Raw genomic sequence first — 56,701 nt, 5'->3', positions numbered from 1 at the left:
TCCTCGACGGTCTCGCCGGAGGCGATCTTCGCGGCCTTCAGGGCCTCGACGTCGGCGGCGCCGGAGGCCAGGGCGGCCTGGGCGACGGCATCGGCGAAGGCCAGGAAGTTGGTGTCCTTGGCGACGAAGTCGGTTTCGGAGTTGATCTCGACCAGCACGGCCTTGCCGCCGTCCTGGGCGACGGCGATGCGGCCGTCGGCGGCCACGCGGCCGGCCTTCTTGTCGGCCTTGGCCAGGCCCGACTTGCGCAGCCACTCGGCCGCGGCGTCGATGTCGCCGTTGTTCTCGGTCAGGGCCTTCTTGCACTCCATCATGCCGGCGCCGGTGCGCTCGCGCAGTTCCTTGACCAGGGAAGCAGTGATTTCCACGGGAATTCCTCTCTAACGGGATGAAGGTGGCTCCGCGCCGGGGCGGAGCGGGCGGAGGGCCGTCGCGCAGGGCTGCGCGGGATGGCCCGCCCGCACGCGGGCCTGCCTGGGGCGGGCCCGCGAGGGGTGGCGGCCGCGCGGTGCGGCCGTCGGGTGCGGCTTACTCGGCCGCGGCGGCCTCGCCTTCCTCGGCCTTGCCCTTGCGGGCCGGGCCCTTCTTGGCTGGGGCGCGGCGGGCGCCCTTGCCCTCGTCGGCCTCGACGAAGTCGCTCTCGGTCACGGTGGCGGCGTGCGGGGCGGCAGCCTTGCCTTCCAGGACCGCGTCGGCGGCGGCGCGGGCGTACAGCTGGACGGCGCGGATGGCGTCGTCATTGCCCGGGATGGCGTAGTCGACCAGGTTGGGGTCGTAGTTGGTGTCGACCACGGCGACCACCGGGATGCCGAGCTTCTTGGCTTCCTTGATGGCGATGTCCTCGTGGCCGATGTCGATCACGAACAGGGCGTCGGGCAGGCGGTTCATCTCCTTGATGCCGCCCAGCGAGGCTTCCAGCTTGTCGCGCTCGCGGCGCAGGCCCAGCACTTCGTGCTTGACCAGCTTCTCGAAGGTGCCGTCGGTCTCGGCCGCTTCCAGCTCCTTCAGGCGGGCGACCGACTGCTTGACGGTGCGGAAGTTGGTCAGGGTGCCGCCCAGCCAGCGCTGGGTCATGTACGGCATGCCGCAACGCTCGGCCTCTTCCTTCATGGCGTCGCGCGCGCTGCGCTTGGTGCCCAGGAACAGGATGGTGCCGCGCTTCTGGGCAATGCCCGAGATGAAGTTCATCGCGTCCTGGAACAGCGGGACGGTCTTCTCGAGGTTGATGATGTGGATCTTGCCGCGGGCGCCGAAGATGTACGGGGCCATCTTCGGGTTCCAGTAACGGGTCTGGTGGCCGAAGTGGACGCCGGCTTCCAGCATCTGGCGCATGGTGATCTGGGGCATTGCTTTGACTCCTGGCAGTGGAACCACGCCCGCGGCCTTCTTCGGCAGTGTGCGGGTGCCCGGGCGGTGCCGCGGGCATGGGTTCCGGGGTTGGGCCTCCCTGGCGCTTCCGTGGCCGAACCTGTCTGGCAGGCACCCCGGCACGGGCATTGGCGTCAGGTGTGTATTCGCCGGCCGGGACTGCGCCCGTACCCTGCGCCCGGCGTGGGCGGCCCCGGACGGGGCGGACAGAGACGCGGAAGTATAGCCGGCCGGGCAGGGGCGGGGCAAACGGCGGGACAGGGCGTCCCGCGGGCGGTGGCGCCGGGGCCACCGGGCGGCGCGGAATGGAGGATAAACCCCGCCATGACCCTGCACCTCAAGACCCCCGAAGAAATCGAGAAGATGCGCGTCGCCGGCCGCCTGGCCGCCGAGGTGCTGGAAATGATCACCCCGTACGTGAAGCCGGGCGTGACCACCGAGGAGCTGGACCGCATCTGCCACGACCACATCGTGAACGTGCAGGGCGCGATCCCGGCCAACGTCGGCTACCGCGGGTATCCCAAGACCACCTGCATCTCGGTCAACAACGTCATCTGCCACGGCATCCCGAGCGCCTCCAAGGTCCTCAAGGACGGCGACATCGTCAACATCGACGTCACCGTGATCAAGGACGGCTGGCACGGCGACACCAGCCGCATGTACTACGCAGGCACCCCGTCGGTCATGGCCAGGCGCCTGGTCGAGACCACGTTCGAGGCCATGTGGCGCGGCATCCGCGCGGTGAGGCCGGGCGCGACCCTGGGCGACGTCGGCCATGCCATCCAGACCTACGCCGAGTCCGAGCGCTTCTCCGTGGTGCGCGAGTACTGCGGGCACGGCATCGGCAAGGTGTACCACGACGAGCCCCAGGTGCTGCATTACGGCCGTCCGGGCGAGGGCCTGGTGCTGAAGCCCGGCATGACCTTCACCATCGAGCCGATGATCAACGAGGGCACCCGCTACACCCGCGTGCTGCCTGACGGCTGGACCGTCGTCACCAAGGACCGCAAGCTTTCCGCCCAGTGGGAACACATGGTCGCCGTGACCGAGGACGGGGTGGACGTGCTGACGCTGGCGGAAGGCCAGCTGCCTCCGGCGTGAGCGCGCCCGGCCTGGGGGACGGGGCTGGCGCCGGGATTGCCAGCGACGCCGACTGGGCCGCTGCCGCCCGTGCACAGCTTGCCGCCGCCGACGCGCGGCTGGCCCGCCGCTACGGCCTGGATGCCGACATCGACCGCCTGCTGGCGCTGCGCGCGCGGGCGGTCGACCTGCTGCTGCGCCAGGCCTGGGCACGCTGCCTGCCGGACGGTTCCGGGCTGGCCCTGTTCGCCGTGGGCGGCTACGGCCGCGGCGAGCTGTTCCCGCGCTCGGACATCGACCTGCTGGTGCTCGGCGAGGCGGAGGCGCAACGCGCCCACGAGGCCGCGCTCTCCCGCTTCTTCGCCCTGCTGTGGGACGTCGGCCTGCCGGTCGGCCATGCCGTGCGTTCGCCGGCCGAGTGCACCGCCGCCGCGGCCGACCAGACGGTGATGACCGCGCTGCTGGAGGCGCGCCCGCTGCTGGCCGGCGCCGGGGCGCAGGCCGCGCTGGCGGAGGCGATCTCGCCGGACCGGGTATGGCCGCCGCGCGAGTTCTTCCTGGCCAAGCGCGAGGAGCTGCAGGCGCGCCACCAGCGCTTCGGCGACACCTCCGACAACCTCGAACCGAACATCAAGGACGGCCCCGGGGGCCTGCGCGACCTGCACACCCTGGGCTGGATGGCGCTGCGTGCGTTCGGCGTCAGCCACCTGGAGGCGGTGGTCGAACTGGGCCACCTGGGCCACGACGAGGCCGCGGCGCTGGCACGCGAGCGGCGTGCCCTGGGCCGCCTGCGCTTCGGCCTGCACCTGGTGGCCGGGCGCCCCGAGGAACGGCTGGGCTTCGACTACCAGAAGCTGCTCGCGCAGCGCCTGGGGCTGGAGGACGACGACCACAGCCTCGCGGTCGAGAAGATGATGCAGGGCTTCTACCGCAGCGCGGCGATCGTGCGCCGGATCAGCGACCGGCTGCTGCAGCGCTTCGAGGAGACCTTCGACGGCGAGGCCGAGGCGGTGCCGCTGAACCCGGACTTCGGGCTCAAGCGCGGCTACCTGGCCGCCGCCGCCCCGTACTGGCCGGAGGGCGACCTGCGCGAGGTGCTGGGGCTGTTCTCCACCTGGGCCGCGCATCCGGAAATCCGCGGCCTGCATTCGCGCACCGCGCGCGCGCTGGCCGAGGCGCTGCCGCGGCTGCCGGCCTACACCCGGGCCGGACCCGCCGCGCGCGCGCGCTTCATGGCGCTGCTGCGCGGCCCGCGGCCGGTGGAGACCCTGACCCGGCTGGCGCGCCTGGGCGTGCTCGGCCAGTACCTGCCGGCGTTCGCCCAGGTGTCCGGCCGCATGCAGTTCGACCTGTTCCATGCCTACACCGTGGACCAGCACACGCTGATGGTGCTGCGGAACATGGCCGGCTTCGCCAGCGGCCAGGCCGACGAGCGCTTCTCCATTGCCCACGAGGTCTGGCCTCGGCTGCGCAAGCCGGAGCTGCTGCTGCTGGCCGGCCTGTTCCACGACATCGCCAAGGGCCGCGGCGGCGACCATTCCGAGCTGGGCGCGGTGGACGCGCGCGAATTCTGCGCCGCGCACGGGCTCAGCGAGTCCGACACCGGGCTGGTGGCGTGGCTGGTCGAGCAGCACCTGCGCATGTCGGTGACCGCGCAGAAGCAGGACATCTCCGATCCGGAGGTGGTGCGTCGCTTCGCCACCCTGGTCGGCGACCGCGAACGCCTGGACTACCTCTACCTGCTGACCTGCGCCGACATCGCCGGCACCAGCCCCAAGGTCTGGAACGCATGGAAGGACCGGCTGCTGGCCGACCTCTACCTGGCCACCCGGCGCGTGCTGCGCGAGGGCCTGGAGGCGCCGCTGGACGTGGAGGCGAGGGTGGCCGAGGCGCGCGAGGAGGCGCGGGCGCTGGTGCGCGCGATGGGCTTCGACGACGCCACCATCGACCGCCAGTTCGCGCAGATGCCCGACGACGGCTTCCTGCGTTTCCGCCCCGAGCAGGTGGCCTGGCAGACCGCCGAACTGGTGGACGTGCACATGGGCGACACCAAGGTCGCCGTGCGCCGCATCTGCGGCCCGGGCGCGGCACTGGAAGTGTTCGTGCACTCGCCGGACCGCGACGGCCTGTTCGCCGCGATCGTCGCCACCCTGGACCGGCACGGCTACGGCATCCACCAGGCACGCGTGCTGATGGGCCCGCACGGCACCGTGTTCGACACCTTCGAGGTGCTGCCGACCGACAGCTTCGCCTGCGGCGACCCGGCCCAGCTGGAGGCGGCCCTGCGCGAGGCGCTGTCCGGCGAGCTGGACCGGGTGCGCGCCACCCGCCGCGCCGCGCCGCGCCAGCTGCGGCACTTCCGGTTCCCGCTGCAGGTGGAGTTCAGCACCACCGCCGACGGCCGCCGCAGCCTGCTTTCGCTGGTGTGCCCGGACCGACCGGGCCTGCTGGCCGAGGTGGCGCTGGCGCTGCGCGCCTGCCGCCTGCGCGTGCACGACGCCCGCATCGCGACCTTCGGCGAGCGCGCCGAGGACATCTTCCAGATCACCGACGAGCACGACCGGCCGCTGGATGCAGCCGCGCAGGAGGCACTGCGCGCGGAACTGCGCAAGCGGCTGGATCCCGACAGCACAGGAGCCCCACGCTGATGGCAACGACGCCCAAGAAGACCCCCGCCGCCCGCAAGCCCGCCGCGCCGCGCAAGCGCGCCACCGTCGCCGCCGAGAAGCCGGGCGTGGCCGAGCTGCGGTTCTCGATCGAGGACGCGTTCGAGCGCCGCGCCAGCCTGACCCTGGACGAGATCGACGGCTCCACCCGGCCGCTGGTCGAGCGCGTGGTCGGCGGCCTGGAGAGCGGCGAGTTCCGCGTGGCCGAGCCGGACGGCAACGGCGGCTGGCAGGTCAACGAATGGCTGAAGAAGGCCGTCCTGCTGTACTTCCGCGTCAACGACATGGTGGTGATGGAAGGCGCGCCCGGCCCGTACTGGGACAAGGTTCCGCTGCGTTTCCAGGGCTACGGCGAGGCCGAGTTCCGCAAGCTGGGCGTGCGCGTGGTGCCGGGCACCGTGGCCCGCCGCGGCAGCCATTTCGGCAAGGACGTGGTGCTGATGCCGAGCTTCATCAACATCGGCGCGCACGTGGGCGAGGGCACCATGGTCGATACCTGGGCCACGGTCGGTTCCTGCGCCCAGGTCGGCAAGCACTGCCACATCTCCGGCGGCGCAGGCATTGGCGGCGTGCTCGAGCCGCTGCAGGCCAGCCCGACCATCATCGAGGACCACTGCTTCATCGGTGCGCGCTCGGAAGTGGTCGAGGGCGTGGTGGTCGGCCACCACAGCGTGATCGGCATGGGCGTGTTCATTGGCCAGTCCACCCGCATCTACAACCGCGCCACCGGCGAGATCACCTATGGCTACGTGCCGCCGGGCAGCGTGGTGGTGTCCGGCTCGCTGCCGGCGGCCGACGGCAGCCATTCCCTGTACTGCGCGGTGATCGTCAAGCAGGTCGACGCGAAGACCCGCGCCAAGACCAGCATCAACGAACTGCTGCGGGGTTGAGGAAACGCGCCTGGCTGCGGCCCCTGGCCGCCGCCGCCGCGTCCCCCGCACGCCGGCCAGGGGGGCGGGCGATCCGTCGCCGCCCACCTGCCGCCATGGACGGCAACCAACAGCATCCGGAGTGCCTGCATGACCACGCTTTACGGCCTGAAGAACTGCGACACCTGCAAGAAGGCGACCAAGTGGCTGGACCGCTTCGGCGTGCCGTACACCTTCGTCGATTACCGTGACAACAAGCCCTCGCCCGAGACCCTGGTGGAGTGGGCGGGCAAGGCCGGCGGCTTCGACGCCCTGGTCAACAAGTCTTCCACCACCTGGCGCCAGCTGCCGGACAACCGCAAGTCGCCTGGCAGCGAAGCCGAGTGGAAGCTGCTGCTGCGCGAGCATCCGCAACTGGTGCGCCGCCCGGTAGTGGTGAAGGACGACGGCGGATTCAGCCAGGGCTTCTCCGACAACGGCTTCAAGAAGCTGTTCGGCGTCGGCTGAGCCAGCCCGCGGCGGCCGGCCGCGAACCCGATACGGATGGAAAGCATGAGCGAAGTCCTGGACCTGGCCTGCGAACTGATCGCGCGTCCCTCGGTGACGCCGGACGACGCCGGTTGCCAGGCGCTGCTGGCCGCACGCCTGCGGCGCGCCGGTTTCGCCTGCGAATCGCTGCGCCACGGCGAGGTGGACAACCTCTGGGCCACGCACGGCAACGGGGAAGGCCCGGTGCTGGTGCTGCTGGGGCATACCGACGTGGTGCCTTCCGGGCCGCGCGAGGCCTGGGCCAGCGATCCGTTCCAGCCGCAGGTGCGCGACGGCGTGCTCTACGGCCGCGGCGCGGCCGACATGAAGGGCAGCGTGGCCGCTTTCGTGGTCGCCGCCGAGCGCTTCGTCGCCGCGCATCCGGATCATCCTGGCACCCTGGCCCTGCTGCTGACCTCGGACGAGGAGGGCGATGCCATCGACGGCGTGCGCCGCGTCGCCGAAACCTTCCGCCAGCGCGGGCAACGCATCGACTGGTGCATCACCGGCGAGCCGTCCTCGACCGCGAAGCTGGGCGACCTGCTGCGCGTGGGCCGCCGCGGCAGCCTGTCGGCCACGTTGACGGTCAAGGGCGTGCAGGGCCACGTGGCCTATCCGCACAAGGCGCGCAACCCGATCCACCAGGCCGCGCCGGCGCTGGCCGAGCTGGTGGCGCGGGTGTGGGACGAGGGCTACGAGAGCTTCCCGCCGACGAGCCTGCAGGTCAGCAACATCCACGCCGGTACCGGTGCCAACAACGTGATCCCGGGCGAACTGCAGGTGCTGTTCAACCTGCGCTACAACCCGCACTGGGACGCGCCGCGGCTGGAGGCGGAGATCGCCGCGCTGCTGGACCGCCACGGCCTGGACCACGAACTGCGCTGGCATCGCAGCGGCGAGCCGTTCTACACGCCGGAGGGCACGCTGCGCAGTGCCGCGCGGCAGGTGCTTGCGGAAATCGCCGGCCAGCCGCCCGAGGAAAGCACCGGCGGCGGCACGTCGGACGCCCGCTTCATCGCGCCGCTGGGCGCGCAATGCATCGAGGTGGGCCCGGTGAATGCCTCGATCCACCAGGTCGACGAACACGTGTCGGTCGCCGACCTGGAGGCGCTGCCCGGGCTCTACCAGCGGCTGGTGGAGCGCCTGCTGCTGCAACCGGACGCGCGCTGAGCCTCAGGTCGGTCCGCTGCGCTCGGAAGGACGCGCGCGGCGGTCGAAGATCAGCGCGCTCAGGGCAATGGTGATGCCCAGCGCGGCACCAACCAGGAACAGCAGCACCGCCAGCACCGGATAGCCGAACAGGGTGGTCTGTGTTTCGATCCGCATCAGCATCGCCGAGGACATCAGCAGCGCGGCGGTCACCACCGCCGCGGCGATGCGGTTGGCGATCTTCTGCATGTTCTCCATGATCCTGGAGTGGTCCAGGCCATCGAGGCGGACCTGCATCCTGTTCTCCGCCAGCAGCGACAGCGTGTCGGAGATCTTGCGTGGCGCGTCGCGCAGCAGCGCCTGCATCTCCAGCGCCTCGCTGGCCATGTTGGCGGTGGAGAACGAGCGCCGCAGCTGCTTGCGCATGATCGACTGCAGGTGCTCCTCCACCATGTCCTGCACGTCCATGTCCGGATCCAGCGCATCGACCACCCGCTCCAGGTTGAGCAGGGTCTTGCCGAGCAGGCTGATCTCCGGCGGCACGCGCAGGCCGCGTTCGGCGGCGCAGGCGACCAGTTCCAGCAGCAGGCGGCCCTCGGAAGTGCGTTTGCCGCCGGTGGCGTAGCGGGCCACCAGCTGTCCCGTGTCGCGGGCAAAGGCGGCGTCGTCGAACTGCTCCAGACGGGTACCGATCGCCACCAGCTCGCGCGCCACGTCCTCGCCGCGCGCGTCGACCGCGGCGAACAGCAGCTTGAGCAGGCGCTCGCGCATGCGCGGCGCGACCTGGGCGACCATGCCCAGGTCGATCAGGGCCAGCCTGCCGTCGCGGCACAGCAACACGTTGCCCGGATGCGGGTCGGCATGGATGTCGCCGTTGACGAACACCTGGTCCAGGTAGGCGCGCATCAGCTCGGAGGCCGGCGTGCGCAGGTCCATCTCGGTGCGCTGCAGGCCGGTGACCGAGGTGACCTTCTCACCATGGACCAGTTCCATGGTCAGGACCCTGCAGGTGCTCAGGCCCCAGATCGGCGCCGGCACGAACAGGTGCTGGTATTCGGACAGGCTCTCGCGGAAGCGCTCGAGGTTCTCGGCCTCGCGGCGGTAGTCCAGCTCCAGCAGCAGGATCTTGCGGAACTCGGCGATCCAGTCGGCGAAGCGCAGGCGGCGCCCTGCCTGGGTGAGGGCATCGGCGGTGCCGGCCAGGCTGGCCAGGACTTCCAGGTCCAGGCGGATGGCCGCGTCCATGCCGGGCCGTTGCACCTTGACCGCGACCTCGCGGCCGTCGCGCAGGGTGGCGCGGTGCACCTGGGCCAGCGAGGCGGCCGCCAGCGGCACCGGGTCGAAACTGGCGAAGATGCGGCTGATCTTCGCGCCAAGCTCGGCCTCGATGGTCTTCTCGATCACATCCGTGGGCACCGGCGCGACCTCGTCCTGGATACGGTCCAGCGCGTCGATGTAGGCCGCGGGCACCAGGTCCGGACGGGTGGACAGGGACTGGCCGAGCTTGATGAAGGCCGGGCCCAGGGCCTCGAGGTCGGCGGCGAAGGCCTTGGCCTCGGCGACCTCGGAGACATTGGCCACGGTCGGCTCCACCGGTGGCGCGGCGCTCCAGTCCATCCCCGAGAGGATGCGGCGGTGGCGCGCCAGGCGGCTGACGACCTGGGTGGTGCGGGTGAGGCGGCGGCTGGTTTCTGGCAAGGCGGTGTCTCCGCGAGTACTGCATGGCCGGCGCCGGGTGCGCCGTGGGCGGAGTATTGGCGGGCCTGCGTGAGCGAGGCGTCAGTTGCCAAGGCAACCGTTGCGGCGGCCGCGGAGGGCGGTTAGTGTCGGCGCATGCCTTCGATCAACCGCGCCAATCCGGCCAATGCCAACCGCAACAATATTGCGGCGAACAACCGTGCGCGGCCGATGCGGGGGCGCCACCGGGCATAGCAGGAGCAGCCCGGCGAACGAGAAACCCGCATCGGCCGATGCGGGTTTTTTTATGCCCGGCACCGGAGTGCGACCCGACCACCACCGCACCATCCCCTTCCAGGAGCTCTATCCATGTGTTCGATCTTCGGCATCTTCGGCCTGCAACCGGGCGACGACCTGCAGGGCCTGCGTCGCCAGTCGCTGGACCTGTCCCAGCGCCAGCGTCATCGCGGCCCGGACTGGAGCGGCGTGTACGTCGACGAAGGCGCCATCCTGGTCCACGAGCGCCTGGCCATCGTCGATCCGGCCGGCGGTTCGCAGCCGCTGCTGTCCGGGGACGGCGGACTGGCGCTGGCGGTCAACGGCGAGATCTACAACCACAAGCTGCTGAAGGAGGAGCTGCGCCAGCCGTACGCGTTCCAGACCGCGTCGGACTGCGAGGTGATCAACGCGCTGTACCGCGAGGACGAGCCGGCCTCGTTCCTCAACAGGCTCAACGGCATCTTCGCCTTCGCCCTGTGGGACAAGGCGAAGGGGCGCGCGATCATCGCCCGCGATCCGATCGGCGTGGTGCCGCTGTACTGGGGCCATGACCGCGAGGGCCGCCTGCGCGTGGCCTCCGAGATGAAGGCGCTGGTGGACGAGTGCGCGGACGTGGCCCAGTTCCCGCCGGGCCACTGGTACGACACCGCCACCGGCGAGCTCACCCGGTACTACGAGCGGCCGTGGCGCGACTATGCCGCGGTGGAGGGCGTGGAGGTCTCGCCGCAGGAACTGCGCGAAGCCTTCGAGGCCGCGGTGCACCGCCAGCTGATGACCGACGTGCCCTACGGCGTGCTGCTGTCCGGCGGCCTGGATTCCTCGCTGGTCGCCGCGGTGGCCGCGCGCTATGCCCGCCACCGGGTCGAGGACGGCGACCGGACCGAGGCCTGGTGGCCGCGCCTGCATTCGTTCGCCATCGGCCTGGAGGGCTCGCCCGACCTGGCCGCGGCCAAGATCGCCGCCGAGGCGCTGGGCACCGTGCACCACGGGTTCGAGTACACCTTCGAGGAAGGCCTGGATGCGCTCCCGGAGGTGATCCGCCACATCGAGACCTACGACGTCACCACCATCCGTGCGTCCACGCCGATGTTCCTGCTGGCGCGCCGGATCAAGGCCATGGGCGTGAAGATGGTGCTGTCCGGCGAGGGCAGCGACGAGGTGTTCGGCGGCTACCTGTACTTCCACAAGGCGCCCAACGCGCGCGAATTCCACGAGGAGCTGGTGCGCAAGCTCGACGCGCTCAACTTCTATGACTGCCTGCGCGCCAACAAGTCGATGATGGCCTGGGGCGTGGAGCCGCGCGTGCCGTTCCTGGACCGCGAGTTCCTCGACGTGGCCATGCGCATGGACGCGAAGTACAAGATGGTGGCCAAGGGCAGCGACGGCCCGCAGCGGATGGAGAAGGGCATCCTGCGCCAGGCCTTCGACGGCTACCTGCCGCCGGAGATCCTGTGGCGGCAGAAGGAGCAGTTCAGCGACGGCGTCGGCTACGGCTGGATCGACGGGCTCAAGGCGCATGCCGAGGCGCAGGTCTCCGACCGCGAGCTGGCCGCCGCCGACAGGCGTTTCCCGGTCACCCCGCCGCAGACCAAGGAGGCGTACTTCTACCGCACGATCTTCGAGCGCTTCTTCCCCGGCCAGGCCGCGGCGGAAACGGTGCCGGGCGGCAAGTCGATCGCCTGCTCCTCCCCGGCGGCGATCGCCTGGGACGCCAGCTTCGCGAAGATGGCCGATCCTTCCGGCCGCGCGGTGGCGGGCGTGCACAACGAGGCGCTGGCGGGGTGAAGCGCCGTGACTCCCCTCTCCCCGTGGGAGAGGGGCGGGGGTGAGGGCGGGCGTGCAGCCACGTGCGGGAACCCGGCCTGCTCCCCCGACTCACCCCCGCGGGGAACGGGCTTGGGACCAGGCGCGCAGCAGTGGCTCCACCAGCAACGGCAGTCCCACCGCAGCGCCGAGCGGCACGTGGTGCATGTGGCGAACGCCCGGCGCGCCCGGCTGCGGATTGACCTCGACCACGACCGCATCGCGTGGCGCCAGCCCGACCAGGCCGGCGGCCGGCTGGACCACGCCGGAGGTGCCGACCACCAGCAGCAGGTCGCAGGTGGCGATGCGTTCCTGCGCCTGCTGCCAGACGGTGTCGTCGAGCATTTCGCCGAACCAGACCACGCCCGGACGCACTTCACCGCCGCAGTGCGCGCAGCTCGGCGGATCCAGCCGCCGCTGTGCCGCGCCCGGAGGTGGCGGCAGCGGGTGCGGTGCCGCGCAGTCGAAGCAGCGCGGCGCGAACAGGCTGCCGTGCAGGTGCAGTACGCCAGCCACGCCGGCTCGCTCGTGCAGGTCGTCCACGTTCTGGGTGACCACCCGCGCGCCCAGCGCCTGCTGCAGCCGCGCCACGGCCAGGTGGCCCGGATTGGGCACGGCCCGCATCACCAGGCCGCGCCGCCATTCGTACCAGCCCCAGACCAGGGCGCTGTCGCGACGCCAGGCTTGCGGCGTGGCCAGCTGTCGTGGATCGAATTCCTGCCACAGGCCATTGCTGCCGGAACGGAACGTGGGGATGCCGCTGTCGGCGGACATGCCGGCGCCACTGAACACCACGATGCGTTCGAAGCGGCGCGACAGAGCCTGTTGCAGCGAAGGATCGGGCACGGCGTGGGACGTCGGTACGGACATGCGCGCTGGCCTCCTCAGCGGCCGGCCGCGGCCGGTTGCAGCGTAAGCGTGTGCAGGGCCGGTCCGGGCAGGAACGGCGTGGGCCGGCCCTGCACCCAGTCGTCGTGGCCTGCGCCCCAGTACGGGGACAGTGGATGGCCGCTCTGGCCGCCGGGCATGTGTGCCAGGCCTTCCTCCTCGTGGCCGGGCGCGACCACCATGCGCTGCGAGGCGCCGAACGCCGGCCCCTGCGCCCGCGGCACGATGGTGTCGCCGCGCAGTTCATCCATCGGCATGCACAGGCGTCGGGCCAGCAGGCCGGGCAGGGCTGCCGACAGGGGGTGGCAGATCCGCGCGGTGTTGCGCACGCCCCAGTGGCGTCCGCCCTGCGGCCCGGCGGCCAGCTTCTCGCGGACCTCGCTGGCGGCATCTTCCAGCAGGGCATCCCAGCTGGCATGGCCGGCCGGCAACAGGTGTGCCGGGCGCTCGCGCAGCAACGGCCAGGCCACTCCCTCCAGGTGCGGGAGAGCGGGCAGCTCGAAGTCGTCTTCCAGTTGCGCCAGGGCGGGCGCGGCCAGGCCGCGGGCGATGCGCGCGTGCACCGCCAGGCGCAGGCTGCGGACGATCAGGTAGGCCACCGACTCCGGCGCGGCATGGCCGTTCCAGTCGCCGCTGGCGTCCGCCAGTTCGCGCAGCGCCGAACCCTCGGCGGCGCGCCGCCCTTCGTCGACCAGCAGGCGGTACCACGGCTCCAGCAGCAGGGCGCGGTCGTCCAGCTGGATGGCCAGCAGCGCCTGCTCGTCGAAGCGTTCCGGCGCCTGCAGGCGCTCGCGGATCTGCCAGGCACGGATGCCCAGCGCGTAACCGCCGTCGCCCACGCGCGCCAGCGGATCCCCGGCGAGCGTGCGCGCATTGGCGGTCCACAGCCGATGGCCCGGCGGGGGCGCAGGACCGGCGCCCGGGTGGTGGTGAGTGGCCAGGGCGTGCAGGCGGCGGTGCTCCCGTCGGGGCGCAGGCCGGTGCAGCCCGGCTCGCGGTCGGGCAGCGGGCCCAGGATCCGCCAGGCGATAGAGCCACTGCGGTCGGCGATGACCAGGTTCTGTGCCGGGATCGCGATCCGGTCGGCGAAGGCCAGCGCCTGGTCGAGGTTGGCCGCACGCGCGAACCGGGCCAGGCCGACGTCGAGCGAGCCGGGCAGGTGCGCGACCCAGCGCAGGGCAAGGGCCCGGCCATCGATGTCCGGGTGGATGACCGGACCGGCCGCGGTCTCCAGGATCTCCAGCTCCGCGTCCTCGCCCCCGGCCACCCGGATGGTCTCCACGTGGCGGGCCAAGGGATCGCAATCCTGCTGCTGGCCTTCGGCGCAGGGCCGCACCGCGAACCAGTCCGCGGTATCGGCATAGCTGTTGGTGAAGCCCCAGGCGACGTGGCCGTTGCTGCCCACGATCACCGCCGGCAGGCCGGGCAGGGAAAAGCCGCTGACGTCGACCCTGCCGCCCGGGGCGCGCGCATCCGGGTAGCGCAGGCGCACCCGGAACCAGATGTTGGGCGCACGCAGGCCGAGATGCATGTCGTCGGCGACGATGGCGCGGCCGTCGGCGGTCAGGGCGCCGCCCACGGCCCCGTTGTTGCTGCCGGGTGCGGCCGGATCGGGAGGCGGCTGGCCCGCCGTGCCGGGGACGGGCAGCTGGCGCAGGTCCCCGGAGGCGGCATCCGGCAGCACGGCCTCGCCGCGTGCCCCGCCCAGCAGCGGCGCATCCCACTGGCTGCCGTCGCGCAGCAGCAGCCCGCGCAGTGGCGCGGGCAGGCGCCGGCCCAGGCGCCACAGGTCCAGTTCGCGCCGGTTGTCCACGCCTTGCAGGTCGAAGTACATGGCGTAGCCGGCCAGGGCCGAATCGGCCACCTCCCAGCGGCGGGGCGGCTGGCGCAGCAGCAGGTAGGGCCAGGGGCGCACCCGCAGCGCGTCGAGGCCGGCGTTGGCGCCTTCGGCATAGGCCCGGAGCAGGGGCAGGGCGTCGCCTGCGAATGCCGCCAGGTCCGCTTCCACGCGCGCACGCAGGCGGTGCACCCGGCGCTTGCGGTCGGCCTCCACTGCGCGCGGTCCGAACAGTTCGGCCAGCTCGCCGGCGGCGCTGCGGCGCATCAGGTCCATCTCGAAGTAGCGTTCCTGGGCGTGGACCCAGCCCAGGGCGCGCAGGGCGTCGGTTTCGCTGCCGGCATCGATGGTGACGATGCCCAGCGCATCGCGCTGCACCGTCACCGGCGCGGCCAGTCCGGCCAGGGGCGTCCGTCCCTCCAGGGCCGGCACGCTGCCGCGCAGCAGCAGCCAGGTGGCCAGCGCCAGGCCGGCAAGAACCAGGACAAGCGCGGCGGACGCGCGCAGCAACCATCGACGCATGCAGGGCTCCGGATGGTCGCGCCCAGGGGGCGCGGCGTTGGAGGGGCGGACGGCAGAAGCAGGTGCAACTGCGACTGATTCCGATTGAAACATGGCCGCCGCGGTTGCGGCACACTGCTGGCCTGCACCACCCGAGGAGTTCCCATGAAAGGCCATCCCGAAGTCATCGAATGCCTCAAGGAGCTGCTGCGCGGCGAACTGGCCGCGCGCGACCAGTACTTCCTGCATTCGCGCCGGTACGAGGACCTGGGCCTGAAGGCGCTGTACGAGCGCATCAACCACGAGATGCAGGAGGAGACCGAGCACGCGGACGCGATCCTGCGCCGGATCCTGTTCCTGGAGGGCGAGCCGGACATGCGCCCGCACGGGTTCAGGCCCGGCACCAACGTGGTGGAGATGCTCGAGGCCGACCTGCGGGTGGAGTACGAGGTGCGCGCCAACCTCGCCGCGGCGATGAAGCTGTGCGAGGAGAAGCAGGACTACGTCAGCCGCGACATGCTGCTGGCCCAGCTCAAGGACACCGAGGAAGACCACGCCTGGTGGCTGGAGCAGCAGCTGCGCCTGATCCGCATGATCGGGCTGGAGAACTACCAGCTGTCCAAGATCGACGCCGACGGCGCCCCGGCCCACGGCTGAGGGCGGCGCGGACTGGCGCCGCCTGCGCGGCGCGGCGGCGGATCAGCGGCGACGGAGGCGGTAGACCGCGGTCGACAGCGCGGTCACGCCATCGGCGATGAAGCGCGGCTCCTGGGCGAGGATGTCGCGCCGTTCCAGCAGTTCCACGTCCCAGTCCGCGGCGAAGAGCCCGCGGACCTCCGCCTCGGGCACGGCGAACGGCGGTCCCCGCAGCTGTTCCTGCGGGTATTCCAGGGTGATCAGCAGGCCCTCGCAGCCGCCTGGCAGGCGGCCGTAGACCTCGCCGGCGTAACGGCGGCGGAGGTCGGGCGGCAGGGCGATCAGCGCGGCGCGGTCGTAGACCGCCCGCATCCGCGCCAGGGTGGCATCGGTCAGCGCGAAGACATCGCCTTCCACCAGGTCGATGCGGCCGGCGCGGTGGTGCAGTCCGTCCGCGTCCCGCTCCCGTTCCGGGACCAGGCCGGCCTCGGCGAAGAACGCCTGTACCGCCAGCGGCGACAGTTCGCAGCCCAGTACCTCGTGGCCACGTGCGGCCAGCCAGTGCATGTCGAGGGTTTTGCCGGCCAGCGGCACGAATACCGGCGCCCCTTCGGCCGCTCCCAGCGCCGGCCAGTGCTTTTCCAGCAGCGGCATTACGGCCTCGCGGTGGAAGCCGGTGCGGCCCTCGCGCCAGCGCTGCAGCCAGAAATCCGGATCCATCGTGCGCTCCTGTCGGGGATGCGGGACGGCACGCCGCCGCCGCGTTACATGCTTGCGACGGCGCGTGGCGCGCCGCCGCGCGCTGCGGCATCGGGCTACGACGTCTTGCTCGACGTCGAGGCCATCGACCTTCTGCTGCGCCGCTGCATGACAGGCTTGCGACGAGGCCTGGCGCGCCGCCGCGCGCTGCGGCATCGGGCTACGACGTCTTACTCGACGTCGAGGCCATCGACCTTTTGCCACCCCCTCGGCAACAACCCACCCCGCGTCGCCCGCGCTCCCAGATACGCATCCAGGTCCTTGAACGACAGGGTCATGGTGCGCTGGCCGCTGTAGACCTGCAGTTTGTGCGCCGGACCGACTGCGGCCACGGCGACGACCCGTTCGGTGCCGAGCTTGGCGCGCGGGATGTCGATCAGCTTGTTGCCCTTGCCCTTGTCCAGTTCCGGCAGCTCCGTGGCGGGGATCGCCAGCAGGTGGCCGGCGCTGGTCACCGCGACGATGCGGTCGGTCTCCGGGTTCACCACCAGCGCAGGCTGCAGCACGGTCGCGCCCGGGGCCAGGTTGATCAGGGCCTTGCCGGCCTTGTTGCGGCCGGTGAGGTTCTCGAAGCGGGTGACGAAGCCGTAGCCGTGCGAGGAGGCGAGCACGAAGCGGGTGTCGTCCTCGCCGCTGGCCAGGGCCAGGAAGGAGGCGCCGCTGGCGGGCGAGAAGCGGCCGGTCAATGGCTCGCCGTTGCCACGCGCCGAGGGCAGGCTGTGCGCCGGCGTGGAATAGCTGCGGCCCTGCGAATCGAGGAACGCCACCTGCCAGGTGCTGCGCGCGCGCACCGCGCCGAGCAGGGCATCGCCCTCGCGGTAGGACAGGCCCGCCGCATCCACGTCGTGGCCCTTGGCCGCGCGCACCCAGCCTTTCTGCGACAGGACCACGGTGACCGGCTCGCTGGGCACCAGCTCGGTCTCGTCGATCGCGTGCGCGGCCTCGCGCTGGACCAGCGGCGAGCGGCGCGCATCGCCGAACTTCTTGGCGTCGGCCAGCAGCTCGTCCTTGACCAGCTTCCTGAGCTTGGCCTTGTTGCCCAGGGTGGAGATGATGCGTTCCAGCTCCTTGGCCAGCTCTTCCTGCTCGCCGCGGATCTTCATTTCCTCCAGGCGTGCCAGCTGGCGCAGGCGGGTCTCGAGGATGTAGTCCGCCTGTTCCTCGGTCAGGCCGAAGCGGGCCATCAGCACCGGCTTGGGCTCGTCCTCGGTGCGGATGATGCGGATCACCTCGTCCAGGTTGAGGAAGGCGACCAGCAGGCCTTCCAGCAGGTGCAGGCGGCGCTCGACCTTCTCCTGGCGGTGCTTGAGCCGGCGCACCACGGTGTCGGTGCGGAAGGTCAGCCACTCGTCCAGCAGGGTGCGCAGGTTCTTGACCGCCGGCTTGCCGTCCAGGCCGATCACGTTGAGGTTGACCCGGTAGCTCTTCTCCAGGTCGGTGGTCGCGAACAGGTGGCCCATCAGCTGCTCGGCATCGACGCGGTTGGAGCGCGGCACCAGCACCACCCGCACCGGGTTGGCGTGGTCGGACTCGTCGCGGATGTCCTCCAGCCACGGCAGCTTCTTGGCGCGCATCTGCGCGGCGATCTGCTCGATGACCTTGGACGGCGAGACCTGGTAGGGCAGGGCGGTGACGACGAAGTTGCCGTTCTCCTTCTGCCAGGTGGCGCGGGCGCGCACGCTGCCGGTGCCGGTCTCGTACATGGCGCGCAGGTCGGCCGGCGGGGTGATGATCTCCGCCTCGGTCGGGTAGTCGGGGCCACGCACGTGCTCGCACAGGTCGGCGACGGTGGCGTCCGGATCGTCGAGCAGGCGCACGCAGGCGCTGACGATCTCGTTGAGGTTGTGCGGCGGCACGTCGGTGGCCATGCCCACCGCGATGCCCGTGGTGCCGTTGAGCAGCAGGTGCGGCAGGCGCGCCGGCATCCAGCTCGGCTCCTCCAGGGTGCCGTCGAAGTTCGGCACCCAGTCCACCGTGCCCTGGCCCAGCTCGCCCAGCAGGACCTCGGCGATCGGGGTCAGCTTGGACTCGGTATAGCGCATGGCCGCGAACGACTTGGGGTCGTCGCTGGAGCCGAAGTTGCCCTGGCCCTCGATCAGCGGGTAGCGGTACGAGAACGGCTGGGCCATCAGCACCAGGGCCTCGTAGCAGGCCGAGTCGCCGTGCGGGTGGTACTTGCCGATGACGTCGCCGACGGTGCGCGCCGACTTCTTCGGCTTGGCCGCGGCGTTGAGCCCCAGCTCGCTCATCGAATAGATGATGCGCCGCTGCACCGGCTTGAGCCCGTCGCCGAGGAACGGCAGGGCGCGGTCCAGGACCACGTACATCGAATAGTCCAGGTAGGCGCGTTCGGCGTACTCGCGCAGCGGGATCTGTTCGAAGCCGTGGAAGGCGGGACGGATGTTTTCGGTCATTGCGGGCACAGCTGCGGGACAGGAACGCGATTCTACCCGCGTGCCGCCGCCCGGCGCCCGCCCGTCAGGGCAGGGACGGCCACAGCGGGCCGCCCAGCCACAGCGCCCGGGCCATCCAGACGGTGGCCAGGCCGATCAGCACGGTCAGCGGTACGCCCACCCGGAGGAAGTCGCCGAAGGTATAGCGGCCGGGGTTGAGGATCAGCAGGTTGCCGTGGTGGCCGATCGGGGTCAGGAACGAGGCCACCGCGCCCATCGCGGTGCACACCACGAACGGCGCCGGGGGCAGGCCCAGGGCCTCGGCCACCGCCAGCACGATCGGCGCCAGCAGCACGGTGGTGGCGGCGTCGGACAGGATCTGGGTCAGCAGGGCCGCGGTCCCGAACATCACCAGCAGCAGCACGAACACCGGCCACTGCGCGGCATGCGCCATCAGCAGGTCGGCCACGGCCTGGGCGGTGCCGGTCTGCTCCATGGCGATGCCCAGCGGGATCACACCGGCGATCATCACGTAGATGCGCACGTCGACCTGCTGGTAGGCCTCCTCCACCGGCACGCAGCGGCACAGGACCATGGCCACCGCGCCGGCAAGGAAGGCGATCTGCGGCGCCAGCAGCCCGGTGGCCGCTGCCGCCACGGTGGCGGCCATGATCGCCAGGGCCACCGGCGCGCGGCGGCGGGCCTGGCCGCGACCCTGGAACGGCATCAGCATCATGAAGCCGTGGTGGGAGGCCAGCGGGCGGATGTCCGGTTCGCGGCCCCACAGCACCAGCAGGTCGCCTTCTTCCAGGCGCATCTCCGACAGCTCGCCGTGCAGCCAGCCTTCGCGGCGCCACAGGCCGACCACGACCACGCCCAGGGTGCGCAGGAAGTCGATGTCGGCCACGCTGCGTCCGACGAATTCCGAATGCGGCGCGACCACCGCCTGCACCAGCTGCTCATCGCCCAGCAGCTCGGCCTGGCCGCCCTGGCGCGGGCTGTCGCCGTACTTGGCCACCGCGTGCAGGACCAGGCCCGGTTCGTCCTTGATCGAGGCGATCTCGTCCGGCGACGCGCGTACCAGCAGCACGTCGCCGGCGGCCAGGGGGCTGTCGCCGGACTGGCGGCGCCGGCGCATGCCGTGGCGCAGCCAGTCCACCACCTGCAGGCGTCCGTCGAATGCCTCGTCGAATTCGCGCCGGGTGCGCCCGACCCAGGGCGAGCCATCCTCCACCAGCAGCTCGGTGTAGTAGCGCTCCAGGCGCATGTAGTCGCCCTGCGGAGCCTCGCCCTGGCGGCGCGGCAACAGCCAGCGCGCCAGCAGCATGTAGGCCGTGCCCAGCACGACCAGCACCGCGCCGATCGGAGTGATGGCAAGGATGTCCAGGCCTTCGCCGCCGGCCCGGCGCAGCAGGTCGCTGGCCAGCAGGAACGCCGGCGCGCTGAAAAGGGTGAGCGTGGTGCCGAGCGAGGCCGCCAGCGACATGGGCATCAGCAGGCGCGAGGCCGCCAGCTGCCGCTCCCGCGCCAGGCGCATCAGGATCGGCAGCATCATCGCGGTGACCATGACGTGGTGCGAGAACGCGGCCAGTACGGCCGTCGCCGGCATGACCACGGCGATCGTGCGCCACTCGCTGCCGCCGGCGGCCCGCCCGATCGCCACGCCGATGCGGTCGGTGATGCCGGTGGCCGAGAGCCCGGCCGAAAGCACGAACACGGACACCACGATGATCGCCGGCTCGCTGGAGAAGCCGGCCAGGGCCTGGCGCGGATCGAGGATGCCGGTGAACGCCAGCGCCAGCAGGGCCAGCATCGCCACCAGGTCCACGCGCATGCGCCCGCTGACGAACAGGGCCAGGGCGCCGCCGAGGATCACCAGGAACACGATCTGTTGTGGGTCCATGCCGATGCGCCCCTCCCAGCCCCGGATCCTGCCAGACGGATGCGAGGACATGGTGATGCCCGCCAATCGCGGGCCCGGATACGAAAAAACCTCGCCGGAGCGAGGTTCATCGGTGGCCGTGCGGCCGCTGCGCCATTGGTGCCCAGGAGAGGACTCGAACCTCCACGGTTTTACCCGCTAGTACCTGAAACTAGTGCGTCTACCAATTCCGCCACCTGGGCGGCGCAGACCGGCAATTTTCCGGGAGGCGGTCGTGGCTGTCAACAGTCCGGTCCGGTTGCCGGAGCGGATGGAATCCCCGGACGCAAAAAACCCCGCCGGAGCGGGGTTTTTTGTGTGGCCCGAAGGCCGGTGTCTGGTGCCCAGGAGAGGACTCGAACCTCCACGGTTTTACCCGCTAGTACCTGAAACTAGTGCGTCTACCAATTCCGCCACCTGGGCAGGTGAGGCGGCGCATTCTGGGGGTGCCCGCGGACAATGTCAACGGTTCGTTTACAGAACGTCACGGCGGCCCCACGGGCGGTACAGCAGGCCGGGTGTAGGATCGGCCCATGAACAAGACTGGAAGTCGCGGCAGCAGCCGCAAGGGAGCCGGTGGCGCCGGCGCAGGGAAGGGTGCGGGAAGCAGTGCAGGGGGCAAGGGCGGCGGCAAGCGCCAGCCAGGCAAGCTGCCCCCATGGATGCCGGAGCCCGCGCCGGCCAGCCGCCAGGCAGCCCGGAGCGGCAGCGGCAATGCACCCGCATCCCGCTCTCCGCGCCGCAATCTCCCGGCGCCCGCGGTCGCCGATCCGTTCGCGGCACGCGAAGCCCAGCGCTACGAGAATCCGATCCCCAGCCGCGAGGCCATCCTGGCGACGCTGGAGGAGGCCGAGGGCCCGCAGACCGCGGAGCAGCTCGCGGCCCTGCTGGACCTGCACGAGCCCGAGCGCTTCGATGCGCTGGGCAAGCGCCTGGGCGCGATGGTCCGCGACGGCCAGCTGGTGCAGAACCGCCGCGGCGGCTTCGCCCCGCTGGAGCAGACCAACCTGATCCCCGGCGTGGTCATCGCCAACCCGGAGGGCTTCGGCTTCCTGCGGCCCGACGCGGGCGGCGGCGACGACCTGTTCCTGCCGCCGTACGAGATGCGCAAGGTCATGCATGGCGACCGCGCCCTGGCCAACGTCACCGGCATCGACCGCCGCGGCCGCCGCGAGGGAAGCATCGCCCGCGTGCTCGAGCGCGGCGTGCACCGGCTGGTCGGCCGCTTCGGCAGCGAGGCCGGCATCAGCTTCGTCATCCCCGACGACCGCCGCATGCAGCGCAACCTGCACATCCCGCCCGACGCCACCTGCGGTGCGCGCGAGGGCCAGCTGGTGGTGTGCGAGATCGTGGCCCCGCCGGATACCCGGCGTCCGCCGATCGGCAAGGTGGTGGCGGTGCTGGGCGACAGCCTGACCCCTTCGCTGGTGGTCGAGACCGCGATCCACTCCCACAACCTGCCGCACGAGTTCCCGCCGGAGGTGCTGGACGAGGCCACCGCGGTCCCGCTGGTGGTCGAGCCGTCGATGATCGGCGAGCGCGTGGACCTGCGCGAGCTGCCGCTGGTGACCATCGACGGCGAGGACGCCAAGGACTTCGACGACGCGGTGTACTGCGAGCCCAACCGCCAGGGTTTCCGCCTGGTGGTGGCGATCGCCGACGTCTCCCATTACGTGCGCCCCGGCACCCCGCTGGACGACGAGGCGCAGAAGCGCGCGACCTCGGTGTACTTCCCGGGCTTCGTGGTGCCGATGCTGCCGGAGACCCTGTCCAACGGCATCTGCTCGCTGAACCCGAAGGTCGACCGCATGTGCTTCGTGTGCGACATGCAGGTCGACCACGATGGCGAAGTGGTGCGTTCGAGGTTCTACGAGGCGGTGATGAACTCGCACGCGCGCCTGACCTACACCCAGGTGTGGAAGGCGGTGGGCGAGGACGATGCCGAGGCCAGGGCGCAGATCGGCGGGCTGATGCCGCAGGTCGAGCGCCTGCACCAGCTGTACCAGGTGCTGGCCGCGGCCCGCGCCCGGCGCGGCGCGATCGAGTTCGAGAGCAGCGAAGTGCGCTTCGTGCTCGACAACCGCGGCGAGGTCACCCAGGCCGGCATGCTGCCGCGCAACGACGCGCACAAGCTGATCGAGGAGTGCATGATCGCGGCCAACGTCGAGGCCGCGCGCTACCTGCTCAAGACCCGGATCCCGGCGCCGTTCCGCATCCACGAGAAGCCGCCGGAATCCAAGTACGCCGACCTCCTGGAGTTCCTCAAGGAGTTCGGCCTGGCCCTGCCGCCGTGGAGCAAGGTCGTGCCGGGCGACTTCACCCGCCTGCTGAAGAAGGTGCGCGACCGCGCCGACGCCACCCTGCTGGAGTCGGTGCTGCTGCGCAGCCAGAGCCTGGCGATCTACTCGCCGGACAACGCCGGCCACTTCGGCCTGGCGCTGGAGGCCTACGCCCACTTCACCTCGCCGATCCGGCGCTATCCGGACCTGCTGGTGCACCGTGCGATCAAGCACGCGCTCAGGCGCGGCAAGCCCGAGGCCTACCAGTACTCGGCCCGCGACATGGCCGGGCTGGCGCTGCAGTGCTCCGAGCGCGAGCGCCGCGCCGACGAGGCCGAGCGCGAGGTCGACGAGCGCTACCGCGCGGCGTGGATGGAGAAGCACGTCGGCGGCCAGTTCGACGGCGTGGTCAGCGGCGTGACCAGCTTCGGCCTGTTCGTGGAGCTTGACCAGTCCAAGGTCAACGGCCTGGTCCACGTCACCCAGCTGCCGCATGACTACTACCAGTTCGACCCGATCCGGAAGATGCTCATCGGCGAACGCCGCGGGCTGGAATTCCGCCTCGGCGACCGGGTGCGGATCGTGGTCCTCAAGGCCAGCATGGAAGATCGCAAGATCGATTTCCGCCTGGTCGCGGACGATGCCGATGCCGGGCTGCCACCGCTGCCACCGCGCGGCCAGCCGGCGAGGAAGACCAAGCGGAAGTATTGAGGAACCGGCAATGGACCAGGTCGCTGACCACCAGGTGCGTACCGGAGGCTGCCAGTGCGGGGCGGTGCGCTTCCGCCTGGAGGGCGCGCCGGACGCGGCCTCGATCTGCCACTGCCGGATGTGCCAGAAGGCCTTCGGCGGCTACTTCGCCCCGCTGGTGGAAATCGGCGGGGCGCGGCTGGAATGGACCCGCGGCGCGCCGGCGTACTTCCAGTCCTCCAACGTGGTGCGGCGCGGATTCTGCGCCGCCTGCGGCACGCCGTTGAGCTACGAGTGGCCGGACGGCATCGCCCTGGCCCACGGCGCGTTCGACGATCCGGCCGCGCTGCCGCCGTCGATCCAGTACGGGACCGAGTCGAAGCTGCCGTTCACCGACCACCTGGCCGCGCTGCCGGGGCGTCCCACGGGGCAGGAGCCGGGGTCGTACCTGGCACGGGTGGTCTCGCGCCAGCACCCGGACCACGACACCGCCGAGTGGCCGCCGTAGGGGTGAAGGCCCGCGCCGCCGGGGATGGCGACGGAGTGCGATAATGCCGGCCTTCCTTACGTGGCCGCGCAGTAGATGAGCAAGCAGAACCAGTGGGTGGTGGGCGTCAACGCCGTGGCCTCCGCCATCGAGAACGACGCGGAGCACGTGCGCGAGGTCCTGGTCGATTCCGGTGCGCGCAATCCGCGCCTGGTCGAGATCGAGGAGCAGGCCCGCCGCTACGGGATCGAGGTGCGCAAGGTCGCCACCCAGGCCCTGGACGGCATCGGCGGCAATGTCCGCCACCAGGGCGTGGCCGCCCGCTACGCCGCGGCGAAGACCTGGGACGAGGGCGACCTGGCCGGGCTGGTCGAGCAGGCCGATGGCAAGGCGCTGCTGCTGGTGCTGGACGGGGTGCAGGACCCGCACACCCTCGGTGCCTGCCTGCGCAGCGCGCTGGCCGCCGGCGCCACCGCCGTGGTCATCCCCAAGGACAAGTCCGCGCCGGTGAACGCCACCGTGCGCAAGACCTCGGCCGGCGCCGCCGACCGCCTGCCGGTGGTGCAGGTCACCAACCTGGCCCGCACCCTGCGCGAGCTGCAGAAGCAGGGCGTGTGGATCTATGGCCTGGCCGGCGAGGTCGACGAGACCCTGTACGGCGTGGACCTCAAGGGCAATGTCGCCCTGGTCCTGGGCGGCGAGGCCGATGGCCTGCGCCGGCTCACCCGCGAGACCTGCGACGGCCTGGTGCGCATCCCCATGCCGGGCGACGTGGAGAGCCTCAACGTGTCGGTCGCCGCCGGCATCTGCCTGTTCGAGGCGGTCCGCCAGCGCGGCGGCTGAGGAACAGCAGGCAGGAGAAGTACGTGCAGTACCCGGAGCACCACGGGCTGGCGCCTGCGCGCCGGCCCTGGCGGCGCGTCGCGCATGGCCTGTGCCTGTGCCTGCTGTTGTGGACCCAGGCGGCGCTGGCGCTGGCCGCCCAGCCGGGTCCGCCACCGCTGCGCGACTATGCGGTCGATGCATGGACGACGCGCAACGGCCTGCCGCACAACTCGATGCGCGACACGGCCCAGACCCCGGACGGTTACCTCTGGTTCGCCACGTGGGAAGGCGTGGTCCGCTACAACGGCGTCGACTTCACCACCTTCAGCCGTGGCACGGCCCCGGGCCTGCGCGACAACGGCGTCGGTGCGCTGTACGTGGATCCCCGGGGGCGGCTGTGGCTCAGCGATTCGCGCGGCAACCTCGGCAGGTACGAGAACGGCCGCTGGGAGTACCTGGAACGTCCGCAGGCATGGCCGCGCGCCCTGGTCCACTACATGGCGATGGACGGTGCCGGCCGGCTGTGGCTGCTGTTCGAGAACCACGGCCTGGGCTGCGTGCATCCGGACGGGCGCCTGGACTACATCGCGCCGCCGCCGGGCATCCCGTTGCCGGCCAGCTATCCGCGCATGGCCATCGATGCGGCGGACGACATCTGGATCGGCAGTGCGCGCGATCGCGGTGGACGAAGCCCAGCGGGTATGGGTCGGCACGCGCCGCGGGGGGGTCGTGATCGACGGCCGGGGCGTGCGGCCGGCGCCACCGGGCGCGGGCATGCCCCAGGGCCTGGTGACCGCGCTCGCGTCGATTGGTGGCGACCTGTGGATCGGTTCGGTCGAGGGCGCCAGCGTGCTGCGTCCCGACGGGACGGTGGAGCCGGTGCGGTTCGAAAGCGCCGGCGGGGATCCGCGCACCGTGTTCGGCTTCCAGGTGGTGGGGGATGCGTTGTGGATCGCTACCGACCGCGGCCTGTTCCGCATCCGCGGCGGGCACCTGGCGAGGGTTGGGCTGGAATGCGGCCTGCCGGTGGACACGGTCCTCAACCTGGTGCCTGACGATGCGGGCAACGCCTGGGTGAGCAGCAACCGCGGCGTGCTGCGCATCCCGCTGGCGGCGCTGGACCGCGCGGCTGACGGCAGGGGCGACGGCCGGCTGCCGGTAACGCAGTACGCCGAGATCGATGGCATGCCCAGTTCGCAGGGCAACGGCAGTTCCTCGCCGTCGGCCCTGCGCAGGCGCGACGGCAGCATCTGGATCACCACCGCAGGCGGGGTGGCCAGGATCGATCCCGCACGCCTCGGGCGCTACGGCCACCGGTCGCCGCCGCCACCGGTGATCGAATCGGTCGCGCTCGACGGACAGGCCTTGGACTGGCGCAGCACTGGTGCGCTGCCGGGCCGGACGCGGCTGGCGGTCAGCTATGCCGGTCTCAGCTACCTGCTGCCGGAACGCATCCGCTATCGCACCCGGTTGCGTGGCCTGGACGATGCCTGGGTCGAACGTGGCACGCGCCGCAACGTGGAGTTCATCGGCCTGCCGCCGGGGCGTTACACCCTGGAGATCCAGGCCGCGCATCCGGGCGGCGCGTGGAGCGCCGAGCCGGCACGCTGGTCGTTCGAGGTACGGCCGCTGTGGTGGCAGCGGGGCGACGTGCGCTGCGGCGCGGTGCTGGCGGTACTGCTGCTGCTGTACGGGCTGTACCGCTACCGGGTGCACCGCTACGAGGCCAGCAACCGGCGCTTGGCCGCGCAGGTCGATGCGCGCACCGCCGACCTGCGGGTGCAGGCGCAGCGGCTTCAGGAGATAGACCGCGAACGCGCGGGGCTGCTGGATCAGCTGCGCGACCAGGCCGAGGCCTACGCGCGCCAGGCACGCGAGGATGCGCTCACCGGCCTGCCCAACCGGCGCCAGTTCGAGGAGACCCTGGCCCGCGACCTGGCCCTGGCCGGGCGGGGTGCGCACCCGCTGTGCCTGGCGCTGCTGGACATCGACCATTTCAAGCGGATCAACGACACCTTCTCCCATGCCGTGGGAGACCAGGTGCTGCGCGAAGTCGGACAGCTGCTGGAAAGCCAGCGCCGTGGCTCGGACCTGGTGGCGCGCCTGGGCGGCGAGGAGTTCGCGCTGCTGATGCCGGACACGCTGCTGGAAGAGGCACAGCTTGCCTGTGAGCGGCTGCAGGCGCGGATCCGCGGGCACCGCCCATGGGCCGGACTGGACGACCTGGAGGTGACCTTCAGCCTGGGCCTGGTCGCGCTGCGCCCGGGCGAGAGCCGGGAAGACCTCTACCGGCGCGCCGACGCGGCGCTGTACCGGGCCAAGGGCGCCGGCCGCGACCGCCTGCAGATCGGCTGAACCCCGGCGTCGCCGCCGCGGGCTCAGCCCGGTAGCGGCGAAGGCCAGGCGTTGGCGATGCGGCAGAACAGCCGTGCGGTCTGCTCGGCGTCGTATACCGCCGAGTGGGCCTCCTTCGCGTCCCACTCGAATCCAGCCGCCTGCATTGCCCGCGCCAGCACGGTCTGGCCGTAGGCGACTCCGGCCAGGGTCACGGTGTCGAACACGCTGAAGGGGTGGAACGGGTTGCGCTTGTGGCCGCTGCGGGTCACTGCGGCATTGACGAAGTTGAGGTCGAAGTGCGCGTTGTGGCCGACCAGGATCGCGCGCTGGCAGCCGTGCCTGCGCACCGCGGCGCGGACCTGGTTGAACACGTGGCCCAGCGCGTCGCGCTCGGGCTTGGCCAGGCGGAAAGGATGGTCCAGGACGATGCCGGTCACTTCCAGCGACTTGGGGTCGATCTCGGTGCCGGGCGCGGGAATGAAGTGCGCGGCCGCGGTCTTGCCGGGGACCAGCAGGCCCTGCTCGTCCATCTCGATGGGCACCGCGGCCATTTCCAGCAGCGCATGCCGGTTCCAGTCGAAGCCGCCGGTCTCCACGTCCACCACCACCGGCAGGTAGCCACGGAAGCGGCGGGCCATGGCGCCGGGCGGGCCAGCCGGGGGATCGTCCTTGTGCAGGGCTTCCAGATCGCTTTCAGTCATGCGGGCAAGGGTACTTCACGCCGGGGGCGCGGCGATGAACCGCGGCATCAGGCCCGGGGACGGGTGCCCAGCACCGTGCCCTCGGCACGCATCCGGGCCAGCAGGCCCGCGCCCTGGTCCAGGAAGCCCGGATCGTCGGCAGCGCCGGCCTCGGCGGCCAGCACCCGCAGGCATTCGCCGCCGCTGCGACGGCCTTCGCCCAGCAGCTCCAGCAGCCGGTATGCCGGTGCCGAGAGGCGGGCGGAACGCGCCTGGCCATCGCGGGCGCGCCGGACCAGCAGCAGGGTCGGCCCCGGTGGCGGCTGGGCGGGCAGGTGGCCCGGGCCCAGCTCATGCACCGGCCAGGCGTAGGCGAGGGCGCGCATCCAGGGCGCCAGGACCGGCACCTCCCGCAGCAGGTCGCCGTCGGCCACGTGCGGTGGCGTCGGGCTGTCGTCGATGCGCACGGCCAGTTCGATCCATTCGTAGTGCGCCAGCTCGGCCAGCCACGGCGGGTCGCCGGCGTCGGCATGTTCCTGGACGAAGCGGACGAACTCGCGGCCGATCTCCGGGAACAGCGGCGTGCGGCTGCGGGGTAACGCATGGAAGCGGCGCACCAGGGCCATCCAGGCGTCGGCGCCGAGGATGCGGCGGACCACCGGGAAACCGTTGCCGAGCAGCTGGGCGATGTTGTTGAGGAACAGGCGCCGGTATACCGCCATCCGCCGCTCCTCGATGCCGGGCGGTGGTGGATGGGCGTCCGGGTCGCGCAGGTGCGCGGCGAAGGCGTACTGCTGCGCGCGCAGGTCGCGGGGCTCAGCCATGCGCGGCTCCGGCGCGTGCCGGCATCCCCTGGCCCACGGCCATGGCCTGCAGGCTGCGGATGCGCTGCACCTCTTCCAGCAGTTCATGCAGCGGAGGCAGGTTGAAGTCGCGTTCCAGCAGGGTCGGGCGTACCCCATGCAGGCGGTAGGCCTCGGCCAGCAGCTCCCACACGTCGTCGCGCACTTCCGCGCCGTGGGTGTCGATCTTCAGGTCCGCGGCCTCGTCGTGGTGCCCGGCGACGTGGTAGGAGGCGATGCGCGCGGAGGGCATCCGCGCCAGGAACGCGCGGGCGTCGTAGCCGTGGTTGACCGCGTTGACGTAGACGTTGTTGACGTCCAGGAGCAGGTCGCAGTCGGCCTCCTCCAGCACCGCCAGGACGAAGTCCGCCTCGTCCATCGCCTGCCACGGCGCGGCGTAGTAGGAGACGTTCTCCACCGCGATGCGGCGGCCGAGCACGTCCTGCACGCGGGCGATGCGCCCGGCGACGTGGCGCACCGCCTCCTCGGTGAATGGCAACGGCATCAGGTCGTAGAGCTGGCCGTCGTCGCTGCAGTAGCTCAGGTGCTCGCTGTAAAGGGGCACCCGGTGGCGCTCCAGGAAGCGGCGGGTACGCTCGAGGAAACCCTCGTCCAGCGGCTCCGGCCCGCCCAGCGAGAGCGACAGGCCGTGGCAGGCCAGCGGGTGGCGGGAGGACAGCTCGGCCAGCGCCTCGCCCAGCGCCCCGCCCACGCCGATCCAGTTGTCGGGCGCGCACTCGAGGAAATCGAAGGCGCCGGCCGGCGCCGTGCGCAGCGCATCCAGCAGGCCACGGCGCAGGCCGAGCCCGGCGCTGGCGGATGGCAGGTCCATGGAGGATCTCCCTTGCGGAAGCGGCCGGCCGGCGCAGGCGCGCCGAGCCGGCCTGGGACGTCAGGCGTGGCCGCCGCAGCCGCCTTCGCCGCACTTGCCTTCGCCGGCCTTCTTCTCCGGGTCGGCCTCGTGCTTGCCCGCGTGGTAGGCCTTGCGCTCGGCCTCGTCGATGTAGCCGTCCTGGTTGGCATCCATGCGCGGGAAGTGCTCGGCCTCGTCGGGATGCGCGGCCAGGAACTCGGCCTGTGAGACGCGACCGTCGCCGTCCGTGTCGACCTTCCCAATGCCGCACTTGCCTTCGCCGCACTTGCCTTCCTGGGCCTTGGCATCGCCAGCGGCGAGCATGTAGCCCTGGGCCAGCGGTTCCATCGCGAAGGACGATCCGGCCAGGGCGAAGCCGGCGAGGGCGGTGCCCAGGGCGATCGCGGCGGGTTTCTGCTTGGACATGTCCGTGCTCCGGATTGAGGGATGCGATGTGCGGCGCATCCGGCCGCCGGGGGGAGGGGGCAGTCTACTCCCGGCGGCCGCCACCCGGCGTCGCCGCTCAGCGCACGCCGGCGGCGCTGGTGCCGTCGCGCTTGTCGCGCGGTTCCGGCGGTTGCTCGCCATGCAGCAGGAACCAGACGTTCTCGGCGATGTTGGTGGCGTGGTCGCCGATCCGCTCCAGGTTCTTGGCCATGAACAGCAGGTGGGTGCACGGGGTGATGTTGCGCGGGTCCTCCATCATGTAGGTCAGCAGCTCGCGGAACAGCGCGGTGTACTGCTGGTCCAGGCGCGCATCGTTGTCGCGCACCTCCAGGGCCAGCTGGCCGTCGCCCTCGCGGTAGGCGCGCAGCGCCTGCCGCACCTGGCCGGCCGCGAGCATTCCCAGGGCGCGCAGGCCGGCGACGTGCGGCAGCGGCGGGACGGCGTTGAGCGCGATCGATCGCTTGGCCACGTTGGCGGCGTAGTCGCCGATGCGCTCGATGTCCGCCGGGATCCGGACCCCGACCAGGATCTCGCGCAGGTCGCGCGCCAGTGGCCCGCGCAGGGCCAGAAGCATCACCTCGTGGCTGATGCGGCGTTCGGCATCGTCGATGGCGTCATCGTTCCCGACCACCTGGCGGGCGGCGCCCTCATCGCGCCGGTCGACCACGTCCAGCGCCGCCTCCAGCTGCGCCACCGCGGCGTGGCCCATGTCCACGATCTGCTCGACCAGTTGCCGCTGTTCCTCGTCGTAGCTTCTGACAATGTGCACTCTGCACCTCCGGTGCGTGATTCGTGATTGGTGATTGGTGATTCGGGAGAGCGAAGATTCCCCGCGCTTCTGCTTTTGCGAATCACCAATCACGAATCCCCAATCACCACCGGGCGGTCCGGCGCTAGCCGAACCGCCCGGTGATGTACTCCTCGGTCTGCCGCTTCGAGGGGCTGGAGAAGATGATCCCGGTGCGGTCGTGTTCGACGAGGTCGCCCAGGTACATGAAGGCGGTGTAGTCGGAGACGCGCGCGGCCTGCTGCATGTTGTGGGTGACGATCACGATGGTGTAGTCGCGCTTGAGCTCCTCGACCAGCTGCTCGATGCGACTGGTGGAGATCGGATCCAGTGCGGAGGTCGGCTCGTCCAGCAGCAGCACGTCCGGGCGCAGTGCCACGGCGCGGGCGATGCAGAGGCGCTGCTGCTGGCCGCCGGACAGGCCCAGCGCCGACTGGCCCAGCTTGTCCTTGACCTCGTCCCACAGCGCGGCCTGGCGGAGCGCCTGCTCCACGCGCGCGGCGAGTTCCGCCTTCGACAGCTTCTCGTGGTGGCGGATGCCATAGGCCACGTTCTCGAAGATGGTCATCGGGAACGGCACCGGCTTCTGGAACACCATCCCCACCCGCGAGCGCAGCCGGTTCATCGGGTATTTCGGCGAAAGGATGTTCTCGCCGTCCAGCAGTACCTCGCCGCTGGCCACCAGCTTCGGGTAAAGGGCATAGATGCGGTTGAAGACACGCAACAGGGTCGACTTGCCGCACCCGGAGGGGCCGATCAGCGCGGTGACCTGCTTCTCGGGGATGTCCAGGTTGATGCCCTTCAGCGCGTGGAAACGGTCGTAATGGAAGTCCAGGCCACGCGCGGCCAGCTTCACCGGGGCGTCCGCCACGGTCCGGGTGACGGGGGCCAGGGGCAGCGGGCGGGCGGTGGCGGTCCGCGACAGGTTCATGGGCAGGTCCAGGGCAGGGTCAGTCATGGGATATCCGGTTGCGCAACAGGAGGGCGCGTGCGGCCAGGCTCACCAGCAGCACGAAGACGGTGAGTACCAGGGCGCCGGCCCAGGCCAGCACCTGCCAGGATTCGTAGGGACTGGCGGCGAACTGGTTCATCACCACCGGCACCGAGGCCATCGGCTGCAACACGTTGGTGCTCCAGTACTGGTTGCCAAAGGCGGTGAACAGCAGCGGCGCGGTCTCGCCGGAGATGCGGGCCAGGGCCAGCAGCACGCCGGTGACGATGCCGGCGCTGGCGCTGCGGTAGAGCACCTGCACCGTCACCTTCCACTGCGGGATGCCCAGCGACAGCGCCGCCTCCCGCATCTGCACCGGCACCAGGCGCAGCATCTCGTCGGTGGTGCGCACCACCACCGGCAGCACGATGAAGGCCAGTGCGATGGCGCCGGCAAGGGCGGAAAAGTTGCCGCCGGCAGGCATCACGTACAGCGTGTACACGAACAGGCCCAGGACGATGGACGGCGCCGACAGCAGGATGTCGTTGACGAAGCGCACGATGGTGCCGGCGCGCCGCGCGCGGCCGTACTCGGCCAGCCACGTGCCGGCGGCCACGCCCAGCGGGGTGCCGATGGCGATGGCCATCAGGCACATCACCGCGCTGCCGAAGAAGGCGTTGGCCAGGCCGCCTTCCTGCATCGGCGGCGGGGTCATGCGGGTGAACAGGTTCCAGTCGATGCCGGCCAGGCCCCTGGCCAGCAGGGTCCACAGGATCCAGCCAAGGAAGAACAGGCCGAACAGCGCGGTGGCGCAGGACAGCACCAGCGCGATCGCATTCGTGATGCGGCGCCGCAGGTAGAGCGCGCCGGCCGGCGTGGCCACGGTGGACATCAGTTGCCCTCCCTGCGGGCCAGGCGGTGCAGCATCAGGCGGGCAATGGCCAGCACCACGAAGGTGACGATGAACAGCACGAAGCCCAGGAGCAGCAGGGCCGAGCGGTAGGTCTCGGTGGCCTCGCCGAAGTCGTTGGCGATCAGCGCGGCGATGGTCGTGCCGGGCTCCAGCAGCGAAGGCGACAGCCGCACCGCGTTGCCGACCACGAAGGCCACGGCCATGGTTTCGCCCAGGGCGCGGCCCAGCCCGAGGAAGATGCCGCCGATCACCGCCGAACGGGTGTACGGCAGGACGATGTCCCAGCTCACTTCCCAGCGGGTGGAGCCCAGCGCGTAGGCTGATTCCTTCAACCGGGTCGGCACGGTCAGGAACACTTCGCGCATCACCGAGGAGATGAACGGGATCACCATGATCGCCAGCACGAGGCCGGCGGTAAGCAGGCCGATGCCCAGCGGTGGGCCCTGGAACAGCGGGCCGATGACCGGTGCCGTCCCGAGGTGGTCGTTCAGCCAGGGCGTGACGTGTTCGGTCATCACCGGCACCAGCACGAACAGGCCCCACATGCCGTAGATGATCGAAGGGATGCCCGCGAGCAGCTCGATCGCCGTGCCGACCGGACCGCGCAGCCAACGCGGCGCGACTTCGGTGAGGAAGAAGGCGATGCCGAAGCTCACCGGCACCGCCACCACCATGGCGATCAGCGCCGTCACCAGGGTGCCGTAGATCGGTGCGAGCGCGCCGAAGCGGTTCTCCACCGGATTCCATTCCGACGACAGGAAGAAACCCAGTCCCTGGCTCTCCAGCGCGTGGCGTCCTCCCCACAGCATCGAAAGGGCGGCGCCGGCAAGGGCGGCCAGCACGAACACGACACAGGCGGTCAGTGCCCAGCGGAACAGGCGGTCGGCGCGGGCATCGCCGCGCTCGCGCAGGTCGGCCGGATCGAGGGGGATGGCGTTCATCGGTTCACTGGCTCCCGGAGCCCGGATCAGTCGAGCTCGCTGGCCCAGTACGCCTCGATCTGCCCGACCAGTTCAGGCGGCAGCGGCACGTAGTGCAGCGCGTCGGCCTGCGCGCGGCCGTGGGTGAAGGCCCAACGGAAGAAGTCGAGGGCGGCCCGGGTGCGGGCCGGGTCCCTCGCCTGGCGTGGGACGAGGATGAAGTTGGTGGCGGCGATCGGCCACGCGGCTTCGCCTGGCGCGTCGGTGATGACCAGGCTGAAGTCGCGGGTACTGGCCCAGTCGGCGCTGGCCGCGGCGGCGGCGAAGCTCTCCGCGCCGGGGAGTACCCACTGCCCGGCCGCGTTCTGCAGCGAGGCGTAGGGCAGGCCGCCCTGCAGCGCGTAGGCCAGTTCCACGTAGCCGATGCCGCCGGGGATCTGCTTCACGTAAGCGGCCACGCCCTCGTTGCCCTTGCCACCCACGCCGCCCGGCCACTGCAGCGAGGTGCCCTCGCCGATGGTGCGCTTCCACTCCGGGCTCGCCTTGGCCAGGTAGCTGGAGAAATTGAAGGTGGTGCCCGAGCCGTCGGAGCGGTGGACCACGGTGATCTTCCGCGCCGGCAGCTCCAGCCCGGGATTGAGTGAGGCCAGGGCCGGATCGTCCCAGCGGGTGATCGTGCCCATGAAGATGTCGGCGAGTACCTTGCCGGTCAGGCGCAGCTGTCCGGGCTCGACGCCCTCGAGGTTGAACACAGGTACCACGCCGCCGACCGCGGACGGGAACTGGGCGAGCCCGGCCTCGGCCAGCTCCTCCGGCGGCAGGGGCTTGTCGGAGGAGCCGAAGTCCACCGTGCCGGCCTTGACCTGGGCGATGCCGCCCCCGGAGCCGATGGACTGGTAGTTGACCTTGTGCCCGGTGGCGGCGTTGTAGTCAGCCGACCAGCGCGAGACCAGCGGGTAGACGAAGGAGGCGCCCGCGCCGGAGACCTGCGCGGTGACGCTTTCGGCGGCTTTTTGCGTGGCCTTGCCAGCGGCGTCCTGCGTGGTGGATGGTGCATTGCCACCGGGGCTGCAGGCGGCCAGCGCCAGCGCGGCTGACAGGGGCAGGGCGAGGAATCGGACCAGGGGAGGCATCATGGATCGGGCTGCGATTGGGCCGGCGTGTCCGGCGGACGCAGACATGGAATGATGTTTTCGTGACATCCGTATGACAGCCGCCCACCGGCCGCCCCGGGCAAGACGGAACGCGGCCAGGGGCCGCGTTCCGGAGGTGGCGTCGGGGAGAGAGGCCGGCGCCCGCCTGCTCAGTACTTCATGTGCTGCGCCCAGTAGGCCTCGATCTGGCGCACCAGCGCATCCGGCAGCGGCACGTAGTCGAGCTCGCGCGCCTGGGCGTCGCCGTTGGCGTACACCCATCGGAAGAATTCCCTGGCATTGCGCGCGCCAGCGGGGTTCTTCGGCTGCTTGTACATGAGGATGAAGTTCGTCGCGGTGATGGGCCACGAGGCTTCACCCGGCGCGTTGGTCATCACCAGGTGGAAGTCCTTCGTCGCGGCCCAGTCGGCGCTCGCCGCGGCGGCGGCAAAGCTTTCCTCCGAGGGCTGGACGAAACGCCCGGCCGCGTTCTTCAGCGAGACGTGCGAGAGGCGGTTCTGCAGCGCGTAGGACAGCTCGACATAGCCGATGCCGCCCTTGACCTGCTTCACGTAGGCAGCCACGCCCTCGTTGCCCTTGCCGCCGATGCCGGCCGGCCACTGCACCGAAGTGCCTTCGCCGACCTTCTGCTTCCACTCCGGGCTCACCTTGGACAGGTAGTTGACGAAATTGAAGGTGGTGCCCGAGCCATCGGAACGGTGGACCACGGTGATGCGTGCATCCGGCAGCGACAGGCCGGGGTTGAGCGCGGCGATCGCCGGATCGTTCCATCGCGTGAGCTTGCCCAGGAAGATCGCGGCCAGGGTCGGGCCATCGAGCTTCAGCGCGCCGGGCGCGATGCCCTGGACGTTGACGATCGGCACCACGCCGCCGATCACCGAGGGGAACTGGGCCAGGCCGTGCCTGGCCAGTTCCTCCGGCTTGAGCGGCGCATCGGAGGAGCCGAAGTCCACCGTGCCGGCCTTGATCTGGGCGATGCCGCCACCGGAACCGATCGACTGGTAGTTGACCTGCTTGCCGGTTGCCGCCTTGTAGTCGGCCGACCAGCGGGTCATGACCGGGTAGATGAAGGACGCACCGGCGCCGGTGACGTCGTTGGCGAACGCGGGCGAAAGGGTCGAGGCGGCGAGCAGCACGGCGGCCACGCAGGTCTTGAACGAGGGTTTCACCAGGGACGACTCCATAGCGGGGTGGAAGGGGCGGGCGCCGTCGCGGCGCATCCGTCGCGGCGCATTGCATCGCCGGGACGTGACAGCTCGGCGTCAACGCAGTGACGCGGCGATGACAGCGCGCCCGCTGGCGCCACGACGTGCGGCCGGGCATGCGGCGGCGCGCGTCATCTGGCTGTCATCCGGATGTCGCACGCCTGTCAGGTCCGGTCCACAAGCTGCGCTCGCTTGACGGGTGTCGCATGCCGCGGTGCAGGACACCCGATTTCCCATCACAGAGAGAGAGCTCGCATGCGTCATTCGCACATCGCCGTCGCGCTGGCCGCGGCCCTTGGTACGACCGTTTCCTTCGCCGCGGAGGCCGCCGATCCGGCCGGGCTTGCCGAGCTGAAGGCGCAGCTGGCCGCGCTCCAGGCCAAGGTGGCAGAGCTGGAGACGCGCACCGACGCACAGTCGGACATCAACGTCGGTACCCAGCAGAGCCTCGACGCGATGGCGACGACCACTCCGAAGGTCGAGACCAAGGGTGGCATCAAGCTCACCTCGGCCGACCGGAAGTTCGAAGCCTCGCTGGGCGGCCGCATCCACTTCGATGCCTACGCCTTCGACCGCGACCTGGCCGCGACCACCGGCACCAGCGAGTTCCGCCGCGCACGCCTGACCCTGTCCGGCAAGGCCCTGGGCTGGGACTACAAGCTGGAGCAGGACTTCGCCGCCGGCAGCAACCTCGACGGCCTGCGCGATGCCTGGATCGCCACCAGCCTGGGCGGCGGCAAGCTGACCATCGGCCACTTCAAGCCGTACCGCTCGATGGAAGAGCTGACCAGCTCCAACGAGATCCTCATGATGGAGCGGCCGTTCGCCTCGGCCACCGGCCTCTTCAGCGGGCGCCAGTTCCAGCAGGGCGTGGGCTACCAGCGTGCCGGCGACAACTACACCGCCGGCTTCACCGTGTTCAACCTGCGCGGCGCGTCGGGCGCCCGCAACGAAGGCATGGGCGCCGCCGGACGCGTGACCTTCGCGCCGATCAACACCGCCGACAGCACCCTGCACTTCGGTGGCTGGGCCAGCCAGGAGAATGCCAATCGCGGTTCGGCCGACCTCGGCGCCACCGCGAACTACGCCGGCCGCCGCGGTCCGTCGCTGGGTATCGCCACTACCCCGGGCGCAAGTGGCGACAGCGTCACCGCATATGGCGTCGAGGCCGCCGGCGCGTTCGGTCCGCTGTTCTTCCAGGGCGAGTACGTACGCGCCAGCTTCGGCCAGGCGCTGGGCGGCGACCAGGACGTCGAGACGTGGTACCTGCAGGGCAGCTGGCTGCTCAACGGCGGGCACAAGGTCTACAAGTCCGCCACCGGCGTGTTCGGCTCGCCCAGGGTCGATCGTGGCCTGTGGGAGCTGACCGCGCGCTACGACACGATCGGGAACAAGGATGTCGCGGACCGGAAGGCGGGCAGCGCCATCGTTGGCCTGAACTACTACGTCAACCCGAACCTGCGTTTCATGTTCAACTACACCCGCGGCGACAACGAGCTCACCGGCGACGAGACCGGCCAGTACGCGGTGCGCACCCAGTTCAGCTGGTAACCCGGCAGTCCGTCCCGACGCGACGCCCCGCAATGCGGGGCGTCCGTCGTTCCTGAGGCCGGAAAACCGGCGGCGATCAGGGGGCTTGCATGCCCCTGCCTAACACTGTTAGCTTCTTGGCCTAACGGTGTTAGGCGAGCCTGCCATGGCCCTGCAGCGCGACAAGATCATCGAAACCGCCTTCCGCCTCCTGGACGAGGAAGGCCTGGACGGCATGACCCTGCGCAAGCTGGCCTGCGCGGTCGGGGTGCGCGCGCCATCGCTGTACTGGCACTTCCGCGACAAGCGCGACCTGCTGGACGCGATGTCCGAGGCACTGCTGGAAGGCGTGGCCCGGGACATTCCCACCGGTGCCCCCTGGCGCGAAACCGTGCACCGGATCGGCGCCGAGCTGCGCCAGGCCTTCAAGTCGCGGCGCGACGGCGCACGCGTGTACGCCGGCACCTTCGCCGTGAGCAGGAACGTGCTGCGCACGACCGAGGCCCTGGTCCAGGCCTTCCGCGACGCCGGCGCGGAGCCGGAGTTCGCGGCCACCGCCGGCCTGCACGTCATGCACTACGTGCTTGGCTTCGTGATCGAGGAGCAGGCCCTGCCTACCGATCCGGACCAGGTCGCGCTGCTGAAGCAGGCGTTCACCGATGCGGTCGAGGACGGCTGTCCCTGCCTGCGCGATGCGCGCGATGCGTTGCTGGAGCCAGACTTCGACGCGCGTTTCAGGGAAGGCCTGGAGCTGCTGCTGGACGGTGTCGAGCGGCGCGTGGCGGCCGGCCGGGGGAGGAAGCGGTGATGCCTGCCATCGTGCAATGGCGTCCGCCCGACCTGGCGCCGCGCGCCTCCCGCTCCTGAAGTCGTTCCCACCGCAACCCGAGCCGTGCCCGTGTCCAGGGCGCGGTCTGCGATCGTGACTGGAGTTCCCATGAAAGCGAGGATCCGGCGCCAGCCCGTGCTGGCGATGGCGCTGCTGGCAGTGCTGGCCGGCGGCGGCGGCGAGGCAACGGAGGAGGCCGCGCAACCGCCTGCGGTGACGGCGGAGGCGCCGCGCCTGCAGCAGGTCGCGCGCAGCCTGCGCGTCTCCGGTCCGGTGGCCGCCTACGAGGAGATGCAGCTGGGCGTCGAGCTCAACGGACTGCGCGTCACCGCGCTCAACGTGGACGTGGGGCAGCAGGTGCGTGCCGGCCAGGTGCTGTTGACCCTGGACCACCGCACCCTGGACAGCGAACTGGCCCAGGCGCGTGCGTCGATGCAGGAGGCCGAGGCCGCGCTCGCCCTGGCGCGCGCCAACTACAGTCGTGCCGAGACCCTCGCCGCGCGACAGCTCATCAGTGCCAGCCAGCTCGACGAGTTGCGCGCGCTGCGCATCCAGGCCGAGGCGCAGCTGGCCACCGCCCGTGCGCGGCGCGACGCGGCGCAGCTGCAACGCGACTTCGCCGAGCTGCGTGCGCCGGCCGACGGCGTCGTCTCCAGGCGGATGGTGCAGCCGGGCCAGGTGGTCGCCGCCGGCACCGAGCTGCTGCGCCTGATCCGCGACGGCCGGCTCGAATGGCGCGCGGAACTGCCCGAACGGCAGCTGGCCCTGGTCGAGGTCGGCAACCCGGTGGAGCTGGCCTACCAGGGCAGCACCATCAGCGGCCGCGTGCGCGCGGTCAGTCCCGGCGTGGACGCGGAGTCACGCACTGGCACGCTTTACGTCGACCTGCCCGAGCCCGGTCCGTTGAAGGCCGGCGTCTACCTGGAAGGGCGCATCGTCACCGGCTCAGGCCAGGCGCTCATGCTGCCCAGCGAGGCGGTGGTCCAGCGCGACGGCCACGCCTACGTGTTTGTGCTCGACGATGGCCAGGTGGTGCAGCGGCGGCGCGTGCGCACCGGCCTGGCCGAGGCGGGGCGGATCGAGATCGTCGAAGGACTCGAACCTGGCCGCCAGGTGGTGGTGAAGGGCGCCGGTTTCCTTGGCGAGGGCGACCGCGTGCGCGTGGTCGCGGACACGGACACGGAGGCCGGCGCGCCATGAACATCTCCGCCTGGGCCATCCGCCGGCCGCTGCCGGCGGTGATGGTGTTCTTCGTGCTGTGCGTGGCCGGCCTGTGGGGCTTCCACAGGCTGCCGGTGGCGCGCTTTCCCGACATCGCCTTTCCGATGACCACGGTCACCGTGGTGCTGCCCGGGGCCTCCCCGACCCAGCTGGAGGCCGAGGTCACCCGCAGGATCGAGGACTCGGTGGCCACGATCCCCAACGTCAAGCGGATCATGTCCTCGGTCAACGAGGGCGTGAGCACCACCATGGTCGAGTTCCAGCTCGAGGTGGACCTGGCCACCGCGCTGGACGACGTCCGTGACGCGGTCACCCGCGTCCGCACCGACCTGCCCCAGGACATCCAGGAACCGGTGGTCTCCAAGGTGGACATCGGCGGCGCGCTGATGACCTATGCGCTGGTCGCGCCGCGGATGAGCCAGGACGAGGCCAGCTGGTTCGTCGACCGCGAGGTCACCCGCGCCATGTACGGCGTGCCCGGCGTGGCCGAGGTCACGCGCGTGGGTGGCGTGGAGCGCCAGGTGCGCGTGGACCTGGATCCCGATGCGCTGCAGGCCTTCGGCGTCACCGCCGGCGATGTGTCCTCGCAGCTGGCGAAGATCCAGGTCGAGCGCGCGGGCGGCCGCGCCCTGCAGGCCGGCGGCGAGCAGGTGATCCGCACCATCGGCACGGTGGCCGATGCGCGCGAGCTGGAGGACTACAGCATCAGCCTGCCCGACGGGCGCGCGGTGCGGCTGTCGGCGCTGGCGCGGGTCAGCGACGCCGCCGCCGATCCGGCCGAGGCCGCCCTGCTGGACGGCAAGCCGGTGGTCGCCTTCTCCATGTCCCGGACCCGTGGCTCCAGCGAGGTCGAGGTGGAGGCCGGGGTGCAGGCGGCGCTGGAGCAGCTCAAGGCCAACCATCCCGGCATCGACTTCCGCCTGGTCACCACCGCCATCGACGAGACCCACCGTTCATACGACTCGTCGATGACGATGCTGTGGGAAGGCGCGCTGCTGGCGCTGGTGGTGGTGTGGCTGTTCCTGCGCGACTGGCGCGCGACCTGGGTCTCGGCGGTGGCGCTGCCGCTGTCGATCGTGCCGACCTTCGCGGTGATGCACTGGCTGGGCTTCAGCCTCAACATGATCACCCTGCTGGCGCTGGCGGTGGTGGTCGGTATCCTGGTGGACGATGCGATCGTGGAGATCGAGAACATCGTCCGCCACCTGCGCATGGGCAAGACCCCGCTCGAGGCCGCCCGCGAGGCCGCCGGGGAGATCGGCAACGCGGTGATCGCCACCTCCCTGACCCTGGCGGCGGTGTTCGTGCCGGTGGCGTTCATGCCCGGCGTCGCCGGCAAGTTCTTCCGCGAATTCGGCTGGACCGCGGCGACCGCGGTGCTGTTCTCGCTGCTGGTGGCGCGCCTGCTCACGCCGATGATGGCCGCCTACCTGCTCAAGCCGCACGGCAGGGAGGAGCGGGATTCGCGGTTGATGCGCTGGTACCTGGGCTGGGTGGACGCAGCCCTGCGCCACCGCGCACGCACGCTGTGGATCGCCACCGGCCTGTTCGTCGCCTCGCTGGCCCTGGTGCCGCTGATCCCCGCGACCTTCATCCCGGTCTCGGACCTCGGGCGCAGCAACCTGAGCCTGGAACTGCCGCCGGGCACGCGGCTGGAGCAGACCGTGGCGGTGGCGGAGCGTGCCCGCCACATGCTGGCCGACATGCCCGAGCTCAAGCAGGTCTACACCACGGTGGGCAGCGTCCTGGACCTGGGCGACCCTTCGGCGCCGCCGGTGGGCGAGGCGCGCAAGGCCACCCTGGTGCTGGACTGGGGCAAGGCGGAGGAGCGCGGGCGCGACCAGACCGCGCTGGAGCGCGAGGTGCGCCGGCGCCTGTCGGTCCTGCCGGGCGTGCGCGTGAGCTACATCAGCTCCGAACCGGGCAACGTGATGCAGCTGGTGCTGGCGGGCGACGATCCGCGCCAGCTCAACGAAACCGCGCTGGCGCTGGAGCGCGAGCTGCGCGGCATCCCCGGCCTGGGCAGCATCACCTCCTCGGCCTCGCTGCTGCGCCCGGAGATCCGGATCGCGCCCGCCCCGGCGCGCGCCGCCGACCTGGGCGTGTCCACCGCCGACATCGCCGAGGCCGCCCGCATCGCCACCTCGGGCGACTACGTCCAGCGCATGGCCAAGCTCAACCTGCCGGACCGCCAGATCCCGATCCGGGTGGGCTTCGCCGAGTCGGCGCTGGACAATCCTTCGCTGCTCGGACAGCTGCGGGTGAACGGGCGCAATGGCCCGGTGCCGCTGGCCGCGGGGGCCGAGATCGGCATGGGCAGCGGCCCGACCCCGGTCTCGCGCTACCAGCGCCAGCGCAACGTCACCCTGACCGCGGAACTGAGCGGGCGGCCGCTGGGCGAGGTGATGGAAGAGGTGCAGTCGCTGCCAAGCGTGCGCAACCTGCCGCCGGGCGTGGAGTTCCTCAACGCCGGAGACGCGGAGGTGTTCGTCGAGCTGTTCGTCGGCTTCCTGCTGGCGATGGTCGCCGGCATCGTCTGCATCTACATGGTCCTGCTGCTGCTGTTCAACCATGCGCTGATGCCGCTGACCATCCTCGTGGCGGTGCCGCTGTGCGCCGGCGGCGCGTTCGGTGCGCTGCTGCTGACCCAGAACATGCTGTCGCTGCCGGCGCTCATCGGGCTGCTGATGCTGATCGGCATCGCCACCAAGAACTCGATCCTGCTGGTGGACTACGCGGTGATCGCCGAGGACGAGCAGGGCATGAGCCAGCACGACGCGCTGGTCGACGCCTGCCGCAAGCGCGCCCGGCCGATCATCATGACCACCCTGGCGATGGGCGCGGGCATGATGCCGATCGCGCTGGGCCTGTCGGGCGATTCCAGCTTCCGCGCGCCGATGGCCATCGCGGTGATCGGCGGCCTGATCACCTCGACCCTGCTGAGCCTGGTCGTGATCCCCGCCGCATACACCGTGATCGACGACCTGGGGGAGTGGTTGGCGCGGCGCTTCCGCCACCGCTCCAGCCACCCGCGCCAGGCGGAAACGGCTGGCTGACGACCAGCGCCGCAGGGTCCGCGTGGCACCCACGCGGCGCAGGCGCGCGCGGCCAGGGCGCGCCTGCGCTTAGGATAGGGACAGGCCGTCGCAGGCTCGGCCGCGGATGCGGTGGGCAGGGGCGGCCTTTCTCATGAGTCCCGTGGCGACCGCCGAGGTCGTCGCGGGGTGGTTCGTTCCTGGCAAGGGGAAAGACGAAGTGGCAGGTGTCTGGCGTGGGGTGGTGCTGGCGGGGTTGGCATGGGTTTCGGGGACGGCGGTTGCAGGCGCCGCGGAGCAGGTGGACCTGGACATGGTCGCGAGGATCCGCCAGGAGGCGTTCGCGCGGTCGCAGGTGGCGGCGAGCCTCAAGGAGTTGACCGAAACGATTGGTCCGCGCCTGACCAACTCCCCCGCCTACGCGCGTTCGACCGCCTGGGCGCGGACCCGGTTGCAGGGCTACGGCCTGGCGAACGTGCACGAGGAGGTGTACGACCCGGCGTTCGGCCGCGGCTGGGAATACCGCGCCTCGCGCGTCGAGCTGCTCTCGCCCCGCGCCATGCCCGTCCATGCCGCGCCGAAGGCATGGACCCCCGGCACCGGCGGCCCCGTCGAGGGCGAGGTGGTAAAGGCCACGCTCAAGGACCGCGAGGACCTGGAGAAGCAGAAGGGCAAGCTGCGCGGGAAGATCGTGCTGCTCGACGACGTGCGCCCGTACAAGCCTTCCGACAAGCCCGGCTTCCGCCGTCATTCGGACGAGGACCTGGGCGAGCTGCGGACGTTCCCGGTGCCGGAGGACGCCGAGCCCGATGCCCACGACAAGCGGGTGGAGGCATACCGCAAGCGCCAGGCCTTCGAGCGCGAGCTCAATGCCTTCCTCGAGCAGGAAGGGGCGCTGGCGACGCTGTCGGTCAGCTCCCGCGACAACGGCATCCTCCGCGTCACCGGTGGCGGCTCGCGCAAGGCGGGCGAGCCGGTCGGCGTGACCGCGCTGGTGGTGGCGGCCGAGCACTACAACCAGCTGGTACGGGCCGTCGACCGCGGGCAGGACGTGCGCCTGCGCATCGACGTCGACGCGGGTTTCACCAGCGAGGAGGACCTGCCGGCGACCAACGTGTTCGCCGACCTGCCGGGCTCCGGGAAGGCCGGCGAGGTGGTGCTCATCGGCGCCCACCTCGATTCCTGGCACACCGGCACCGGCGCCAGCGACAACGGCGCCGGCGTGGTGGTGATGATGGAGGCCATGCGCATCCTCAAGGCGGTCGGCGCCCGGCCGAAGCGCACCATCCGGCTGGCGCTGTGGGGCGGCGAGGAACAGGGCCTGCACGGCTCCTCGGGCTACGTCGCCAGGCACTTGGCGGACTGGCCCGAACCGACCGATCCGGAGCAGAAGGCGTTGCCGCGCGCGTACCAGCGCGGCACCGGACCGCTGCAGCGCCGGCGCGACTACGAGCGTTTCGCGGCCTATTTCAACTTCGACAACGGCACCGGGCGCATCCGCGGGATCTACGCGCAGGAAAACCATGCCGCGGTGCCGATCTTCAAGGCCTGGCTGGAGCCGTTCAACGACCTGGACGCGGAGATCGTCAGCACGCGCAACACCGGCAGCACCGACCACATCCCGTTCGACCGGGTGGGCCTGCCCGGTTTCCAGTTCGTGCAGGACCCGGCGGACTACTTCGCCCACGTCCACCACACCCACCTGGACACCTACGACCACGTGGTGCCGGACGACCTCAAGCAGGCCGCGGCGATCATCGCCTCGTTCGCCTGGCACGCGGCGACGCGCGAGGAGCGCTTCCCGCGCAAGCCGTTCCGGGACCGCGACGAGTAGGCGCACGTCCGGGCCGGATGCCGGCTCCCGGTTCGGGAGCCGGTTGGCAGGAAGGCCGCGGAAGCGGCCTCCGCCTTTTCAGTCCCTGGCGTCCCCCGGAGTCTTGTCCGGAAAGCGGCAGAGGTCGCGGATCACGCACTTCGGGCACTCCGGCCTGCGCGCCTTGCAGACGTAGCGCCCGTGCAGGATCAGCCAGTGGTGCGCGTCCTGCATGAATTCCGCCGGCACCGTGCGCAGCAGCGCGTCCTCCACCGCGCGCACGTCCTTGCCCGGGGCCAGCCCGGTCCGGTTGGAGACGCGGAAGATATGCGTGTCCACCGCGATGGTCGGCTCGCCGAAGGCGGTGTTGAGCACCACGTTGGCGGTCTTGCGACCCACGCCAGGCAGCGCCTCCAGCGCCTCGCGGTCGCGTGGCACCTCGCCCCCGTGCTTCTCCAGCAGGATCCGGCAGGTGGCGATGACGTTGGCCGCCTTGGCGTTGTACAGGCCGATGGTGTTGATGTACTGCTTCAGCCCGTCCTCGCCCAGGGCCAGAATGGCCGCGGGCGTGTTCGCCACCGGGAACAGGCGGCGGGTCGCCTTGTTGACGCCCACGTCGGTGGCCTGCGCCGACAGCGCCACCGCCACCAGCAGTTCGAATGGCGTGCTGTACTCCAGCTCGGTGGTCGGGCGCGGGTTGAGCTCGCGCAGGCGCGAGAACAGCTCGTGTACTTCCTGCTTCGACAGCCGTCCGCTGCGGGCACGGATGCGTGGCTTGGCGGCCGCCTTGCGGGCCACGGGCTTGGCGGCCGGCTTCGCCGCGCTGGCGCGCTTGCGTACCACCTTGCTCATGGCTTGTGCCCCGCGGCGCGCGCACGGGCGCGGGCCAGCGCCGCCGCCGCGGCCGGTGGCAGGGCAGGGCCGGCGGCCGCGCCGGGTGCCTCCGGCGTCGCCGCCACGGCCCGCCGCCGCGCCTCGCGTTCGGCCGCGATCCGCGCCAGCCGCGCGGCGCGGGCGCGATGGCGGTCGCGCGCATCCCAGGCCGCGCGCAGGCGTTGCTGGGCCGACAGCAGCGCAGCGTCGTCCGCGTCCGCCGGCGAGGCGGCGTAGTCCATCAGGCCAGCCTGCAGCGCGGCATCGATGTCGCCTTCGCCCAGCAGCGCGAGCATGCGCTCACGCTGCGCCAGGCGGGCGGGATCGTGCACGGGAACCATCGCCGGTCAGCGGTTGCGGAACTGCGGCGTGCGCTTCTCGAGGAAGGCGGAGGTGCCCTCGCGCATGTCCTCGGTGGCGAACAGCAGGGCGAACTGCGCGGTCTCGAACTGGAGCCCTTCCTCGATGGGGCATTCGCCGCCGACCACCACCGCGTCGAGGATGGCGCGCAGCGCCAGGGGCGCGGCCGCGGCCAGGCGCGCCGCCAGTGCGTCGACCTCGGCCTGCAGCCCGGCGGCAGGCACGACGCGGTTCACCAGGCCCAGCTCCTGCGCGCGCGCTGCATCGATCGGGGTGCCCAGCAGGCACAGTTCCAGCGCCGCGGCGCGACCACACAGGCGCAGCAGGCGCTGGGTGCCGCCGAAGCCGGGCGCCAGGCCGAGGTTGATCTCCGGCTGGCCCATGCGTGCGTTGTCGGCGGCGATGCGGAGGTGGCAGGCCATCGCCAGTTCCAGGCCGCCACCGAGGGCGTAGCCGTTGATGGCCGCGACCACCGGCTTGGGCATGCGCTCGATCCGGCGCATCAGGCGCTGGCCCAGCAGGGAGAACTCGCGCGCGGCGATCGCATCGAGCTGGTTCATCTCGGCGATGTCGGCGCCGGCGACGAAGGCCTTGGGGCCGGCGCCGGTGAGGACCACCACGCGCACCGAGGCATCGGCGGCGGCCGCGGCGAATTCCGCGTCGAGCGCCTCCAGGGTCTGGCGATCGAGGGCGTTCAGCCGCTCGGGGCGGTCGACGGTCAGGGTACGGACGCCCTCGGCGTCGCGGACGGTAACGGGACTGGGCGCCATGGGGCTCCTGGTTCGTTGCGGTTCGGTAATGTGAATGGCGGTCCGGAACTTGTCGTTCCCGCGGCGGTCACAGGCCTGTCCCCACGCTATGGCGGGTGGACCAAGCGGCGGCTATCCTAGCGCGTCGAACCCGGGCCTGGCCCGGTCCCCTTTCCGGAGAAGAACTTGATGAAGTTGCGTCCGATCGCTGTCGCCCTCGCCGCCGTGGCCATGGCTGGCAGTGCCTTCGCCCAGGACACCACGTCCGAGAAGGGCAGGCTGAGCTACTACTTCGGCTACGACTACGGCAACAACCTTGCCGAACTGCAGGCGCGCGGCGAACAGCTCGACGTCAATTCGGTGGTCAAGGGCCTGCAGGATGCCCTGGGCAAGAAGGAGCCGGCCATCACCGCCGAGCAGCTGCGTCCGGCTCTGGAGGCCTTCCAGAAGCGCGAGCAGGCGCGCGCGCAGGAAGCCAAGGCCCAGTACGACAAGGTCGCGGCGGAGAACAAGACCAAGTCCGACCAGTTCATGGCCCAGAACAAGGCCAAGTCGGGCGTGCAGACCCTGCCCAGCGGCGTGCAGTACCGCGTGATCGAGGCCGGCAAGGGCGCCAAGCCGACCCAGGCCAGCACCGTGCAGCTCGAGGTCGCCGGTCCGTATCCGTTCGGCCAGCGTCCGGAGCAGGCGCGTCCGGCCCAGCAGATCCCCAGCATCAAGGTGAGCGACGTCGAGATGCCCGCCATGCGCGAGGTGCTGCTGCAGATGCCTTCCGGCTCCAAGTGGGAAGTGGCGCTGCCGCCGGACAAGGCCTATGGCGCCGACCCGCGCACCGGCTTCCCGCCGAACGTGGCGGTGGTGTTCGAGATCAAGCTGGTGTCGGTCAAGTAACCAGGCGGTTTCCATCGCCGTTGTGTACTGCTGCGCCGGCTTTTCGCCGGCGCAGTCGTTTCGGGCCCACGCAGAATCCGCATCCGTGAGTGTTCCCATCGATCCGCCAGCCCCCTCCAGCCCCTGCATCGGGTTGTGCCGCCTGGATGGCGACGGATTGTGCGAAGGTTGCCTGCGCAGCGGCGCGGAGATCGGGGCCTGGTCGCGGATGGACGAGGCCCAGCGTCGCCACCTGATGGAGGACGTGTTGCGGCACCGCCAGCTCCAGCGCCAGGCCTTCCTGCAGCGGCTGCACGAGCGCAGCGGCCTGCGGCGCGTGCTGCATCCGCTGCGCCAGCCGCCGCGCGAGCCGGGCTGGAACCGCGAGGAACTGCACGACCTGCTGCTTCCCGATCACCAACCCGCCGAGGCCGCGGTGCTGGTCGGCCTGGTGCCGCGGGACGAGGGCACGCGGGTGCTGCTGACCCTGCGCACCGATGGCCTGCGCCACCATGGCGGCCAGGTCAGTTTCCCGGGTGGCCGGATCGAGGCCTCGGACCGCGGCGTGCTCGGCGCGGCACTGCGCGAGAGCCACGAGGAAATCGCGCTGCCCGTGGGCCAGGTCGCGCCGCTGGGCTACCTCGATCCGCTGCTGACCATCAGCGGCTTCCGCATCACCCCGGTGGTGGCCGCGATCGATCCGGATTTCAACCCGCGTCCCGAGCCGGGCGAGGTGGCCCAGGTGTTCGAGGTGCCGCTGGACTACCTGATGGAGCCGTCGCGGCTGCGCCACATCGACATGGACTACCGCGGGCGCACGCGCACCGTGCTCGAGTACGACTGGCCCGGGCAGCGCATCTGGGGCGCGACCGCTGCCATCCTGTACAACCTGAGGCGACGCCTGGAGGAGGGCGCATGACCGGCATGCACTGGACCACCCTGGTGGACGTCCCCGCGCTGGCCGCGCGGCTGGACGATCCGCAGTTGCGCCTGCTCGATGCGCGCGCGGTGCTGGCCGATCCGCAGGCCGGTGCCGCCGCGTTCGCCGTCTCGCACCTGCCGCGTGCGCGCCATGCCGACCTGGACCGCGACCTGTCCGACCACGGCGTGCAGGGCCAGGGCCGCCATCCGCTGCCGTCGGCCGTGGATTTCGCCCGGCGCGTGGGCGAATGGGGCATCGCCCCGGAGCATCAGGTCGTGGTCTACGACGCCGGCGACGGCAGCATGGCCGCAGCCCGTGCCTGGTGGCTGCTGCGCGTGCTGGGCCATGCCCGCGTGGCGGTGCTGGACGGCGGCCTGGCGGCCTGGCGTGCCGCAGGACTGCCGGAATCCGGCGACGACGCCGGCGCGCCCGCGCCGCTGCCGCCGTATCCCTCGCCGGGCTTCGCCCAGGCCCGCATCGCCACCGCCGCGGACGTGCTGCCGCGCCTGGGCGAACCCGCGGGCTGGCTGCTGGACGCGCGCGGCGCGGAACGTTTCCGCGGCGAGGTCGAGCCGATCGATCCGGTTGCCGGCCATGTGCCCGGCGCGGTCAACCGGCCCTTCACCCTGAACCTGCGCGACGGCCGCTTCCGGCCCGCGGAAGAGCTGCGTACCGAGCTGGAACCGCTGCTGCACGGCTGGGCGCCGCCGGATGCGGTGCTGATGTGCGGCTCCGGCGTCACTGCCTGCCACCTGCTGCTGGCGATGGAGCACGCCGGGCTGCCCGGTGCGCGCGTCTTCGCCGGTTCGTGGAGTGGCTGGATCGCCGATCCCTCGCGCCCGGTCGCGCGCAGCACCCAGTGAGGACGCCCGGCGGGCCGCAGTCCGCCGGGCCGGCACCCGGGTTCAGACCAGCATGCCGCCGGAGGCCTCGATGCGCTGGCCGTTGATCCAGGCCGTGCCGGGCTCCAGCAGCGCGGCCACCGCGCCACCGATGTCGTCCGGCTGGCCGACGCGTCCCAGCGGGGTCTGCGAGGCCACCCAGGCATTGAGCTGGCGGTCCTCGCGCAGGCGGCCGCCGCCGAAGTCGGTTTCGATCGCGCCGGGGGCCAGGGTGTTGACGCTGATCCGGCGTTCGCCAAGCTCGCGCGCCAGGTAGCGGGTCAGCACCTCCACCGCGCCCTTCATCGAGCCGTAGGCCGAAGTGCCGGGCACGCTGAAGCGGGCCAGGCCGCTGGAGATGTTGAGGATGCGGCCGCCGTCGGCAATCAGCGGCAGCAGGGCCTGGGTCAGCAGGTACGGGCCCTTGAAGTGGATCCGGTACATCTCGTCCAGCTGCGCCTCGGTGGTCTGGGCGAAGGGCACGTGCAGGCCGGTGCCGGCGTTGTTGACCAGGTGCTCGAACTGCTGCCGGCCCCAGCCGGCCAGCACCTCGCGCACGCGGGCGGCGAAGGCCGCGAAGCTGCCGCTGTCGGCCACGTCCAGCGGCAGCACCGCGACCCGGCGCCCGAGCGCCTGCAGCTCGGCGGCGGCGGCTTCGGCCTCGGCGGACTGGCTGCGGTAGGTGAGGATCAGGTCGTGGCCGGCGCGGGCCAGGTGGGTGGCGGCGTTGCGGCCGAGGCCGCGGCTGCCGCCGGTGATCAGGGTGACGGGGGAGACAGGGGTATCCATTGCGAAGCTCCGTGCGTGGGGAGAAATGGGACACGCACAGGCTATTGGTGCAGGATGGGCTGATAAACTCAGCTCATGCGATTTCTTTGTTCGCCTGGGGCGAACAGTCCATGGACCAGCTCGAGCACTACCGCATCTTCCTCCGGGTCGCCGAACTGGGCGGCTTCACCCGCGCCGCCGACAGCCTGGGCCTGCCCAAGGCCAGCGTGTCCACCGCGGTGCGCCGGCTGGAGGCGGACCTGGGCACCCAGCTGTTCCATCGCACCACGCGGCGGGTGCAGCTGACCGGCGACGGCACGCTGTTCCTGGAGCGCTGCCGCGACTTCCTGGGCGAAGCCGAGGAGCTGCAGGCCATGTTCCGGCGGGAACCGCAGCAGCTCAGCGGGCGGGTGCGGATCGGCATGTCGGGCGGCATGGCCCGGCAACTGGTGCTGCCGCGGCTGGGGGCGTTCCTGGAGGCGCACCCGGGGCTGCAGATCGAGCTGGGCGCCGGCGAGCGTCGGGTCGACGTGGTGCGCGAGGGCTACGACTGCGTGGTGCGAACCGGCGGCATCGTCGATCCCAGCCTGGTCGCGCGCCGCCTAGGCCTGGCCCCGGTGGTCACCTGCGCCAGCCCGGCCTATCTGGAACGCCACGGGGTGCCGCGCACGCTGGATGACCTGGCTTCCCACCGCCTGGTGCAGTTCGCGGTGGCCTTCGGCCAGAAGCCGGAGGGGTTCGAGCACCCGCTGCCCGGCGGCGGCCATGCCACCCTGGAGCTGCCCGGTGCGGTCACCGTGGACAACGGTGAGGCCTACGTCGGCGCGGCCCTGGCCGGGCTGGGGCTGATCCAGCTGCCGCGTTTCGGCGTGCGCGAGGCGCTGGCCGAAGGCCGCCTGGTCGAGGTGCTGCCGCAGCTGCCGGCCGCACCGATGCCGGTCAGCCTGCTGTATCCGCTGCAGCGGCACATGCCACGCCGGGTGCGCGAGGTGATGGACTGGCTGGCCCAGGTGCTCGCCGAACACCTGGAGCCATGGCCAGGCTGAAGCCTCAGGCCTTGCCGAGCTTCGCCAGCAGGGCGCGCAGGCCGGCCTGGGTGTCGGGCTCGTACCAGCCCTCGACGAAGCGGTCCAGGTGCAGGTGCTCCGGATCGAGCGCGCGCACCAGGTCGGCGCGGGCGAGGGCGCGGGTCTGCAGCATCGGCGCGCGCGGCAGGCGCAGCAGCGGTTCCAGCCAGGCCAGTGCGCGCGGCACCACTTCCTCCACCGCGGCCAGTTCGTCCACCAGGCCGATGCGCAGCGCTTCCTGGTCCGGGACCATCGCGCCGGCCACCAGCAGGCGTTCGGCGCGGTGATGGCCGATCACCCGGCGCATCAGCTGCTGCGCGCCATCGGGCACGGCCAGGCCGACCTGGGTCTCGTTCATGCCGATGGCGAACGGTTTGGCTGGATCCGGCGAGCGCGCCATGATCCGGTAGTCGCAGCACAGCGACAGCACGCAGCCGCCGGCCGGTGCATGTCCGGTGACCGCCGCCACCACCGGGATGCGCAGCCCGGCCAGCGCGCGGGCCGCGCCGAAGAACGCGCCCCAGGCCGCCTGCAACGCGTGGCGGTCTTCGCCCAGCGACATCAGGTAGGGCACGTCCAGGCCGGCGGAGAACATGCCCGGCGCGCCGGACACCACCACCGCGTCCATGTCCTCGGACACGGCGGTTTCCAGGCCGGAGATCAGCGCGCGGCACAGCACAGGGTCCAGCGCGTTGACCGGCGGGCGCGCCAGGCGCAGTTCGCGGATGCGGCCGTGGTCGATGGTCTGCACGAGGGCGTTCATGGGTGTCCGGTGGCATGCGGATGGGGCGGCTATGATAGGGGCATGGACATCCGACGACTCCTGCCTGTTGCCCTGCTGGCCAGCCTGGCCACGTTCCCTGCAATCGCCCCCGCCGCCTCGCCTGCCGCGAAGGGCGCGGCCAGGCCCGCATGCGTGGCCGTGGACGGCGGCTGGATCCGCCTGTCGCCGGTGCCGCAGCCGCGGATGCTGGCCGGTTTCGGCCGCATCGCCAACCACTGCGGCGACGCGGTGGCGGTGGTCGGTGCCAGCAGCCCGGCGTTTGCCGAGGTCACGGTGCACGAGACCGTCGTCGTCGACGGCGTGAGCCGGATGCGCGAGCTGGAGCGCCTGGCGCTGCCGGCGCATGGCGAAGCCGTGCTGCAGCCCGGTGGCCTGCACCTGATGCTGATGCAGCCGGTGCGGGCATTGGCCGAAGGCGAGCGCGTGCCGCTGCTGCTGGAGCTGGCCGACGGTGCGCAGGTGCAGGTGGAGCTGGAAGTGGCGCGTAATGCACCGGAGGGTGCGGCCAACGAGGCGCCCGCGCACCATCATCATCACTGAGGGCGCGCCGCAACTGCGGCGTGCAGGGGCCGTGGCGCCGCCACGGCCGCAAGGGGAGGAGCCATGAACGAAGCAATCGGCCGGCCGCGTTCGATCCTGCTGGCCAGCGACCTGGACGCGCGCAGCGACCGCGCCCTCGACCGCGCCGTGCAGCTGGCCCGGGCCTGGGGGGCGCGCCTGGTGGTGGCCAACGTGGTCGAGGAGAACGCGGTCGAGGCCCATGCCATGCTGGTCCGCGATCCGCCGGCCTGGTACCGGGGCAGCGACCCCGTGCACGAAGCGGAGAAGCTGCTGCAGGCCGACGCAGACGCCCGCGGCGTGGATGTCGACCTGCGCGTGGTGCGCGGCGGCCGCGTCGCCGACCGCGTGCTCGAGGTGGCCCGCGAGGAAGACTGCGACCTGATTGTGACCGGCGTGGCGCGCCAGGAGATCCTTGGACGACTGATGCTCGGTTCCACCGTCGACCAGCTGGCCCGGCGTTCACCGGTGCCGGTACTGGTGGTGCACCGGCGTATGCACGGCCCTTACCAGCGCATGGTGGTGGCCAGCGACTGGTCGGAATCCTCGAAGTTCGCTTTCCGGGCCGCGGCGGGCCTGTTCCCGGATGCCGCCATCGGCGTCCTGCATGGTTACGACGTGCCGATGGCCGGCCTGGCGGACACCGGCCGCGATGCGCTGCTGGCCGCGGCGCACGAGGCGGCGCTCGCCGAAGGGCAGGCCTTCATCGCGGCCTGCGAGCCGCCTGGCGGCGCCAGCAGGGTGGGCCTGGTGGTGGAGCGCCTGGATCCGGCGTTGCTGTTGCGGCTGTATGCCAGCCAGTTCCCGGTCGACCTCGCGGTGGTGTCCTCGCACGGGCGCAGCGCGGTGTTCGACGTGCTGCTGGGCCACGTGGCGCAGCGCCTGGTCGAGGAGTCGCCGGTCGACACCCTGATCGTGCGCGATCCGCACGCGCGGGCACGCTGAAGCCCGGCCGCATCGTGGATGCGGCCGGGCGCGTGGTTCGGGATGCCGCGCCCGGCGGGCGCGATCAGGCGACGGCGGCGCGGATCGCGTCCGGCAGCGGCGCGCTGCGGCCGGTTTGGGTGTCCATCCAGACCACGACCACGTTGCCGTCCGAATACAGCACCTTCTCGTCCTTCTGGTCGAGGATGCGGTGGCCGATGGTCACGCTGCTGTTGCCCAGGCGCTCGACGAACAGCTCGACGACGATGTCGTTGGGCCACACGATCGGCGCGCGGTAATTGACGTTGGTGGCGGCCACGACCGGGGCGATGCGGTCGGTCATGGACACGCCCGGCACGCCCTGCATCCAGCGCACGCGCGCCTCTTCCAGGTAGGAGATGTACTTGGCGTTGTTGACGTGGCCCATGGCGTCCATGTCGCGCCAGCGCACGCTGATCGGCACGCGCGCCAGTTGGCGCGGCTGCGGGGTGGGGCTTGCTTCGGTCATGCGGTCCTGCTCTTGGTTTTCTTCGCCGGTGCCTTCTTCGCCGCGTTCTTGCGTGGCGGCAGCACCGGGTCCCTGGCCACGGCAGCGGGCTTGCTGCCGCGTGGCGTCTTCGTCTCCGGCAGCAGCTTGGCCAGGAAGCGGCCGGTGTGCGAAGCCGGGTTGGCGGCGATGTCCTCCGGCGTGCCGGTGGCGATGATCTGCCCGCCGCGGTGTCCGCCTTCCGGGCCGAGGTCCACGACCCAGTCGGCGGTCTTGATCACGTCGAGGTTGTGCTCGATCACCACCACGGTGTTGCCCTCGTCGCGCAGGCGGTGCAGCACGCCCAGCAGGTGCTCGATGTCGTGGAAGTGCAGGCCTGTTGTCGGCTCGTCGAGGATGTACAGGGTGCGACCGGTATCGCGGCGCGACAGCTCCTTGGACAGCTTCACGCGCTGCGCCTCGCCGCCGGACAGGGTGGTCGCGCTCTGGCCCAGCTTGACGTAGCTCAGGCCGACGTCGACCAGGGTCTCCAGCTTGCGCGCGATCGACGGCACCGGCTCGAACAGCTTGAGCGCGTCCTCGACCGTCATCTCCAGCACGTCGTGGATGCTGTGGCCCTTGTACAGGATGTCCAGCGTCTCGCGGTTGTAGCGCTTGCCGCCGCAGACGTCGCAGGGCACGTACACGTCCGGCAGGAAGTGCATCTCGACCTTGATCAGGCCGTCTCCCTGGCAGGCCTCGCAGCGGCCGCCGCGCACGTTGAAGCTGAAGCGGCCCGGCGAGTAGCCGCGGGCGCGCGCTTCCGGCACCTGCGCGAACAGTTCGCGCAGCGGGGTGAACAGGCCGGTGTAGGTCGCCGGGTTCGAGCGCGGGGTGCGGCCGATCGGCGACTGGTCGATGTCGACGATCTTGTCGAACAGGTCCAGGCCCTCGATCTCGCGGTACGGCGCCACCTGGTGCGAGGCGCCGTTGATCTCGTTGGCCGCCAGCGCGAACAGGGTGTCGTTGACCAGGGTCGACTTGCCGGAGCCGGACACGCCGGTGACGCAGGTCATCAGCCCGGCCGGGATCTCCAGGTCGACGTCCTTGAGGTTGTTCCCGCTGGCGCCGTACAGGCGCAGGGTCATCTTCGGGTTCGGCTTGTGGCGCCTGGCCGGGACCTCGATCTTCCGCTTGCCGGACAGGTACTGGCCGGTCAGCGAGCGCGGCGAGCGCACCAGGTCCTCCAGGGTGCCCTGGCCGACGATCTCGCCGCCGTGCACGCCGGCGCCGGGGCCGATGTCCAGCACGTGGTCGGCGGCGCGGATCGCGTCCTCGTCGTGCTCGACCACGATCACGGTGTTGCCGAGGTCGCGCAGGCGGGTGAGGGTGCCGAGCAGGCGCTCGTTGTCGCGCTGGTGCAGGCCGATGGACGGCTCGTCGAGCACGTACATCACGCCGACCAGGCCGGCGCCGATCTGGCTGGCCAGGCGGATGCGCTGGGCCTCGCCGCCGGACAGGGTGTCGGCCTTGCGCTCCAGGGTCAGGTAGTCCAGGCCCACGTCGACCAGGAAGCCCAGCCGCTCGTTGATCTCCTTGACGATCTTGGCCGCGATCTCGCCGCGCCAGCCGGGCAGCTGGATGTTGCGGAAGAACGACAGCGCCTCGTCGATCGGCAGGACCACCAGCTCGGGCAGGGCGCGGTCGGCGACGAACACGTTGCGCGCGGCGCGGTTGAGCCGGGCGCCGCCGCATTCGGGGCAGGCGCGCTCGGAGATGTACTTGCCCAGTTCCTCCTGCACCGCCGCCGACTCGGTCTCGCGGTAGCGGCGCTCGAGGTTGTTGATGATGCCCTCGAAGCGGTGCTTGCGCTGGGTGCGGCCGCCGGCCTCGGTGAGGTAGGTGAAGCTGATCACCTCGTCGCCGCTGCCGTACAGCACCGCCTGCTTCACGTTCTCGGGCAGCTGGTTCCACGGCGTGTCAGGGTCGAAGCGGTAGTGCCTGGCCAGCGAATTGATCAGCTGGAAGTAGTAGGCATTGCGGCGGTCCCAGCCGCGCACGGCGCCGGCGGCCAGCGACAGCTCCGGGTGCGCGACCACCCGCGCCGGGTCGAAGAACTCGGCCATGCCCAGGCCGTCGCAGGACGGGCAGGCGCCCATCGGCGCATTGAACGAGAACAGGCGCGGCTCCAGGTCCGGCAGCGAGTAGTCGCACACCGGGCAGGAGTACTTGGACGAGAACAGTTGCGGCGGCGTCTCCGGCTTGTCCAGCGACATGACCATGGCCATGCCGTCGCCCAGCTTGAGCGCGGTCTCGAACGACTCGGCCAGGCGCTGCTTGATGTCGTCGCGCGGACGGAAGCGGTCGATCACCGCCTCGATGGTGTGCTTCTGGCGCAGGGCCAGGGCGGGGACCGCGTCGATCTCGTGCAGGGTGCCGTTGACCCGCACCCGGACGAAGCCCTGGGCACGCAGCTGCTCGAACACCTGGACGTGCTCGCCCTTGCGCTCGCGCACCACCGGGGCCAGCAGCATCCAGCGCTGTTCCGGGTCCAGCGCCAGCACCTGGTCGACCATCTGGCCGACGGTCTGGGCCTCCAGCGGGTAGCCGTGGTCCGGGCAGCGCGGGATGCCCACCCGCGCGTACAGCAGGCGCAGGTAGTCGTAGATCTCGGTGATGGTGCCGACGGTCGAGCGCGGGTTGTGCGAGGTCGACTTCTGCTCGATCGAGATCGCCGGGGACAGGCCCTCGATGTGGTCCACGTCGGGCTTTTCCATCACCGACAGGAACTGGCGGGCGTAAGCCGACAGCGACTCGACGTAGCGCCGTTGGCCTTCGGCGTAGATCGTGTCGAACGCCAGCGAGGACTTGCCGGAGCCGGACAGGCCGGTGATCACGATCAGCTTGTCGCGGGGCAGGTCGAGATCGAGGTTCTTGAGGTTGTGTGTCCGCGCGCCGCGGATCTTGATGGCATCCATCAGTGGGGGGCTCTGCGGAGGCAATGCGCCAGCGTAAGGGAACGCTGGATTTGGGGGCAACGGCCATCCACCGCAAGCCGCCGGGCGGCGGGGCGGGTCCGGTGGGGGCGTGGGGGGGGTTTGGCGGCCGCCGGGGCCCGGGCGCGGGGGGGGGGAGGGTTGGCCACCATCCCCGCCGCGCGTTACCGCTGCTGGCCCACCACCCGCCGTACCAGCATGGGCGGCAGGGTCAGCGGCCCCAGCTACCAGGACTCGGCGGCGATCGCCTTGACCTCCGGCGCATGCCCTTCCGGCCCGCCGATCAGGAAGGCCAGGTCGCGGCCCTGCTGGCGCCAGTGCTCCATGCGCGCGGCCAGCTGCTCGGAAGAC

45 protein-coding genes, 2 tRNA genes and 3 pseudogenes (1 of these 50 cut by a window edge) are annotated in these 56,701 nt (G+C 71.2%); 22 read left to right on the top strand and 28 right to left on the bottom strand.

All coding sequences use genetic code 11. The annotated features are described in order from the left end of the window. Together tsf and rpsB are read right to left on the bottom strand one after the other, a co-directional pair. A protein-coding gene (tsf, locus tag CSC68_RS07940) for a translation elongation factor Ts (protein ID WP_162203027.1) crosses the window boundary here: on the bottom strand, positions 1-368 show its 5' end (the start). Its footprint begins 511 nt before the window's first position; the window shows 368 of its 879 coding nt (coding positions 1-368); its start codon is at positions 366-368; its stop codon lies off the left edge, out of view. A 160-nt stretch (positions 369-528) separates the two neighbouring features. Then, positions 529-1,347, bottom strand: coding sequence for a 30S ribosomal protein S2 (gene rpsB, locus CSC68_RS07935; RefSeq protein WP_162203026.1), 819 nt, complete (start codon positions 1,345-1,347; stop codon positions 529-531). A 345-nt stretch (positions 1,348-1,692) separates the two neighbouring features. Between rpsB and map the strand changes: the two genes are divergently transcribed. From map to dapE, 5 genes are all read left to right on the top strand, one after another. Next, positions 1,693-2,469 (top strand): type I methionyl aminopeptidase, encoded by a 777-nt coding sequence (gene map / locus CSC68_RS07930; RefSeq protein WP_162203025.1) that lies wholly within the window; start codon positions 1,693-1,695, stop codon positions 2,467-2,469. Continuing rightward, positions 2,466-5,096, top strand: coding sequence for a [protein-PII] uridylyltransferase (gene glnD / locus CSC68_RS07925; RefSeq protein WP_162203024.1), 2,631 nt, complete (start codon positions 2,466-2,468; stop codon positions 5,094-5,096). Before map ends, glnD begins: the two co-directional genes overlap by 4 nt. Beyond that, on the top strand, positions 5,096-6,004 hold the full coding sequence (dapD, locus tag CSC68_RS07920; protein WP_162203023.1) for a 2,3,4,5-tetrahydropyridine-2,6-dicarboxylate N-succinyltransferase: 909 nt from the start codon (positions 5,096-5,098) through the stop codon (positions 6,002-6,004). The genes glnD and dapD overlap by 1 nt, the downstream gene beginning before the upstream one ends. Before the next feature lie 129 nt (positions 6,005-6,133). Next, positions 6,134-6,490 (top strand): arsenate reductase, encoded by a 357-nt coding sequence (locus tag CSC68_RS07915; RefSeq protein ID WP_162203022.1) that lies wholly within the window; start codon positions 6,134-6,136, stop codon positions 6,488-6,490. A 45-nt stretch (positions 6,491-6,535) separates the two neighbouring features. Continuing rightward, a complete protein-coding gene (dapE, locus tag CSC68_RS07910) occupies positions 6,536-7,681 on the top strand; it encodes a succinyl-diaminopimelate desuccinylase (RefSeq protein ID WP_162203021.1) in 1,146 nt (381 codons plus the stop codon). A 3-nt stretch (positions 7,682-7,684) separates the two neighbouring features. On the opposite strand, the gene CSC68_RS07905 is transcribed toward dapE, so the two are convergent. Beyond that, positions 7,685-9,358 (bottom strand): ABC1 kinase family protein, encoded by a 1,674-nt coding sequence (locus tag CSC68_RS07905; RefSeq protein ID WP_162203020.1) that lies wholly within the window; start codon positions 9,356-9,358, stop codon positions 7,685-7,687. 348 nt (positions 9,359-9,706) lie between these two features. Between CSC68_RS07905 and asnB the strand changes: the two genes are divergently transcribed. Beyond that, entirely contained in the window at positions 9,707-11,401 is a 1,695-nt protein-coding gene (asnB, locus tag CSC68_RS07900; RefSeq protein WP_162203019.1) for an asparagine synthase B, read from the top strand. 90 nt (positions 11,402-11,491) lie between these two features. On the opposite strand, the gene CSC68_RS07895 is transcribed toward asnB, so the two are convergent. Further along, entirely contained in the window at positions 11,492-12,289 is a 798-nt protein-coding gene (locus CSC68_RS07895) for an SIR2 family NAD-dependent protein deacylase (RefSeq protein WP_162203018.1), read from the bottom strand. A 14-nt stretch (positions 12,290-12,303) separates the two neighbouring features. Further along, a pseudogene (locus CSC68_RS07890) lies at positions 12,304-14,666 on the bottom strand (penicillin acylase family protein). A gap of 144 nt (positions 14,667-14,810) precedes the next feature. Here CSC68_RS07890 and bfr point away from each other — a divergent pair. Beyond that, positions 14,811-15,302, top strand: a complete 492-nt coding sequence (gene bfr, locus CSC68_RS07885; protein WP_162203017.1) for a bacterioferritin — start codon at positions 14,811-14,813, stop codon at positions 15,300-15,302. 42 nt (positions 15,303-15,344) lie between these two features. On the opposite strand, the gene CSC68_RS07880 is transcribed toward bfr, so the two are convergent. The 5 genes from CSC68_RS07880 to CSC68_RS07860 form a co-directional block, all read right to left on the bottom strand. Continuing rightward, on the bottom strand, positions 15,345-16,001 hold the full coding sequence (locus CSC68_RS07880; protein WP_162203016.1) for a thiopurine S-methyltransferase: 657 nt from the start codon (positions 15,999-16,001) through the stop codon (positions 15,345-15,347). Between the two features lie 209 nt (positions 16,002-16,210). After that, positions 16,211-18,454, bottom strand: coding sequence for a DNA topoisomerase IV subunit A (gene parC / locus CSC68_RS07875; RefSeq protein ID WP_162203015.1), 2,244 nt, complete (start codon positions 18,452-18,454; stop codon positions 16,211-16,213). A 64-nt stretch (positions 18,455-18,518) separates the two neighbouring features. Then, positions 18,519-20,336: an SLC13 family permease gene (locus CSC68_RS07870; RefSeq protein WP_162203014.1), complete on the bottom strand. Its 1,818-nt coding sequence runs from the start codon at positions 20,334-20,336 to the stop codon at positions 18,519-18,521. A gap of 136 nt (positions 20,337-20,472) precedes the next feature. Further along, positions 20,473-20,557: transfer RNA gene (locus CSC68_RS07865), tRNA-Leu, on the bottom strand. 135 nt (positions 20,558-20,692) lie between these two features. Further along, a tRNA-Leu gene (locus CSC68_RS07860) sits at positions 20,693-20,777 on the bottom strand. A 110-nt stretch (positions 20,778-20,887) separates the two neighbouring features. Here CSC68_RS07860 and rnr point away from each other — a divergent pair. The 4 genes and pseudogenes from rnr (at position 20,888) to CSC68_RS07840 (ending at position 26,990) form a co-directional block, all read left to right on the top strand. Then, positions 20,888-23,344 carry a ribonuclease R gene (rnr, locus tag CSC68_RS07855; protein ID WP_162203013.1) on the top strand — a complete coding sequence of 819 codons (2,457 nt, stop codon included), beginning with the start codon at positions 20,888-20,890 and terminating at the stop codon, positions 23,342-23,344. 10 nt (positions 23,345-23,354) lie between these two features. Beyond that, positions 23,355-23,831, top strand: a complete 477-nt coding sequence (locus tag CSC68_RS07850; RefSeq protein ID WP_162203012.1) for a GFA family protein — start codon at positions 23,355-23,357, stop codon at positions 23,829-23,831. Positions 23,832-23,906: 75 nt separating this feature from the next. Next, complete coding sequence (gene rlmB, locus CSC68_RS07845) at positions 23,907-24,653, top strand: 23S rRNA (guanosine(2251)-2'-O)-methyltransferase RlmB (RefSeq protein ID WP_162203011.1); 747 nt, start codon at positions 23,907-23,909, stop codon at positions 24,651-24,653. 95 nt (positions 24,654-24,748) lie between these two features. Then, a pseudogene (locus CSC68_RS07840) lies at positions 24,749-26,990 on the top strand (ligand-binding sensor domain-containing diguanylate cyclase). Between the two features lie 23 nt (positions 26,991-27,013). Here CSC68_RS07840 and rnt read toward each other — a convergent pair. From rnt to pstS (CSC68_RS07790), 10 genes are all read right to left on the bottom strand, one after another. Then, positions 27,014-27,610 carry a ribonuclease T gene (rnt, locus tag CSC68_RS07835; RefSeq protein WP_211365714.1) on the bottom strand — a complete coding sequence of 199 codons (597 nt, stop codon included), beginning with the start codon at positions 27,608-27,610 and terminating at the stop codon, positions 27,014-27,016. Positions 27,611-27,720: 110 nt separating this feature from the next. Next, positions 27,721-28,476 carry an HvfC family RiPP maturation protein gene (locus tag CSC68_RS07830; protein ID WP_162203009.1) on the bottom strand — a complete coding sequence of 252 codons (756 nt, stop codon included), beginning with the start codon at positions 28,474-28,476 and terminating at the stop codon, positions 27,721-27,723. Next, a complete protein-coding gene (locus CSC68_RS07825; protein ID WP_162203008.1) occupies positions 28,469-29,326 on the bottom strand; it encodes an HvfB family MNIO-type RiPP peptide maturase in 858 nt (285 codons plus the stop codon). The genes CSC68_RS07830 and CSC68_RS07825 overlap by 8 nt, the downstream gene beginning before the upstream one ends. Positions 29,327-29,386: 60 nt before the next feature. Then, entirely contained in the window at positions 29,387-29,773 is a 387-nt protein-coding gene (locus CSC68_RS07820; protein WP_162203007.1) for an HvfA family oxazolone/thioamide-modified RiPP metallophore, read from the bottom strand. A 97-nt stretch (positions 29,774-29,870) separates the two neighbouring features. Beyond that, a complete protein-coding gene (gene phoU / locus CSC68_RS07815) occupies positions 29,871-30,563 on the bottom strand; it encodes a phosphate signaling complex protein PhoU (protein WP_162203006.1) in 693 nt (230 codons plus the stop codon). 124 nt (positions 30,564-30,687) lie between these two features. Beyond that, on the bottom strand, positions 30,688-31,512 hold the full coding sequence (gene pstB / locus CSC68_RS07810; protein WP_162203067.1) for a phosphate ABC transporter ATP-binding protein PstB: 825 nt from the start codon (positions 31,510-31,512) through the stop codon (positions 30,688-30,690). A gap of 19 nt (positions 31,513-31,531) precedes the next feature. Continuing rightward, positions 31,532-32,404, bottom strand: coding sequence for a phosphate ABC transporter permease PstA (gene pstA / locus CSC68_RS07805; protein ID WP_162203005.1), 873 nt, complete (start codon positions 32,402-32,404; stop codon positions 31,532-31,534). After that, positions 32,404-33,366 carry a phosphate ABC transporter permease subunit PstC gene (gene pstC / locus CSC68_RS07800; protein WP_162203004.1) on the bottom strand — a complete coding sequence of 321 codons (963 nt, stop codon included), beginning with the start codon at positions 33,364-33,366 and terminating at the stop codon, positions 32,404-32,406. The genes pstA and pstC overlap by 1 nt, the downstream gene beginning before the upstream one ends. A gap of 26 nt (positions 33,367-33,392) precedes the next feature. Further along, on the bottom strand, positions 33,393-34,481 hold the full coding sequence (gene pstS / locus CSC68_RS07795; RefSeq protein ID WP_162203003.1) for a phosphate ABC transporter substrate-binding protein PstS: 1,089 nt from the start codon (positions 34,479-34,481) through the stop codon (positions 33,393-33,395). 167 nt (positions 34,482-34,648) lie between these two features. Further along, positions 34,649-35,683: a phosphate ABC transporter substrate-binding protein PstS gene (gene pstS / locus CSC68_RS07790; RefSeq protein WP_425501225.1), complete on the bottom strand. Its 1,035-nt coding sequence runs from the start codon at positions 35,681-35,683 to the stop codon at positions 34,649-34,651. 276 nt (positions 35,684-35,959) lie between these two features. Here pstS (CSC68_RS07790) and CSC68_RS07785 point away from each other — a divergent pair, with 276 nt between their 5' ends. From CSC68_RS07785 to CSC68_RS07765, 5 genes are all read left to right on the top strand, one after another. Next, a complete protein-coding gene (locus tag CSC68_RS07785) occupies positions 35,960-37,255 on the top strand; it encodes an OprO/OprP family phosphate-selective porin (RefSeq protein ID WP_162203001.1) in 1,296 nt (431 codons plus the stop codon). A gap of 145 nt (positions 37,256-37,400) precedes the next feature. Then, positions 37,401-38,042, top strand: coding sequence for a TetR/AcrR family transcriptional regulator C-terminal domain-containing protein (locus CSC68_RS07780; RefSeq protein ID WP_162203000.1), 642 nt, complete (start codon positions 37,401-37,403; stop codon positions 38,040-38,042). Between the two features lie 129 nt (positions 38,043-38,171). Next, positions 38,172-39,263 (top strand): efflux RND transporter periplasmic adaptor subunit, encoded by a 1,092-nt coding sequence (locus tag CSC68_RS07775; RefSeq protein WP_162202999.1) that lies wholly within the window; start codon positions 38,172-38,174, stop codon positions 39,261-39,263. Beyond that, entirely contained in the window at positions 39,260-42,340 is a 3,081-nt protein-coding gene (locus CSC68_RS07770; RefSeq protein WP_162202998.1) for an efflux RND transporter permease subunit, read from the top strand. The genes CSC68_RS07775 and CSC68_RS07770 overlap by 4 nt, the downstream gene beginning before the upstream one ends. 292 nt (positions 42,341-42,632) lie before the next feature. Next, positions 42,633-44,153: a M28 family metallopeptidase gene (locus CSC68_RS07765; protein ID WP_246193484.1), complete on the top strand. Its 1,521-nt coding sequence runs from the start codon at positions 42,633-42,635 to the stop codon at positions 44,151-44,153. A 78-nt stretch (positions 44,154-44,231) separates the two neighbouring features. On the opposite strand, the gene nth is transcribed toward CSC68_RS07765, so the two are convergent. Genes nth through CSC68_RS07750 form a run of 3 tightly spaced genes read right to left on the bottom strand, consistent with a single transcriptional unit; the run spans position 44,232 to position 46,135 of the window. Then, the gene (nth, locus tag CSC68_RS07760) at positions 44,232-44,984 is read right to left on the bottom strand and encodes an endonuclease III (RefSeq protein WP_170296343.1); all 753 of its coding nucleotides are present in this window, start codon (positions 44,982-44,984) and stop codon (positions 44,232-44,234) included. Next, the gene (locus CSC68_RS07755; RefSeq protein ID WP_246193489.1) at positions 44,981-45,301 is read right to left on the bottom strand and encodes a hypothetical protein; all 321 of its coding nucleotides are present in this window, start codon (positions 45,299-45,301) and stop codon (positions 44,981-44,983) included. The genes nth and CSC68_RS07755 overlap by 4 nt, the downstream gene beginning before the upstream one ends. A 51-nt stretch (positions 45,302-45,352) precedes the next feature. Beyond that, entirely contained in the window at positions 45,353-46,135 is a 783-nt protein-coding gene (locus tag CSC68_RS07750; RefSeq protein WP_162202995.1) for an enoyl-CoA hydratase/isomerase family protein, read from the bottom strand. Between the two features lie 168 nt (positions 46,136-46,303). Between CSC68_RS07750 and CSC68_RS07745 the strand changes: the two genes are divergently transcribed. The 3 genes from CSC68_RS07745 to CSC68_RS07735 all read left to right on the top strand — a co-directional run bounded on the left by CSC68_RS07745 (position 46,304) and on the right by CSC68_RS07735 (position 48,769). Further along, positions 46,304-47,005, top strand: a complete 702-nt coding sequence (locus CSC68_RS07745; protein ID WP_162202994.1) for an FKBP-type peptidyl-prolyl cis-trans isomerase N-terminal domain-containing protein — start codon at positions 46,304-46,306, stop codon at positions 47,003-47,005. Positions 47,006-47,090: 85 nt separating this feature from the next. Beyond that, entirely contained in the window at positions 47,091-47,903 is an 813-nt protein-coding gene (locus CSC68_RS07740) for a CoA pyrophosphatase (RefSeq protein WP_425501224.1), read from the top strand. After that, positions 47,900-48,769 carry a sulfurtransferase gene (locus tag CSC68_RS07735; RefSeq protein WP_162202993.1) on the top strand — a complete coding sequence of 290 codons (870 nt, stop codon included), beginning with the start codon at positions 47,900-47,902 and terminating at the stop codon, positions 48,767-48,769. Before CSC68_RS07740 ends, CSC68_RS07735 begins: the two co-directional genes overlap by 4 nt. A 42-nt stretch (positions 48,770-48,811) precedes the next feature. On the opposite strand, the gene CSC68_RS07730 is transcribed toward CSC68_RS07735, so the two are convergent. After that, positions 48,812-49,576, bottom strand: coding sequence for an SDR family NAD(P)-dependent oxidoreductase (locus CSC68_RS07730; RefSeq protein WP_162202992.1), 765 nt, complete (start codon positions 49,574-49,576; stop codon positions 48,812-48,814). Positions 49,577-49,686: 110 nt separating this feature from the next. Here CSC68_RS07730 and CSC68_RS07725 point away from each other — a divergent pair, with 110 nt between their 5' ends. Beyond that, positions 49,687-50,601: a LysR family transcriptional regulator gene (locus CSC68_RS07725; RefSeq protein ID WP_162202991.1), complete on the top strand. Its 915-nt coding sequence runs from the start codon at positions 49,687-49,689 to the stop codon at positions 50,599-50,601. Between the two features lie 4 nt (positions 50,602-50,605). Here the strand turns inward: CSC68_RS07725 and CSC68_RS07720 are convergent, their stop codons facing one another. Beyond that, positions 50,606-51,385, bottom strand: a complete 780-nt coding sequence (locus CSC68_RS07720) for an enoyl-CoA hydratase/isomerase family protein (RefSeq protein ID WP_162202990.1) — start codon at positions 51,383-51,385, stop codon at positions 50,606-50,608. 42 nt (positions 51,386-51,427) lie between these two features. On the opposite strand from CSC68_RS07720, the gene CSC68_RS07715 reads away from it, so the two are divergent. Beyond that, on the top strand, positions 51,428-51,946 hold the full coding sequence (locus CSC68_RS07715; RefSeq protein ID WP_162202989.1) for a copper chaperone PCu(A)C: 519 nt from the start codon (positions 51,428-51,430) through the stop codon (positions 51,944-51,946). A 63-nt stretch (positions 51,947-52,009) separates the two neighbouring features. Then, positions 52,010-52,909: a universal stress protein gene (locus CSC68_RS07710; protein ID WP_162202988.1), complete on the top strand. Its 900-nt coding sequence runs from the start codon at positions 52,010-52,012 to the stop codon at positions 52,907-52,909. A gap of 64 nt (positions 52,910-52,973) precedes the next feature. Here the strand turns inward: CSC68_RS07710 and CSC68_RS07705 are convergent, their stop codons facing one another. The 3 genes and pseudogenes from CSC68_RS07705 to CSC68_RS07695 all read right to left on the bottom strand — a co-directional run. Further along, complete coding sequence (locus CSC68_RS07705) at positions 52,974-53,396, bottom strand: acyl-CoA thioesterase (RefSeq protein WP_162202987.1); 423 nt, start codon at positions 53,394-53,396, stop codon at positions 52,974-52,976. Beyond that, a complete protein-coding gene (gene uvrA, locus CSC68_RS07700; protein ID WP_162202986.1) occupies positions 53,393-56,332 on the bottom strand; it encodes an excinuclease ABC subunit UvrA in 2,940 nt (979 codons plus the stop codon). The genes CSC68_RS07705 and uvrA overlap by 4 nt, the downstream gene beginning before the upstream one ends. A 182-nt stretch (positions 56,333-56,514) precedes the next feature. Further along, positions 56,515-56,701: pseudogene (locus CSC68_RS07695) on the bottom strand (23S rRNA (pseudouridine(1915)-N(3))-methyltransferase RlmH); the annotation flags it as partial.

Origin of the sequence: Pseudoxanthomonas suwonensis (assembly GCF_010093235.1) — a bacterium.
Lineage (GTDB): Bacteria > Pseudomonadota > Gammaproteobacteria > Xanthomonadales > Xanthomonadaceae > Pseudoxanthomonas > Pseudoxanthomonas suwonensis.
Note: the sequence above shows the minus strand (reverse complement) of the source record. Positions and strands in the feature narration are given on the sequence as shown.

Excerpts from the sequence above, each read along its gene's own strand:
- CSC68_RS07710 (WP_162202988.1), top strand. The coding sequence starts at position 52,010 with ATGAACGAAGCAATCGGCCGGCCGCGTTCGATCCTGCTGGCCAGCGAC.
- map (WP_162203025.1), top strand. The coding sequence starts at position 1,693 with ATGACCCTGCACCTCAAGACCCCCGAAGAAATCGAGAAGATGCGCGTC.
- pstA (WP_162203005.1), bottom strand. The coding sequence starts at position 32,404 with ATGTCCACCGTGGCCACGCCGGCCGGCGCGCTCTACCTGCGGCGCCGC.
- CSC68_RS07820 (WP_162203007.1), bottom strand. The coding sequence starts at position 29,773 with ATGTCCAAGCAGAAACCCGCCGCGATCGCCCTGGGCACCGCCCTCGCC.
- CSC68_RS07765 (WP_246193484.1), top strand. The coding sequence starts at position 42,633 with ATGGTCGCGAGGATCCGCCAGGAGGCGTTCGCGCGGTCGCAGGTGGCG.
- CSC68_RS07870 (WP_162203014.1), bottom strand. The coding sequence starts at position 20,336 with ATGGACCCACAACAGATCGTGTTCCTGGTGATCCTCGGCGGCGCCCTG.
- pstC (WP_162203004.1), bottom strand. The coding sequence starts at position 33,366 with ATGAACGCCATCCCCCTCGATCCGGCCGACCTGCGCGAGCGCGGCGAT.
- rpsB (WP_162203026.1), bottom strand. The coding sequence starts at position 1,347 with ATGCCCCAGATCACCATGCGCCAGATGCTGGAAGCCGGCGTCCACTTC.
- CSC68_RS07750 (WP_162202995.1), bottom strand. The coding sequence starts at position 46,135 with ATGGCGCCCAGTCCCGTTACCGTCCGCGACGCCGAGGGCGTCCGTACC.
- pstS (WP_425501225.1), bottom strand. The coding sequence starts at position 35,683 with ATGGAGTCGTCCCTGGTGAAACCCTCGTTCAAGACCTGCGTGGCCGCC.
- rlmB (WP_162203011.1), top strand. The coding sequence starts at position 23,907 with ATGAGCAAGCAGAACCAGTGGGTGGTGGGCGTCAACGCCGTGGCCTCC.
- CSC68_RS07745 (WP_162202994.1), top strand. The coding sequence starts at position 46,304 with ATGAAGTTGCGTCCGATCGCTGTCGCCCTCGCCGCCGTGGCCATGGCT.
- parC (WP_162203015.1), bottom strand. The coding sequence starts at position 18,454 with ATGACCGAAAACATCCGTCCCGCCTTCCACGGCTTCGAACAGATCCCG.
- nth (WP_170296343.1), bottom strand. The coding sequence starts at position 44,984 with ATGAGCAAGGTGGTACGCAAGCGCGCCAGCGCGGCGAAGCCGGCCGCC.
- CSC68_RS07775 (WP_162202999.1), top strand. The coding sequence starts at position 38,172 with ATGAAAGCGAGGATCCGGCGCCAGCCCGTGCTGGCGATGGCGCTGCTG.
- CSC68_RS07825 (WP_162203008.1), bottom strand. The coding sequence starts at position 29,326 with ATGGACCTGCCATCCGCCAGCGCCGGGCTCGGCCTGCGCCGTGGCCTG.
- CSC68_RS07895 (WP_162203018.1), bottom strand. The coding sequence starts at position 12,289 with ATGTCCGTACCGACGTCCCACGCCGTGCCCGATCCTTCGCTGCAACAG.
- CSC68_RS07780 (WP_162203000.1), top strand. The coding sequence starts at position 37,401 with ATGGCCCTGCAGCGCGACAAGATCATCGAAACCGCCTTCCGCCTCCTG.
- CSC68_RS07735 (WP_162202993.1), top strand. The coding sequence starts at position 47,900 with ATGACCGGCATGCACTGGACCACCCTGGTGGACGTCCCCGCGCTGGCC.
- CSC68_RS07755 (WP_246193489.1), bottom strand. The coding sequence starts at position 45,301 with ATGCTCGCGCTGCTGGGCGAAGGCGACATCGATGCCGCGCTGCAGGCT.
- pstB (WP_162203067.1), bottom strand. The coding sequence starts at position 31,512 with ATGAACCTGTCGCGGACCGCCACCGCCCGCCCGCTGCCCCTGGCCCCC.
- CSC68_RS07730 (WP_162202992.1), bottom strand. The coding sequence starts at position 49,576 with ATGGATACCCCTGTCTCCCCCGTCACCCTGATCACCGGCGGCAGCCGC.
- CSC68_RS07715 (WP_162202989.1), top strand. The coding sequence starts at position 51,428 with ATGGACATCCGACGACTCCTGCCTGTTGCCCTGCTGGCCAGCCTGGCC.
- uvrA (WP_162202986.1), bottom strand. The coding sequence starts at position 56,332 with ATGGATGCCATCAAGATCCGCGGCGCGCGGACACACAACCTCAAGAAC.
- pstS (WP_162203003.1), bottom strand. The coding sequence starts at position 34,481 with ATGATGCCTCCCCTGGTCCGATTCCTCGCCCTGCCCCTGTCAGCCGCG.
- asnB (WP_162203019.1), top strand. The coding sequence starts at position 9,707 with ATGTGTTCGATCTTCGGCATCTTCGGCCTGCAACCGGGCGACGACCTG.
- CSC68_RS07725 (WP_162202991.1), top strand. The coding sequence starts at position 49,687 with ATGGACCAGCTCGAGCACTACCGCATCTTCCTCCGGGTCGCCGAACTG.
- CSC68_RS07785 (WP_162203001.1), top strand. The coding sequence starts at position 35,960 with ATGCGTCATTCGCACATCGCCGTCGCGCTGGCCGCGGCCCTTGGTACG.
- dapD (WP_162203023.1), top strand. The coding sequence starts at position 5,096 with ATGGCAACGACGCCCAAGAAGACCCCCGCCGCCCGCAAGCCCGCCGCG.
- dapE (WP_162203021.1), top strand. The coding sequence starts at position 6,536 with ATGAGCGAAGTCCTGGACCTGGCCTGCGAACTGATCGCGCGTCCCTCG.
- CSC68_RS07830 (WP_162203009.1), bottom strand. The coding sequence starts at position 28,476 with ATGGCTGAGCCCCGCGACCTGCGCGCGCAGCAGTACGCCTTCGCCGCG.
- rnr (WP_162203013.1), top strand. The coding sequence starts at position 20,888 with ATGAACAAGACTGGAAGTCGCGGCAGCAGCCGCAAGGGAGCCGGTGGC.
- rnt (WP_211365714.1), bottom strand. The coding sequence starts at position 27,610 with ATGGCCCGCCGCTTCCGTGGCTACCTGCCGGTGGTGGTGGACGTGGAG.
- CSC68_RS07705 (WP_162202987.1), bottom strand. The coding sequence starts at position 53,396 with ATGACCGAAGCAAGCCCCACCCCGCAGCCGCGCCAACTGGCGCGCGTG.
- CSC68_RS07850 (WP_162203012.1), top strand. The coding sequence starts at position 23,355 with ATGGACCAGGTCGCTGACCACCAGGTGCGTACCGGAGGCTGCCAGTGC.
- CSC68_RS07880 (WP_162203016.1), bottom strand. The coding sequence starts at position 16,001 with ATGGATCCGGATTTCTGGCTGCAGCGCTGGCGCGAGGGCCGCACCGGC.
- CSC68_RS07915 (WP_162203022.1), top strand. The coding sequence starts at position 6,134 with ATGACCACGCTTTACGGCCTGAAGAACTGCGACACCTGCAAGAAGGCG.
- bfr (WP_162203017.1), top strand. The coding sequence starts at position 14,811 with ATGAAAGGCCATCCCGAAGTCATCGAATGCCTCAAGGAGCTGCTGCGC.
- CSC68_RS07770 (WP_162202998.1), top strand. The coding sequence starts at position 39,260 with ATGAACATCTCCGCCTGGGCCATCCGCCGGCCGCTGCCGGCGGTGATG.
- CSC68_RS07720 (WP_162202990.1), bottom strand. The coding sequence starts at position 51,385 with ATGAACGCCCTCGTGCAGACCATCGACCACGGCCGCATCCGCGAACTG.